Annotated in this window: 57 protein-coding genes and 1 tRNA gene (2 of these 58 running past the window's edge); 32 read left to right on the forward strand and 26 right to left on the reverse strand. The window is 67.7% G+C overall.

Going from position 1 to position 55450, the window contains the following annotated elements; translation table 11 throughout:
- Positions 1-250 carry the 3' portion of a lipopolysaccharide biosynthesis protein gene (locus ASE67_RS03795; protein WP_055757002.1) on the forward strand. Its footprint begins 1220 nt before the window's first position, so the window shows 250 of its 1470 coding nt (coding positions 1221-1470); its start codon lies off the left edge, out of view; the stop codon is at positions 248-250.
- Here the strand turns inward: ASE67_RS03795 and ASE67_RS03800 are convergent.
- On the reverse strand, positions 247-1194 hold the full coding sequence (locus ASE67_RS03800) for a hypothetical protein (RefSeq protein WP_055757004.1): 948 nt from the start codon (positions 1192-1194) through the stop codon (positions 247-249). The two genes, ASE67_RS03795 and ASE67_RS03800, sit on opposite strands and share 4 nt — an antisense overlap.
- A 45-nt stretch (positions 1195-1239) precedes the next feature.
- On the reverse strand, positions 1240-1662 hold the full coding sequence (locus ASE67_RS03805) for a CBS domain-containing protein (protein ID WP_055757007.1): 423 nt from the start codon (positions 1660-1662) through the stop codon (positions 1240-1242).
- A gap of 91 nt (positions 1663-1753) precedes the next feature.
- Between ASE67_RS03805 and ASE67_RS03810 the strand changes: the two genes are divergently transcribed.
- Positions 1754-2056 (forward strand): hypothetical protein, encoded by a 303-nt coding sequence (locus ASE67_RS03810; protein ID WP_055757009.1) that lies wholly within the window; start codon positions 1754-1756, stop codon positions 2054-2056.
- 309 nt (positions 2057-2365) lie between these two features.
- Here the strand turns inward: ASE67_RS03810 and rpmG are convergent, their stop codons facing one another.
- On the reverse strand, positions 2366-2533 hold the full coding sequence (gene rpmG, locus ASE67_RS03815) for a 50S ribosomal protein L33 (RefSeq protein ID WP_055757016.1): 168 nt from the start codon (positions 2531-2533) through the stop codon (positions 2366-2368).
- A 182-nt stretch (positions 2534-2715) separates the two neighbouring features.
- Here rpmG and ASE67_RS03820 point away from each other — a divergent pair, with 182 nt between their 5' ends.
- From ASE67_RS03820 to ASE67_RS03835, 4 genes are all read left to right on the forward strand, one after another.
- The gene (locus ASE67_RS03820) at positions 2716-3000 is read left to right on the forward strand and encodes a hypothetical protein (protein ID WP_055757018.1); all 285 of its coding nucleotides are present in this window, start codon (positions 2716-2718) and stop codon (positions 2998-3000) included.
- A gap of 13 nt (positions 3001-3013) precedes the next feature.
- Positions 3014-3574, forward strand: a complete 561-nt coding sequence (locus ASE67_RS03825; protein ID WP_055757020.1) for a TMEM165/GDT1 family protein — start codon at positions 3014-3016, stop codon at positions 3572-3574.
- Between the two features lie 106 nt (positions 3575-3680).
- Positions 3681-4172 (forward strand): Dps family protein, encoded by a 492-nt coding sequence (locus tag ASE67_RS03830; protein WP_055757023.1) that lies wholly within the window; start codon positions 3681-3683, stop codon positions 4170-4172.
- Positions 4173-4220: 48 nt separating this feature from the next.
- Positions 4221-5834 (forward strand): cisplatin damage response ATP-dependent DNA ligase, encoded by a 1614-nt coding sequence (locus ASE67_RS03835; protein ID WP_055757025.1) that lies wholly within the window; start codon positions 4221-4223, stop codon positions 5832-5834.
- A gap of 45 nt (positions 5835-5879) precedes the next feature.
- On the opposite strand, the gene ASE67_RS03840 is transcribed toward ASE67_RS03835, so the two are convergent.
- Genes ASE67_RS03840 through ASE67_RS03850 form a run of 3 tightly spaced genes read right to left on the reverse strand, consistent with a single transcriptional unit; the run spans position 5880 to position 8050 of the window.
- The gene (locus ASE67_RS03840) at positions 5880-6680 is read right to left on the reverse strand and encodes a glutaminyl-peptide cyclotransferase (RefSeq protein WP_200922169.1); all 801 of its coding nucleotides are present in this window, start codon (positions 6678-6680) and stop codon (positions 5880-5882) included.
- Positions 6681-6738: 58 nt separating this feature from the next.
- Positions 6739-7689 (reverse strand): glutathione S-transferase family protein, encoded by a 951-nt coding sequence (locus ASE67_RS03845; protein WP_055757027.1) that lies wholly within the window; start codon positions 7687-7689, stop codon positions 6739-6741.
- A 40-nt stretch (positions 7690-7729) separates the two neighbouring features.
- Positions 7730-8050: a metalloregulator ArsR/SmtB family transcription factor gene (locus tag ASE67_RS03850; RefSeq protein ID WP_055757029.1), complete on the reverse strand. Its 321-nt coding sequence runs from the start codon at positions 8048-8050 to the stop codon at positions 7730-7732.
- A gap of 85 nt (positions 8051-8135) precedes the next feature.
- Here ASE67_RS03850 and ASE67_RS03855 point away from each other — a divergent pair, with 85 nt between their 5' ends.
- Together ASE67_RS03855 and ASE67_RS03860 are read left to right on the forward strand one after the other, a co-directional pair.
- A complete protein-coding gene (locus ASE67_RS03855; protein ID WP_055757031.1) occupies positions 8136-9071 on the forward strand; it encodes an acyl-CoA desaturase in 936 nt (311 codons plus the stop codon).
- Positions 9068-9517, forward strand: a complete 450-nt coding sequence (locus ASE67_RS03860; protein WP_055757033.1) for a hypothetical protein — start codon at positions 9068-9070, stop codon at positions 9515-9517. The genes ASE67_RS03855 and ASE67_RS03860 overlap by 4 nt, the downstream gene beginning before the upstream one ends.
- Positions 9518-9832: 315 nt before the next feature.
- Here the strand turns inward: ASE67_RS03860 and ASE67_RS03865 are convergent, their stop codons facing one another.
- Both ASE67_RS03865 and ASE67_RS18770 read right to left on the reverse strand, forming a co-directional pair.
- Positions 9833-10192 (reverse strand): bleomycin resistance protein, encoded by a 360-nt coding sequence (locus ASE67_RS03865; protein WP_055759061.1) that lies wholly within the window; start codon positions 10190-10192, stop codon positions 9833-9835.
- Between the two features lie 224 nt (positions 10193-10416).
- Positions 10417-11292, reverse strand: a complete 876-nt coding sequence (locus ASE67_RS18770) for a cold-shock protein (protein ID WP_055757035.1) — start codon at positions 11290-11292, stop codon at positions 10417-10419.
- A gap of 207 nt (positions 11293-11499) precedes the next feature.
- On the opposite strand from ASE67_RS18770, the gene ASE67_RS03875 reads away from it, so the two are divergent.
- The 6 genes from ASE67_RS03875 (at position 11500) to rpoN (ending at position 16972) form a co-directional block, all read left to right on the forward strand.
- Positions 11500-12318: a TerC family protein gene (locus ASE67_RS03875; RefSeq protein ID WP_055757037.1), complete on the forward strand. Its 819-nt coding sequence runs from the start codon at positions 11500-11502 to the stop codon at positions 12316-12318.
- A gap of 9 nt (positions 12319-12327) precedes the next feature.
- Positions 12328-12948, forward strand: coding sequence for a ribonuclease D (locus ASE67_RS03880; RefSeq protein ID WP_055757039.1), 621 nt, complete (start codon positions 12328-12330; stop codon positions 12946-12948).
- A gap of 10 nt (positions 12949-12958) precedes the next feature.
- Positions 12959-13597 (forward strand): LPS export ABC transporter periplasmic protein LptC, encoded by a 639-nt coding sequence (lptC, locus tag ASE67_RS03885; protein WP_055757041.1) that lies wholly within the window; start codon positions 12959-12961, stop codon positions 13595-13597.
- Between the two features lie 6 nt (positions 13598-13603).
- A complete protein-coding gene (locus tag ASE67_RS03890) occupies positions 13604-14146 on the forward strand; it encodes an LptA/OstA family protein (protein WP_055757044.1) in 543 nt (180 codons plus the stop codon).
- A 283-nt stretch (positions 14147-14429) separates the two neighbouring features.
- Positions 14430-15215, forward strand: a complete 786-nt coding sequence (gene lptB, locus ASE67_RS03895; protein WP_082456945.1) for an LPS export ABC transporter ATP-binding protein — start codon at positions 14430-14432, stop codon at positions 15213-15215.
- 269 nt (positions 15216-15484) lie between these two features.
- A complete protein-coding gene (gene rpoN, locus ASE67_RS03900) occupies positions 15485-16972 on the forward strand; it encodes an RNA polymerase factor sigma-54 (protein WP_055757046.1) in 1488 nt (495 codons plus the stop codon).
- A 21-nt stretch (positions 16973-16993) separates the two neighbouring features.
- Here the strand turns inward: rpoN and ASE67_RS17650 are convergent, their stop codons facing one another.
- A complete protein-coding gene (locus tag ASE67_RS17650; RefSeq protein WP_200922170.1) occupies positions 16994-17650 on the reverse strand; it encodes a hypothetical protein in 657 nt (218 codons plus the stop codon).
- A 182-nt stretch (positions 17651-17832) separates the two neighbouring features.
- Positions 17833-18504, reverse strand: coding sequence for a glutathione S-transferase family protein (locus tag ASE67_RS03915; RefSeq protein ID WP_055757052.1), 672 nt, complete (start codon positions 18502-18504; stop codon positions 17833-17835).
- 45 nt (positions 18505-18549) lie between these two features.
- On the opposite strand from ASE67_RS03915, the gene ASE67_RS18100 reads away from it, so the two are divergent.
- Together ASE67_RS18100 and ASE67_RS18105 are read left to right on the forward strand one after the other, a co-directional pair.
- Positions 18550-19104, forward strand: a complete 555-nt coding sequence (locus ASE67_RS18100; RefSeq protein WP_055757057.1) for a hypothetical protein — start codon at positions 18550-18552, stop codon at positions 19102-19104.
- Positions 19105-19127: 23 nt separating this feature from the next.
- Entirely contained in the window at positions 19128-19541 is a 414-nt protein-coding gene (locus ASE67_RS18105; protein WP_055757059.1) for a hypothetical protein, read from the forward strand.
- Positions 19542-19559: 18 nt separating this feature from the next.
- Here ASE67_RS18105 and gltB read toward each other — a convergent pair whose 3' ends face one another.
- From gltB to ASE67_RS03950, 5 genes are all read right to left on the reverse strand, one after another.
- Positions 19560-24089, reverse strand: a complete 4530-nt coding sequence (gltB, locus tag ASE67_RS03930; protein WP_055757061.1) for a glutamate synthase large subunit — start codon at positions 24087-24089, stop codon at positions 19560-19562.
- Complete coding sequence (locus tag ASE67_RS03935) at positions 24086-24688, reverse strand: DUF2059 domain-containing protein (RefSeq protein ID WP_055757063.1); 603 nt, start codon at positions 24686-24688, stop codon at positions 24086-24088. Before ASE67_RS03935 ends, gltB begins: the two co-directional genes overlap by 4 nt.
- Complete coding sequence (locus tag ASE67_RS03940) at positions 24685-26130, reverse strand: NAD(P)-dependent oxidoreductase (RefSeq protein ID WP_055757065.1); 1446 nt, start codon at positions 26128-26130, stop codon at positions 24685-24687. The genes ASE67_RS03935 and ASE67_RS03940 overlap by 4 nt, the downstream gene beginning before the upstream one ends.
- Before the next feature lie 151 nt (positions 26131-26281).
- The gene (locus ASE67_RS03945; protein WP_055757067.1) at positions 26282-27079 is read right to left on the reverse strand and encodes an undecaprenyl-diphosphate phosphatase; all 798 of its coding nucleotides are present in this window, start codon (positions 27077-27079) and stop codon (positions 26282-26284) included.
- Positions 27079-28032, reverse strand: a complete 954-nt coding sequence (locus ASE67_RS03950; RefSeq protein ID WP_055757068.1) for a complex I NDUFA9 subunit family protein — start codon at positions 28030-28032, stop codon at positions 27079-27081. Before ASE67_RS03950 ends, ASE67_RS03945 begins: the two co-directional genes overlap by 1 nt.
- Before the next feature lie 136 nt (positions 28033-28168).
- Here ASE67_RS03950 and ASE67_RS03955 point away from each other — a divergent pair.
- Positions 28169-28255, forward strand: a tRNA-Leu gene (locus tag ASE67_RS03955).
- 91 nt (positions 28256-28346) lie between these two features.
- The gene (gene ppk2 / locus ASE67_RS03960; protein ID WP_055759067.1) at positions 28347-29105 is read left to right on the forward strand and encodes a polyphosphate kinase 2; all 759 of its coding nucleotides are present in this window, start codon (positions 28347-28349) and stop codon (positions 29103-29105) included.
- Positions 29106-29190: 85 nt separating this feature from the next.
- Here ppk2 and ASE67_RS03965 read toward each other — a convergent pair whose 3' ends face one another.
- The 3 genes from ASE67_RS03965 to ASE67_RS03975 form a co-directional block, all read right to left on the reverse strand.
- Positions 29191-30060 (reverse strand): MipA/OmpV family protein, encoded by an 870-nt coding sequence (locus tag ASE67_RS03965; RefSeq protein WP_055757070.1) that lies wholly within the window; start codon positions 30058-30060, stop codon positions 29191-29193.
- 68 nt (positions 30061-30128) lie between these two features.
- On the reverse strand, positions 30129-30554 hold the full coding sequence (locus ASE67_RS03970) for a DUF2141 domain-containing protein (protein ID WP_235511791.1): 426 nt from the start codon (positions 30552-30554) through the stop codon (positions 30129-30131).
- Positions 30484-31287, reverse strand: coding sequence for a sterol desaturase family protein (locus tag ASE67_RS03975; protein ID WP_055757073.1), 804 nt, complete (start codon positions 31285-31287; stop codon positions 30484-30486). Before ASE67_RS03975 ends, ASE67_RS03970 begins: the two co-directional genes overlap by 71 nt.
- Positions 31288-31616: 329 nt before the next feature.
- Between ASE67_RS03975 and crtY the strand changes: the two genes are divergently transcribed.
- The 4 genes from crtY to ASE67_RS03995 all read left to right on the forward strand — a co-directional run bounded on the left by crtY (position 31617) and on the right by ASE67_RS03995 (position 36012).
- Positions 31617-32780, forward strand: coding sequence for a lycopene beta-cyclase CrtY (gene crtY, locus ASE67_RS03980; RefSeq protein WP_055757075.1), 1164 nt, complete (start codon positions 31617-31619; stop codon positions 32778-32780).
- Positions 32777-34255, forward strand: a complete 1479-nt coding sequence (locus ASE67_RS03985; protein WP_055757077.1) for a phytoene desaturase — start codon at positions 32777-32779, stop codon at positions 34253-34255. Before crtY ends, ASE67_RS03985 begins: the two co-directional genes overlap by 4 nt.
- Positions 34256-34507: 252 nt before the next feature.
- Positions 34508-35089, forward strand: coding sequence for a TIGR00730 family Rossman fold protein (locus tag ASE67_RS03990; protein WP_055757079.1), 582 nt, complete (start codon positions 34508-34510; stop codon positions 35087-35089).
- The gene (locus tag ASE67_RS03995) at positions 35086-36012 is read left to right on the forward strand and encodes a phytoene/squalene synthase family protein (RefSeq protein ID WP_055757081.1); all 927 of its coding nucleotides are present in this window, start codon (positions 35086-35088) and stop codon (positions 36010-36012) included. The genes ASE67_RS03990 and ASE67_RS03995 overlap by 4 nt, the downstream gene beginning before the upstream one ends.
- Positions 36013-36067: 55 nt before the next feature.
- On the opposite strand, the gene ASE67_RS04000 is transcribed toward ASE67_RS03995, so the two are convergent.
- The gene (locus tag ASE67_RS04000) at positions 36068-37138 is read right to left on the reverse strand and encodes an AI-2E family transporter (RefSeq protein ID WP_055757082.1); all 1071 of its coding nucleotides are present in this window, start codon (positions 37136-37138) and stop codon (positions 36068-36070) included.
- 130 nt (positions 37139-37268) lie between these two features.
- Here ASE67_RS04000 and ASE67_RS04005 point away from each other — a divergent pair, with 130 nt between their 5' ends.
- Positions 37269-39377 carry a TonB-dependent siderophore receptor gene (locus ASE67_RS04005; RefSeq protein WP_235511792.1) on the forward strand — a complete coding sequence of 703 codons (2109 nt, stop codon included), beginning with the start codon at positions 37269-37271 and terminating at the stop codon, positions 39375-39377.
- Here ASE67_RS04005 and ASE67_RS04010 read toward each other — a convergent pair.
- Positions 39360-39890: a thiamine phosphate synthase gene (locus tag ASE67_RS04010; protein WP_055757086.1), complete on the reverse strand. Its 531-nt coding sequence runs from the start codon at positions 39888-39890 to the stop codon at positions 39360-39362. The genes ASE67_RS04005 and ASE67_RS04010 overlap by 18 nt on opposite strands.
- A gap of 22 nt (positions 39891-39912) precedes the next feature.
- Here ASE67_RS04010 and ASE67_RS04015 point away from each other — a divergent pair, with 22 nt between their 5' ends.
- Together ASE67_RS04015 and ASE67_RS04020 are read left to right on the forward strand one after the other, a co-directional pair.
- Positions 39913-40578, forward strand: a complete 666-nt coding sequence (locus ASE67_RS04015) for a YggS family pyridoxal phosphate-dependent enzyme (protein WP_055757089.1) — start codon at positions 39913-39915, stop codon at positions 40576-40578.
- Between the two features lie 10 nt (positions 40579-40588).
- Positions 40589-41272 carry an HAD family hydrolase gene (locus ASE67_RS04020; protein ID WP_055759073.1) on the forward strand — a complete coding sequence of 228 codons (684 nt, stop codon included), beginning with the start codon at positions 40589-40591 and terminating at the stop codon, positions 41270-41272.
- A 65-nt stretch (positions 41273-41337) separates the two neighbouring features.
- Here ASE67_RS04020 and ASE67_RS04025 read toward each other — a convergent pair whose 3' ends face one another.
- Complete coding sequence (locus ASE67_RS04025; protein WP_055757090.1) at positions 41338-42018, reverse strand: c-type cytochrome; 681 nt, start codon at positions 42016-42018, stop codon at positions 41338-41340.
- Positions 42019-42134: 116 nt separating this feature from the next.
- Between ASE67_RS04025 and ASE67_RS04030 the strand changes: the two genes are divergently transcribed.
- A complete protein-coding gene (locus ASE67_RS04030) occupies positions 42135-43025 on the forward strand; it encodes a prephenate dehydratase (RefSeq protein WP_055757093.1) in 891 nt (296 codons plus the stop codon).
- Positions 43026-43151: 126 nt separating this feature from the next.
- Here the strand turns inward: ASE67_RS04030 and nudC are convergent, their stop codons facing one another.
- The 3 genes from nudC to ASE67_RS04045 are packed head-to-tail and all read right to left on the reverse strand — an operon-like array spanning position 43152 to position 46365.
- Entirely contained in the window at positions 43152-44006 is an 855-nt protein-coding gene (gene nudC / locus ASE67_RS04035; protein WP_055757095.1) for an NAD(+) diphosphatase, read from the reverse strand.
- Positions 44003-45334 (reverse strand): serine hydrolase domain-containing protein, encoded by a 1332-nt coding sequence (locus ASE67_RS04040; RefSeq protein ID WP_055757096.1) that lies wholly within the window; start codon positions 45332-45334, stop codon positions 44003-44005. The genes nudC and ASE67_RS04040 overlap by 4 nt, the downstream gene beginning before the upstream one ends.
- Positions 45331-46365 carry an A/G-specific adenine glycosylase gene (locus ASE67_RS04045; protein ID WP_235511793.1) on the reverse strand — a complete coding sequence of 345 codons (1035 nt, stop codon included), beginning with the start codon at positions 46363-46365 and terminating at the stop codon, positions 45331-45333. The genes ASE67_RS04040 and ASE67_RS04045 overlap by 4 nt, the downstream gene beginning before the upstream one ends.
- A gap of 28 nt (positions 46366-46393) precedes the next feature.
- Here ASE67_RS04045 and ASE67_RS04050 point away from each other — a divergent pair, with 28 nt between their 5' ends.
- The 4 genes from ASE67_RS04050 to ASE67_RS04065 are packed head-to-tail and all read left to right on the forward strand — an operon-like array spanning position 46394 to position 51825.
- Complete coding sequence (locus ASE67_RS04050; protein ID WP_235511794.1) at positions 46394-46927, forward strand: DUF721 domain-containing protein; 534 nt, start codon at positions 46394-46396, stop codon at positions 46925-46927.
- Positions 46927-47619, forward strand: coding sequence for a DsbA family protein (locus ASE67_RS04055; protein WP_055757102.1), 693 nt, complete (start codon positions 46927-46929; stop codon positions 47617-47619). Before ASE67_RS04050 ends, ASE67_RS04055 begins: the two co-directional genes overlap by 1 nt.
- A gap of 23 nt (positions 47620-47642) precedes the next feature.
- Positions 47643-48377 (forward strand): thioredoxin domain-containing protein, encoded by a 735-nt coding sequence (locus tag ASE67_RS04060; RefSeq protein WP_055757104.1) that lies wholly within the window; start codon positions 47643-47645, stop codon positions 48375-48377.
- 46 nt (positions 48378-48423) lie between these two features.
- Complete coding sequence (locus ASE67_RS04065) at positions 48424-51825, forward strand: chromosome segregation SMC family protein (protein ID WP_055759079.1); 3402 nt, start codon at positions 48424-48426, stop codon at positions 51823-51825.
- Between the two features lie 12 nt (positions 51826-51837).
- Here ASE67_RS04065 and ASE67_RS04070 read toward each other — a convergent pair whose 3' ends face one another.
- Positions 51838-52161 carry an EF-hand domain-containing protein gene (locus ASE67_RS04070; protein ID WP_055757106.1) on the reverse strand — a complete coding sequence of 108 codons (324 nt, stop codon included), beginning with the start codon at positions 52159-52161 and terminating at the stop codon, positions 51838-51840.
- 138 nt (positions 52162-52299) lie between these two features.
- Here ASE67_RS04070 and ASE67_RS04075 point away from each other — a divergent pair, with 138 nt between their 5' ends.
- Positions 52300-53517, forward strand: a complete 1218-nt coding sequence (locus ASE67_RS04075; protein ID WP_055757108.1) for an argininosuccinate synthase — start codon at positions 52300-52302, stop codon at positions 53515-53517.
- 125 nt (positions 53518-53642) lie between these two features.
- Here ASE67_RS04075 and ASE67_RS04080 read toward each other — a convergent pair whose 3' ends face one another.
- Complete coding sequence (locus tag ASE67_RS04080; RefSeq protein WP_055757109.1) at positions 53643-54854, reverse strand: glycosyltransferase family 2 protein; 1212 nt, start codon at positions 54852-54854, stop codon at positions 53643-53645.
- A gap of 106 nt (positions 54855-54960) precedes the next feature.
- On the opposite strand from ASE67_RS04080, the gene ASE67_RS04085 reads away from it, so the two are divergent.
- Positions 54961-55450 carry the start of a hypothetical protein gene (locus ASE67_RS04085; RefSeq protein WP_156348518.1) on the forward strand. 1298 nt of this gene lie beyond the right edge of the window, so the window shows 490 of its 1788 coding nt (coding positions 1-490); it begins with the start codon at positions 54961-54963; its stop codon lies beyond the right edge, outside the window.

Here is a 55450-nt window from a genome sequence, read left to right on the forward strand (position 1 = left end):
CGCGGCGCGCGCGCTGCCGGTGATCGGACTGTCGGTGGGCGACTTTGCCCGCGCGATCGCGCCGGCGTTCGGTGCGGGCGCGGCGATGGCGGGGGCGGTGACACTGGCCGCCCATGCCGCGGGGCCGTTGTCGCCGCTGCCGATGCTGGCGCTGTCGGCGGCGGTCGGCGGAGTGGTCTATGCCGGCAGCCTGTGGCTGTTCGCGCGCGGCGCCGTGCTGGATGCCTGGGCGATGCTGCGGCGGTCCTAACCCAGCCGGTCGATCGCGGTGCGGGTCGCCGCCAGATACGCATCGCCATGGAAGCGATAGGTGCCGATGAAGTGGACGAACGCGGCATCGCCGGCAAACCGCGCCCGGCCGAACAGTGCGGCGTTCCAGAAATTCCAGTAGCGATCATAGGGCAGCAGCAGCGGATCGCGCCCGTTGGCGACGACGAAGTTCGACGTCACCTGCTCGCTACCCCAGCGCGACCAGCTCGCCCGCCCGATCGCCCCGTCCATCGCCTGCGAAAATTTTTCCGCGAGCGCCCGCCCCGGCCCACCCGGCGCAAAGCCGGCAAAGCCCGAACAGCCACGCACATAGCGCAGCCGGTCGTGGCCCGGAATCGCCAGCCATCCGATCGCCGCCTCCGCCGCGTCCTGCACATGCAGTCCGAGCAATCGCGGATCGACGCCGATCCGGTCGGCGGCAAGTTCGGCCGCCGCGCGGATTTCGGAGCCCGCCTCCCCGCGCAGCGTGAAGTCGCGCTCGGCATCGATCGCCGCGCGCACCTCCGCCAGATCGCCCAGCGTCACCGTATCCGAATCGACCTGGATGACATAGGCGTCGGCACGCAGGTCGAGGATGGTCAGCAACCGCTCCCACGTCCCCCCGCGCGGGCACGGCCCGGTATCGACATCGTCGATCGCAATGATGCGCGGCGCGTTCAGGTGATGCGCCAGCACCGCATGGTCGGCAGCGGTCAGCGTGCCGTCGTCGAGGATCACCACCCGCCCGCGCCCCAACTGCTGCCGCAGCGACTTCACCGCCACCAGATAGGGCAGCAGCACCGCCGTCCCGATCATCGAGAACAGGATGACGCCATCGTCACCCTGCGCGATCGGCGGGGTGCGCAGCACGCGGCGCGCCAGCCGCCGGTGCAGCCGCTGCTTGACGTGCCAGTTGAGATGTTCGGCGAGCGAGGGAGAAGCCATGATGCCGCTGTATCGTGGCTGCCTTAACCGCCGGTCAACGGCCGCTCACGCCTGCTGGATATAGGCGCGCATCGCGCTCGCTTCCGCCTCGATCCCGTCGATGCGGTGCTTGACCAGATCGCCGATCGACACGAACCCGACCAGCACCTCGCCCTCCACGACCGGCAGGTGGCGGATGCGCCGCTGCGTCATCAGCGACAGCGCGCCCAGGATCGACGCGGCAGGCGGCACGGTCACCACCGGGCTGGTCATCCGTTCGCCGACCGCCATCTCCAGCACGTCGCCGCCGACCTCGGCCAGCGCATGCACGACGTCGCGTTCGGAAAAGATGCCGGCGACCTTGCCCTCCACCAGCACCGGCACCGCGCCGATGCGGTGCCGCGTCAACAATGCCACCACGTCGCGCACCGGCATGTCGGCGCCCACCGACACCACATCGCGTCCGCCCGAAATCGCTGCGATCGTCATCGCCCTCTCCTTACTGTCCGGCGCGGCGGTTCGCTCCCGCACGCGCGTCCACGGCCTTGAGAATTCCACGCTTCGCGCCCATTGAAAAGCCATGGCGAACGATCTGGACGATCCCGACTATGCCGCGTTCGCGTGGGCCCGCTTTCGCTGGCTGCTGAAGATCATGGCCGGCATCGCGGTCGCCGCCGCGCTGGTGGCGCTCGGCGGCATCTGGTGGTGGGTCGGGTCGATGAACTGGATCATCGCCGCCGCGACGCTGGGCGGGGTCGGCGGGTCGGTGATGCTGGGCGGCGCGCTGATGGCGCTGGTGTTCCTGAGCAACGGATCGGGGCATGATGCGGCAGTCGATGCGTTCAACGCCGATCGCGATCCGGGGCGGGATTTGCGGGGGTAGGCGACATTGTGGCTTTGGGTGCGACCCACCCTTTTCGTCACTCCCGCGAAGGCGGGAGTCCATATTCGCTGGCGTCGATACTTCTGCCGAAACGATAGCGGCTATGGATTCCCGCCTTCGCGGGAATGACGGGCTCTCGGGGCGAGAGCAACCTCACCCCACCCGTCACCCCGGGCTTGACCCGGGGTGACGATGCGGGAAGGTCAGCGACCTCCAACAACCCCAAAACGCAAAACCCGCCGGGCGCCTTGTCGGCCCCCGGCGGGTTTTCGCGGTAAACGACCGGCCCGTGACCGGGCCGGCAAACGCTTACTTGATCTTCGCTTCCTTGAACTCGACATGCTTGCGCACGACCGGGTCATACTTACGGAAGGTCAGCTTCTCGGTCTGGTTGCGCGGGTTCTTCTTGGTGACATAGAAGAAGCCGGTATCGGCCGAGCTGACGAGCTTGATCTTGACGGTGGTCGGCTTTGCCATGACCCAAAATTCCCTTGGGCATGACGCCCGCAAATGACAATGGAAAGCGACCCGCCACGACGCGGGCTGCTGCAAGTTGGGGGCGCATGCGGCAATCCGGCGTTTGAGTCAAGGCCGGACGCCTTCACTCGACCGTAACCTCTGGCGCGCAGGATGCGATTCAAGCAGTTGGGGAGGCAACCATGCGGATCGAGTCGGTACATATCGATGCGGAGCGGGCGATGACGATGGGCGGCGGCACCCATCCCTTTGCCGAGATCGAGGCGATTCGCGCGATCGCCACCGCCGAATCCAGTCTGCCGGCGCTGTCGGTCCTGGCGCTGGTCGATGCCGCCATCGCGCGCGGCGAACGCACCTCGCTCCACGAATGGACCGCCCTTGCCCGCGATGCGGTGCGGTGCGGGCGCAGCGACATCGCGACGGCGCAGGCCTATGCCGCCGCCTGTTCGGTTCGCCTCGCCGGCTGATCCCGTTACGTAGATGGACCCGCTCGTCCCCGCGCTCGTCGCGGTCCTGCTGGCGGGGGTCGGCGATCGTCCGCCGCTGCTGAGCGCGATCCTTGCCGACCGCCACGGATCGGCGGCGACCATCGGCGGCATCGTGGCGCAGGCGATCGGCTTCACACTGGCCGCGATCGGCGGCACCTTGGTCGCGCCGTATCTCTCGCCCAATGCGCGCAGCCTGTTGCTGGCGCTCGCGCTGCTGTCGGCCGGTGGATCGGCGCTGTTTCCCGCGCGGATCAAGGACCGGCTGGACCATTGGCGGCTGCCTGGATGGCTGACCGGCTTTCTTGGCCTCGGCATCCTTGCGCTCGGCGATCGTGGGCAGTTCCTCGTCTTTGCCCTCGTCGCGCGCACGCCTGATCCGGTGGCGGGGGCGGTCGGGGCGACGCTCGCGGCCATCGCGCTGTCCGCCGCCGCCGCGACGCTGGGCGAACGCGGCTGGCTGGCGCTGCCGTTCCGCGCCATTCGCCCGGTGGTCGGGGGCCTGCTGCTGCTAAGCGGCGCGATCGTCGGATTGGGCGCGCTGCGGCTGCTGTGATCCAGCCGGTCAATCACCGCGACCGGAATTTTCGCACCGACGGGCAGGGAAAGATTCGGCATCGCGATCGTTGCTCAACCGAATCATATCCAGCCGGAGATATCCCGTGACCAACCCCGCGCTCGACACGCCGACCGACCTGCCCAACAACAAGGTCGCCAGCGTCGCCGACGGCCTGAACGCCGCGCTCGCCGACTGCTTCACGCTGTACCTGAAGACCAAGAACTTCCACTGGCACGTGTCCGGCCCGCATTTCCGCGACTATCACCTGATGCTCGACGATCAGGCCGCGCAGATTCTGGCGGTGACCGACGTGATCGCGGAGCGCGTGCGCAAGACCGGCAACACCTCGCTGCGCTCGATCGGCGACATTGCCCGCCGCACCGCGATCAAGGACAATGACAAGGACTTCGTGAAGCCCGACGACATGCTCGCCGAGCTGCGCGACGACAATCTGAAGCTGGTCGAGCGGCTGCGCGAAGCCCGCGAAGCCGCCGAGGAAGCCGGCGACACCGCCACCAGCAGCCTTGCCGACGACTGGATCGACCAGGCCGAGGAACGCGCCTGGTTCCTGTTCGAAACCGCGCGCAAGGGCTGATCCGCCGGGCGGGGCGGCCGGTGTCGCCCCGTCCTCCGGACCATATATATGCGCGCGTTCGCCGATCTGCTCGACCGGTTGATCTATACCCGGTCGCGCAATGCCAAGCTGGCGCTTATCGGCGCCTATCTGCGCGACACGCCCGATCCCGACCGCGGCTGGGCGATCGCCGCGCTGACCGGCGATCTCGACCTGCCGGCGGTCAAGTCCGCCACCATCCGCGCGCTGATTACCGAACGGACCGATCCGGTGCTGTTCGCGATGAGCCGCGATTTCGTCGGCGACACCGCCGAAACCGTCGCACTGCTATGGCCCGAACCCCCGCCGGGCAGCATCGCCGACGGTGATCCGCTCACCCTCAACAGCGTCGTCACCCGCCTCGCCAGCCTGTCACGCTCCGACGCGCCGCGCGCACTGGCCGACATGCTCGACCGGCTCGAATCCGACGAACGCTTCGCGCTGCTGAAGCTCGCGACCGGCGGCCTGCGCGTCGGCGTCTCCGCGCGTCTGGCGAAGACCGCGCTGACCCAGGCGTTCGGCCTCGACGTCGATGCGGTGGAGGAGGTGTGGCACGGCCTCGCCCCGCCCTATGCCGAACTGTTCGACTGGGCAGAGGGGCGCGCCGAACAGCCGCACGCCGCCGACCTGCCGGTGTTCCGCTCGTTCATGCTCGCCCATCCGCTCGACGACGGCATCGTCGACCTCGCCGACTATGCCGCCGAATGGAAATGGGACGGCATCCGGGTGCAGCTGGTCCATGTCGCCGGCGAGACCCGCCTCTACAGCCGCGCGGGCGACGACATCACCGCCGCCTTTCCCGAAGTCGCCGCCGCGTTTCGCACGCCGGGCGTCCTCGACGGCGAACTACTGGTACGAGGCCAGGGCCAGGGCGGTTCGCTCCACGCCGACGACACCGGCGCGGCCAGTTTCAACGCGCTCCAGCAGCGATTGGGGCGAAAGCTGGTGTCGAAGGCGATGCTGGCCGACTATCCCGCCTTCGTCCGCCTCTACGACATATTGTTCGACGGTACGGAAGACCTGCGCGAGCGCCCGTGGCACGAACGCCGCGCCCGGTTGGAGGCGTTCGTACCCCGGCTCGATCCGACCACCTTCGACCTCTCCCGCCTGATCGACGCCGCCAGCTTCGTCGACCTTGCCGATATCCGGTCGCGCGCCCGCGATTCGGCGATCGAAGGGGTCATGCTCAAACGCCGCGACTCCCCCTATGTCGCCGGCCGCCGCATCGGGCTGTGGTATAAATGGAAGCGCGATCCGCTCGTCGCCGATTGCGTGATGATGTATGCCCAGCGCGGCAGCGGCAAACGCTCGTCCTTCTATTCCGACTATACCTTCGGCTGCTGGACCGCCGATCCGGCGCAGGGCGGCGAACTGCTGCCGGTGGGCAAGGCCTATTCGGGCTTCACCGATGCCGAGCTGAAGGACCTCGACCGCTTCGTGCGCCAGCACACCGTCAACCGCTTCGGCCCGGTACGCGAGGTGGAAAAGACGCTGGTGCTGGAGGTGGCGTTCGATTCGATCCACGCCTCCAAACGCCACAAATCGGGCGTCGCCATGCGCTTCCCCCGCATCAGCCGCATCCGCACCGACAAGCCAGCGGCAGAGGCGGACCTCATCGCGACCCTGCTGAAGCTGGTGAGTTAGGTCATCCTCTCACGAAACCGTACCCCCGCGCAGGCGGGGATACGCCTACCCCTGAGGCACCGGCTCCAACGCGATCTCGAACAGCGTCGGCCACCATTTCCCCGTCACGAACAACCGCTTCCCCGTCGCATCCCACGCGATCCCGTTCAGCACCGCCTCCGGGTCGAGCGGCCCCAGTTCCGCACGCAACGGCGCCAGGTCGACCAGCGCGTCGACCTCGCCAGTCGCCGGGTCGATCCGCACGATATAGTCGCGGTGCCAGATATTGCCCCACAGCTTGCCGTCGATCATCTCCAGCTCGTTGAGGTTATGCACCGGCCGGCCATTGGCGGTGATCGTCACCCGCCGCTGCTCCTTGAACGTCTTGGGGTCCATGAAGCGCAGGGTCGGCGTCCCGTCCGACAGGATCAGCGATTTGCCATCGCTCGCCAGCCCCCAGCCTTCGCCGGAATAGCGCGCGCGACCGACCGGTTTCAGCGTCTTGCGGTCCCAGCGATGCGCGATCCCGTCCTGCCACGTGATGCTGACCAGCTGGGCGCCGTCGACCGCCAGCCCCTCGCCGAACTGCAGCCCCGGCAGCTTCGTGCGCGCCAGCACCTTGCCGTCGCTCAACCGCACCCGCCGCACGTCGGACACGCCGGGCTGGCCGGTGCTTTCGAACAGGCTGCCGTCCTGCCACACCAACCCTTGCGTGAACGCGGCGCGATCATGCGGATAGCGCGCGACGATCCTCGCCCCGATCGCCTCGACCGGGACCGGCACATGCGCGGCGGGCGGCGTGCCGGTCTGCGCGACGGCGGCGGTGGTGGCGAGCGCGAGGCTCAACGGCAGTGTCCAGCGGATCATGCGCATTCTTGTCCTTGGCCCCTTGTTCTCGACCAATGCTTGCCGGCGCCTGAACCGTTCAGAACGGCACCGCCGGCCCGGCCGGCACGATGCCGGTCGGATTGATATCCTTGTGGCTGCGATAATAGTGCGTCTTGATCTGGTCGAGGTCGATCGTGTCGCCAACGCCGGGCAGCGCGGCGATCCGTTCGGTCAGCGCGCGCAGCCGTGGATAATCGACCAGCCGGCGGATATTGCACTTGAAATGCCCGTGATAGACCGGGTCGAACCGCACCAATGTCGTGAACAGCCGGATATCCGCCTCGGTCAGCCGATCGCCGACCAGCCAGTCACCGGTCAGCCGATCCTCCAGCCAGTCGAGCGAATCGAACAGGGCATGGACCGCCATGTCATACGCGTCCTGCGTCGTCGCAAAGCCCGCGCGGTAGACGCCGTTGTTCACGGTTTCGTAGACCCGCGCGTTCACCGCATCGATCTCGCCGCGCAGCTCGCGTGGGTAGAAGTCGCCCGGCGTCGCACCCAGATCGTCGAACGCCGTATTCAGCATCCGGATGATCTCCGACGATTCGTTGTTCACGATCCGCCGGTCCTGCTTGTCCCACAGGACGGGCACCGTAATCTTTCCGGTCATCCCCGGACTGGCCATGGTATAAAGCTCGTGCAGGTGATCGACGCCGTTCACCGGATCGCCCGTCCCGCCGAACGCCTGGGCAAAGCTCCACCCCTGCGCGCCCATCAGCGGTCCCACGACCGTCACCGGCAACAATGTCTCCAGCCCTTTCAGCGCGCGGACGACCAGGGTGCGATGCGCCCATGGACAGGCGAGGCTGACATAAAGGTGATAGCGATCCGCCGCCGCCGGCACGCCCGCCTGCCCCTCGGGCTCCGGCGATCCGTCGCGGGTCAGCCAGTCGCGAAACCCGCTTTCCGCCCGCTGGAAATTGCCCGACGCATCGGTCGGCGCGACCGGCGTCTCGTTGGTCCACATCCCGTCCTGCACCATACCCATCGGCGATTCGTCTCCGCTGTCGTCGCCGGGGGGAACGCGCCTACCCCGCGTCGGGGTTCCCGCCATCCCGGCGCGCCGCGCTTTCGCGCTTCAGCGGCCGGCTGACCGGGCAGACTTCCTGCACGAACCCGTTCAGCGTGTTGGTCAGGTTGTCGGGCACCAGCCGGTAATAAACGAACTGCCCGCGCTTCTCGCTGCTGACGAGGCCCGCCGATTCGAGGATCGAGAGATGCTGCGAAATCGACGGTTTCGACATGTCGAACCGCGCCGCAATCTCGCCCGCGCTCAATTCCGCATGGGCCAGATAGGCAAGGATCTTGCGCCGGGGCACCGACGCCAATGCTTCGAACACACGCTGCATGCGACCGGAGATAGGCGCGAACGGCCAGCTTGACAAACATGCTTCGTTATTTAGGTTATTTCCTAATTACCGAAGGAGAATCGGCATGAGTGACGGTTCGACACTGCGGATGAAGGCGACCGCAACCAGCGATGCGGTGAGCGGCCGGGTCCGCTGGGCCCCGATACGGTCGTTGTGGATCGGCGGCATGACGCTGGTCGCACTCGCCCTCGCGCCGTTCCACGTCACTTGGGGCAGCGTGGCCCTGTTCCTCGTGACCAGCGGCATCACGCTGTGCGCCGGGCATTCGGTCGGGCTGCACCGGCTGCTGATCCATCGCAGCTTCGTCGCGCCACGCTGGCTCGAACGCGTGCTCGTCTATCTCGGCACGCTGGTCGGCATGGCCGGGCCGCTCGGCATGGTCCGGCTGCACGACATGCGCGACTGGGCACAGCGCCAGCCGGAATGCCACCCGCTCCACGCGCATCGCGCACCGATGGCAAAGGATGCTTGGTGGCAAATGCATTGCCGGCTCGACCTCACCCATCCGCCGCGCTTCGAACCCGAACCCTATCTGCGAGACGATCGCTTCCTGCGCTGGCTGGAGGCAAGCTGGATGGCGCAGCAACTTCCGTGGGCACTGTTGTTCTGGTCGATCGGCGGACTGCCATGGCTGGTGTGGGGGGTGCCGATGCGAGTCGCGGTCGGCGTCACCGGCCATTGGCTGGTCGGCCACATCACCCATCGCACCGGCCCGGCGGGCTGGGTGATCGACGGCGCCGCCGTGCAGGGCCACGACCTGCCCGCCGCCGCCCTCATCACCTTTGGCGAGGCATGGCACGGCAACCACCACGCCTTTCCCGAATCGGCCCGGCTGGGGATCTTGCCGGGGCAGCATGATCCGGGCTGGTGGCTGTTGCTGGCGCTGCGGCGAATCGGCTGGGTCAGCGCGCTGAACGAACCGGCGCATCTGCCGCCGCGTGCGGGGTTGCGGCGGGTCGGAATCGATGCTCCCTCTATCGGAAAGGTCGCGACGTCATGACATCCGGAGCAGCCCCGTCCTTTGAGCGCCGGGCAACCGCGCTGACGATCGCCGCGTTCGCAGCGGTAGCAGAAATCTCGGTCATCTCCCTCGGCTTCGAGATGCTCCCGCGTCTTGTCTATCGGGGCGAGTATGAGATCGACGCGTTCGTCACGTTTCTGACCCTGTACCTGGTTTTCGGAGCGATCATCGCCGTTCCGCTGTGCGTCGCGATCGGCTTGCCGCTTTGGCACCTTGCCATGCGAACCGCGCGCGAACGTCGAAGCGACGCTGTGCGATTTGGACTGGCCACAGGCGCGATCATCGGATGGATCATTTCCTTCCTGTCGACCAATGGCACCCAAGCGTCGGTCACCTTCGATATCTTGCTGCTGTTCCTGCTCTTTTGCGGTGCAGGCATTTCCACCGGCTGGATCGCGCATCGCCTCGGATATCCCCGGCCCTGAGCATCCGATGTTGCCAGCCATTCGGTTCGACGCGCTTGGCCCCCACCGGCAAAGGTCGATCGGGATCGACTGCGCTACAGCCCCGGCAAGCATGGTGCCATCCAGCCCCGCCGCATCCGCAGCGAGACGACGCCTATTCCTTGTCGAGCGTACCCACGCGCAGGGAGTACGACCCGAATGTCGCTCCGACCTGAAACGTAATCCTGGCAAAGCCGGGGTTCGCTTGGCTCCGGTATCGAACAAGCGCCGCTCGCTGCCCAAGCCTTCGCCGGAACGACGGACCCGTTTCGATGGGTCGGGCCCAGCCCGCCCGCATCACCCAGCCCCGATCAACCGCAACAGCGAGCAATCGGGATCGAGCAGCGCCCCAATCCGCAATCCGTTTTGCGGCATCGGCGGCTGAAGTCGCGGATAACCGGTGGTCTTCACCGGCACCCCCGCCGCCAGGGCCACCGCATAAAAACCGTCGACATCATCGAGTCGCAGGCAGCTGCCATAGCCACTGGTCGTCGGATCGAAGTCGGGCCAGGGAAAGAACTCCAGCTGCAGGTCGCCCCGCGTCAGGATCATCCATCCCGCATCGCGCCACGCCTCTTCAAACCCCAGCTTCGCATAGAAAGCCGACGTCACCGCGAAATCCCGCGATGGCAGATTGGGTGTTGCCCGGTCCATCATCATCCTCGCTCGGAATAGCGTAGCGACCATCCCACCAGACGCCGCAAACAGGCGGACAGGATGCCTACCCCTGCATCGCCCGGCAACACGCCCGCCGCTCGCCGCTACGAAGGCTCCGCTTCCGCCACGGCACGCGGACGGGGTCCCCGACGCTGCCCCAAACGAAAAGAGGCCGGCTATCCCTTCGGACAGCCGGCCCCGTTTTCATCGCCGAAGCGAGAACCTCACAGCTTGTTGAGGTTCACCGCTGCGTGCTTGCCGCGACGATCGACTTCCAGCTCGAACTCGAGCCGGTCGCCTTCGTTGAGGGTCGGCAGACCCGCACGCTCGACGGCCGAGATGTGGACGAATGCGTCCGGCTGGCCATCGTCGCGCTGGATGAAGCCGAAGCCCTTCATCGCGTTGAAGAACTTCACGACGCCGCTTGCGCGCTCGCCGGTCAGCTGACGCTGCGGGCCGCCCATGCCGCCGCCTGCACCGCCACGCGGGCCGGCATCACGCGGTTCGCGCGGAGCACCGCCGCCGGTGACTTCCATCGGCTCGCCATCGATCTTGAGGTCGGTCGCCGAGATGCGGCCGCCACGATCGACGAGGGTGAAGCCCATCGGCTGACCTTCGGCAAGGGCGCTGAGGCCCGCCTGCTCGACGGCCGAGATGTGGACGAACACGTCTTCGCCGCCGTCATCGCGCACGACGAAGCCGAAGCCCTTCTGCGCGTTGAAGAACTTGACCACGCCAGTTGCTTCGCCAACGACCTGCGGGGGCATGCCACGGCCACCGCCGCCGCCACCACCGAAGCCGCCGCCACCGCCGCCGCCACGGAAACCGCCGCCGCCGCCGCCGAAGCCGCCGCGATCACCGCCGCCGAAGCCGCCACGGTCGCCGCCGCCGCCGAAGCCACCGCCGCCACCGAAGCCGCCACGATCGCCACCGCCGAAGCCGCCGCCACCGAAACCACCACGGTCGCCGCCGAAGCCGCCGCCGCCGAAGCCACCGCCGCCGCCGCCGTAGCTGCTGCCGCCGCCTTCGTCACCAAAACCGTCGCGCTTGTCCCTGCCGCGCCCACCGCGCTCGCCGCGCCGTCCTCGATCGAAACTCATTGCCCTGTTCGTCTTCCCGGTTCGCCCAACTTCATCGTAAACCCAAGCGTCGAGCGAAAAACGCAGGTGTCCGGGCACCGCCAAACCGGGTGCCACTTCCTTGCCATAGCCTAAAACACGATGGGTCCAAACCTATTTCACCGCAACAATGCGTCTCGTCGTCCCGAACCTTGTACAATTGTGGCGAAAGCGGCACAGATTCGCCCCATGGATACCATTTTCGCGCTGCTGGCCGACCCCGCCGCCTGGGCCGCTTTCCTCACACTGGTCGTGCTGGAGGTCGTTCTTGGTATCGACAACCTGATCTTCATCTCGATTCTCTCGAACAAGCTGCCCGCGCACCAACAGCAACTGGCGCGGCGAATCGGGATCGGACTGGCGCTGGTCATGCGCCTGCTGCTGCTGTCGATGATCGCGTTCATCGTGTCGCTGACCAACCCGGTGTTCGACCTGGGGATTCAGGGCGCGGCCGACGGCTATGGTCGCCCGACCTTCGAAACCGCGTTTTCGTGGCGCGACCTGATCCTGATCGCTGGCGGGCTGTTCCTGGTGTGGAAGGCGACGAAGGAAATCCATCACACGATGGATGACGAACCGAGCGGGGATACGCTCGACAAGAAGGGCAGCGTGGCGCTCAGCTTCGGATCGGCGATCGCGCAGATCGTGGCGCTCGACATGGTGTTCTCGATCGATTCGATCCTGACCGCGGTCGGCATGACCGACGAGGTGCCGATCATGATGGCCGCCGTGATCGTGACGGTCGGCATCATGCTGATCGCCGCCGATCCGCTGGCACGCTTCATCAATGCCAATCCGACCGTCGTCATGCTGGCGCTCGGCTTCCTGCTGATGATCGGCGCGGTGCTCATCGCCGACGGCTTCGGCGTGCATGTGCCCAAGGGCTATATCTATGCCGCGATGGCGTTCTCCGCCGGGGTCGAGACGCTCAACATCGTCTCGCGCCGATCCAAGGCGAAGAAGCGCCTGGCCAGAGAAGCCATTGAGCGGAACGCTTCCAACGGCTAGGCGCCACGTATGACCGTTTATTTCCACGAAGAAGACCTGCCCGAAGGCGTCTTTGCTCCCGGCGCCGACATCGCCGTCGATACCGAGACGATGGGCCTCATCACCCCGCGCGACCGGCTGTGCGTCGTGCAGCTGTCCGACGGCGGCGAGGACCAGCATCTGGTCCGGTTCAACCCCGGCAGCAGCTATGCCGCGCCGAACCTGAAGGCGGTGCTGGCCGACCAGACCCGCGTGAAGCTCTATCATTTCGGCCGGTTCGACCTGGCGGCGATCGAATATTATCTGGGCGTCGTCGCCGCGCCGGTATTCTGTACCAAGATCGCGTCGCGGCTGGTGCGCACCTATACCGATCGCCACGGCCTGAAGGAGCTGGTGCGCGAATTGCTGGGGCAGGATATCTCCAAGCAGCAGCAATCGTCCGACTGGGGCGGTCCGGTCCTGTCGGATGCGCAGCGCGACTATGCCGCGTCCGACGTGCGCTTCCTCCATGCGCTGCGCACCGAACTGGCCAAGCGGCTCGACCGCGAAGGGCGCACCGCGCTGGCGCAGGCCTGTTTCGACTTCCTGCCGCACCGCGCACGGCTGGATATCGCCGGCTGGCCGGAAATCGACATCTTCGCGCACATGTAGGGGTAAGGCCATGTCGGACATCGCCCGCCAGGAACGAACGCGCCGGCAGCGCCGTGCCGCGCCCGGCAGCGCGCATGACCGGCTGATCGCGATCCTGATGGTCGCGCTGCCGATCGGCATCGGCGTGCTGGCGGCGTTCCTGGTCATGGCGCCGCTGTTCATGCGCGGCGATACCAGCTTCGTGCTCGACAAGAACAAGGTCGATGTCGCGCAGGAACGCATGCGCCTGCGCGCCGCCGAATATCGCGGACAGGATGCCAAGGGGCAGCCCTTCGTCATCGATGCCGGCTCGGCGGTGCAGAAGAGCTCGGCCGAACCGGTGGTGCAGTTGCAGCAGCTGGCCGCCGGCATCCGCTTGCCCGACGGTCCCGCCCGCCTCACCGCGCCGCGCGGGCGCTATGACATGCGTTCCGAACAGGTCGATGTGCTGGGCCCGATCCAGTTTCGCGCGGCGAACGGCTATTCGCTCGATACCGTCCACGCGACCGTCGACCTGAAGACCCGCAAGCTGCGCAGCGGCAGCGCGGTCACCGGCACCACGTCGATGGGCAATTTCAGCGGCGACCGCCTCGATGCCGATCTGGAGGCACGCACCGTGCGCCTGACCGGCAATGCGCGCTTGCGCATCGACCCCACACGCACGAAATAGTCGCCCATGATTCGTCCCGCGCTCCCCGGCCTTGTCGCCACCCTCGGCCTCCTCGCGATCGCGGGGTCGGCCCCGGCACAGACGCGGCATGATTCGAACGCGCCGATCGACGTGTCGGCCAACGCCATCGAATTGCAGGACAAGCAGCAGCGCGCGGTCTTCACCGGCGGCGCGGTGTTCCGTCAGTCGACCATGACGCTGAACGCCGACCGCGTGGTCATCGCCTATAGCGGGCAGATTACCGACGGCGCGCCACAGGCGACCCGGATCGACGCGACCGGCAATGTCACCCTGACCCGCCCCGACCAGACCGCGAAGTCGCGCTTCGCGGTGTACGACATCAACCGCCGCGTGGTGACGATGGTCGGCGGGGTACGGCTGACGCAGGGGGCCAACACGCTGAACGGCGGACGCCTGTCGATCGACCTCGACACCGGCCGCGCAACGATCGACGGATCGGGCGTGGGCAGCACCCCTGCCCCCGGCGGCGGCGTGCAGCAAAGCGGCGGCCGCGTCACCGGGCGCTTCTCGGTGCCCAAGCGGAATTGACGCGGCGAAAAGCGACTCGCGCACTATCCGTTCGTCCTGAGTAGCCATTGAGCTTGTCGAAAGGGCGTATCGAAGGACCGCCACAGGTGCTTCGATATGGGTCTTCGACTTCGCTCAGCCCCTACTCAGCATGACCGGTTTTGCTTGGGTGGCTTTTCACCGCACCAGCCGCCCAAACTACCGAACGCATCTTTCCTTTTCGCTCAGCTCCATGCAATAATCCTGCCAAAGTCGAGGCAGTAACGCCCCGATACCCATCGCCCAAGCGATCAGGACGTTGCCGATGCCCGACACCACCCTGCTGACTCCCGCCACCGACACCCGGCCCTTTGCCGAGCCGCCCTCGGATCGCGGGCTGTCGGTCGTGTCGATCGCCAAGTCGTACGACAAGCGGGTCGTGCTGTCCGACGTATCGATGTCGGTCGGCCGCGGCGAGGTTGTCGGCCTGCTCGGCCCCAACGGCGCGGGCAAGACCACCAGCTTCTATTCGGCGATGGGCCTCGTAAAGCCCGACGCCGGCCGCATCCTGCTCGATGGCGAAGATATCACCGCGCTGCCGATGTACCGCCGCGCGATTCTGGGCCTTGGCTATCTGCCGCAGGAAACCTCGATCTTTCGCGGGCTGTCGGTCGAAAAGAACATCCTCGCCGTCCTCGAACTGGCCGAACCGGACAAGACGGCGCGTGCCGCCCGGCTCGAACAGTTGCTCGACGAATTCGGCCTCACCCGCCTGCGCAGCGCGTCTGCGATGGCGCTGTCGGGCGGTGAGCGACGCCGCGCCGAGATTGCTCGCGCGCTGGCGGCCAATCCGACGATCATCCTGCTCGACGAACCGTTCGCCGGCATCGATCCGATCTCGATCGCCGACATCCGCGACCTGGTGATCCAGCTCAAATCGCGCGGCATCGGCGTGCTCATCACCGACCATAATGTCCGCGAGACACTGGAAATCGTCGACCGCGCCTACATCATCTATGACGGCCGGGTCCTGTTCGCCGGATCGCCCGCCGAACTGGTCGCCGACGCGAACGTCCGCCGCCTGTATCTGGGCGAGGGTTTCGAACTTTAGGGGTCCAAACTTGCTCGGGACAGGGTCGTGACGGAGCGGAATTTCAAGCCAGGCAAGAAGCAAGGAGGGCGCGATGTGGCACATCGTGACCGACGCGCGACGCCGCATGGCTTCAAATTCCGCCCGCCGCGCAGCGGTCGCCCGTGGGAGGCCGCCGAGCATCGTCGCTTGCTTGTGCGTAGCGTAGCTACGCAACGGCGCTACGCTCCTTGTCGGCGGCCTCCCACGGGCGATCACGATCCCTGTCCCGAGCAAGTTTGGACCCTGTCATGAGCCTCGCCCCTCGCCTCGACCTGCGCCAGTCGCAATCGCTGGTGATGACGCCGCAGCTGCAGCAGGCGATCCGCCTGCTCGCGCTGTCGAACCTCGAGATCGAGGGGTTCATCGCCGAAGAGGTCGAAAAGAACCCGCTGCTCGATTCAGGGACCGGCGGCAGCGACGACGACGGCCCCGCCTTCGAAACGCCCGAAACGCCGGTCTCCAGCGACCCCGCCGGGTCGGACGAACTGCTCGGGCTGGGCGCGGCGAGCGGCGAATCGCTCGACCTCGATCTGGGCGATACCTTCCACCACGACAGCCCGTCGGACGGCGTCGGCTCGCTCGACGGCGGCCTCGGCCTCGCGGCGACCGGCAGCGGCGGGTTCGACGAAGCCCCCGACTTCGACACCTTCGCCAGCGACGACGTGTCGCTCGCCGATCACCTGCTGCAACAGGCCGGGGCCTGCGTCGCCGGGGCCGACCTGTTTATCGCCAGCGCGATCATCGATCAGATCGACGAATGCGGCTATCTCGCCGGCTCGCTGCTCGACATCGCCCACCGCCTCGGCGTGCCGCTGGCGCGGGTCGAATCGGTGCTGGGCATCGTCCAGACCTTCGACCCCAGCGGCGTCGGTGCGCGCAGCCTGGCCGAATGCCTGACGATCCAGGCCAAGGAGGTCGACCGCTACGACCCCTGCATGGCACGGCTGATCGACAATCTCGACCTCGTGGCGCGCGGTGCGCTGCCGCAGCTGCGTCGCATCTGCGAGGTCGATGACGAAGACCTCGCCGACATGATCCGCGAACTGCGCGGCTACGACCCCAAACCCGGCTGCCGCTTCGGCGGGGAGCGCACGCAATCGGTCGTCCCCGACCTGTTCGTCGCCCCGCGCGGGACCGGATGGGCGGTGGAGATCAACGGCGCGACCCTGCCCCGCGTCCTCGTCAATCGCGGCTATTATGCCGAACTCAGCGCCAATGGCGACAAATCGTCCAAGGCGTGGCTGTCCGACTGCCTCGCCAGCGCTAACTGGCTGATGAAAGCGCTCGACCAGCGTCAGCGCACCATCCTGAAGGTCGCGACCGAGATCGTGAAGCAGCAGGAGGCGTTCTTTCGCCAGGGCGTCGCCCATCTCCGCCCGCTGACGCTCGCCCGCGTCGCGGAGGCGATCGAGATGCACGAATCGACCGTCAGCCGCGTGACGTCGAACAAATATCTCTCCTGCCCGCGCGGGCTGTTCGAGCTGAAATATTTCTTCACCTCGGCGATCCAGTCGGCCGATGGCGGCGAAGCGGTCTCGGCGCTGGCGGTGAAAGACGCGATCCGCACCCTGATCGCGAACGAGGACCCGAAGAAGATCCTGTCCGACGACACGCTGGTCGAACTGCTGAACGCCAAGGGCTTCGATATCGCGAGGCGCACGGTCGCCAAGTACCGCGAGGCGATCGGGCTGGGGTCGTCGGTCCAGCGGCGGCGGCAAAAGGCGCTGGGCGGCTAAGCCTTTCCTCCCCGGGGCAAGCTATGCGCCAGCGCCAGCTCCCGACCCCGAGCACCAAAGCGCACCCGCGACAATATGCGGTAGCGGACACGGTCCAGCTGGAAGGGGCAAAGGCTGTCCCGGCTGCCAAAGTTTCAGCCGCCGTTGGATATTGGGCATTTCGGAATCGATCACTGCCAGCGGGTTACCGTCACCGTACCGGGTCGCGCTGCGATAGCGCAATGTCGGGCGATAGGCACCATCTGCCAGCCGGTTGACCGTGATCCAGAAGCCGAAGGGCGCGTCGCTTGTCGGTTCGGCGGAAATGATCGCGCCACGCAACCGACCCGACCCGATATAGCGGACTTCTTGGTTATTGTTGCGCCCGGTCAATTTCCGGTAGACCTGCACGAACGTGTCCGCCGCCCGGTCATATCGGAACACCGACGTCCCAACCCGCTGGTCGTTGTTACCACTGTGCAGGCTCGCAGCCTGTACGAACAGCAGCGGCAGAGTTGGGCGGGGATACACGATCCGGGCATCGTTCAGGAAATGTGGCTGCGAAAACAGGTCGGGCTTGCCATCTACCAGCATGGCGCCGAACGGGACGCGACACGTTCGCCCTGAATCGTTGCTTATGCACAGCCGGATCGCGCCCGGCACGGTATCGTCCGGGTCGCCGGTCGGATCGGCGATCATCGATCCGGGCCTCGCAACGAAACGCCAGCCCGGCCGTAGTCCGAATGGCGTCGACAAATCGAGCGAGACCGGACGAGGCGATGCCGGGGCCGCCGGGGCGATGGCCGGCGGCGCAAGCAGGAATGAAACAGCGATCGGAACCGAAATTCTCATCGTCATTGCCCAAGCTTTTTAAACAGACGCTAAACGTCCAGCTTTTCATAATCCGCCGGCGGCGGCACGCCCTCCATCCGCTCGGCCAGCAGCGGGCGGAAGCTCGGGCGGCTCTTCATGCCGACATACCAGCGCTTGGCCAGGTCGTGCGTCTTGAAGTCGATCCCGCCCAGATAGTCGGCGATCGAAATCTGCGCGGCGGCGGCCAGGTCGGCCAGGCTCATCGTCGCGCCGCCGATCCACTGCCGATGGTCGAGCAGGTAATCGATATAGTCGAGATGCTCGACCGCCGCCTTCATCGCCTCGCGCAGCACGCGCGTATCGGGTGTCTGGCGGTGGACGATGCGCTTTTCCATCCGCTCCATCAGCAGCGGCCCGGTGATCTCGCGATAGAATTGGGTATCGAACCACGTCACCAGCCGGCGCTGTTCGGCGCGGTCGGCGGCGCTGCCGTTCAGCATGGCGGGCTTGTCGCCCGTCTCCTCGATATATTCGCAGATCGCCATCGAATCGATCAACCGGACGCCGGCCGCGTCGTCGATCATCACCGGGGTCTGCCCGGCCGGGTTGAGGTGCAGGAACTCGTCGCGCCGCGTCCACGGCGATTCGCGCACCGGCTGATACCCGATGCTCTTTTCCGCCAGCAACAGACGGACTTTTCGCGAGAAAGGACATAGCGGGAATTGCAGGAGCTGCCACATGGTCCCGTGTTAGGCGGCACGCTCGCCGTGCGGAAGGGGATTCGTGTGGGGTTGCTCGTAAGCGTGCTGTGGCTGGTCGCGGCGATCGCGCTCACCGACCGGTCGCCGCGCCCATGGGTACAGGGGGTGGCGGTCGTCTGCGCCGGGATCGCCGGCACCACGCTGCCCGACCTCGACCTGCTGCTCCCCCTTGGCCATCGCAGCGGCCTGACCCATTCGCTGTTACCGCTGGCGCTGGCGCTGGTCGCGGCGCGCTGGCGGCCGGTGATGGCGGGGCTGGCGATCGGCATCGCCCTGCACCTGGCCGCCGATACCTTCCCCAATGCGATGCGGGGCTATGCCATGGTCAGGCTGCCGGGCGTCGGATCGATCGGCGCGACCGGCTCCTATGTGTGGCTGGGGGTGCAGGCAGTGGCGGCGACGCTTGCCGGGGCGGTGCTGCTGGCGGCGGCCTTGCCGGTACGTGCCGCGCTGCCCACGGCGGCGGCGCTCATGCTGGTCGGCATCGCGTATCTGTTCGCGACCGATGGCGGCTGGCCGGCGCTGGCGGTGTACGGCGCATTCGGCTGGCTCGCACTGCGACGGCGCGTTCCGGACTAACCTGCTGGCAAGGTTTTTTCGGTATGCCCGGCATCATGGAAGCGACATTTTCGATCGTCAACGACGTGGGCCATGGGTTGATGCGGATCACCATGGCGGGCTTTTTCGAATCAAGCGACATCGCCCGCTTCGCTGCGGCTCGCGATCGGGAACTGGTCGCGCTCGGCACGCGCCCCAATCAGCATCTGACGCTGGTCGATATCCGCGCGATGGATATCCAGGCGGCAGATAGCGTCGCCACGTTTCACCAGCTGCTAGCCGATCCCCGCACCACCTCGCGCCGGATCGCGTTCGTGGTCGGACGCTCGCTGGCCGCGATGCAGATCCGCCGCGCGGCACGCGAGCGCGACACCCGCTATTTCGCGGAACTGGACGAGGCCGAGGGCTGGCTGCTCTCGCCGGAGATACCGGCGCAAACGGCGTACCGGGCCGGCTGACCGACCCGGTATCCGTCGTCAGGCGGCAGCCTCCGCCCGCTGCGCCACCGCCGCATCGTCGCTGATCGGATGCGACAGGCGGGTCAGCATTTCCTTTGGCACCACCTGCCAGAAATGGCGCTTCGCCCGGTCCCAATCCTCGAGGATCGCACCCGACCAGCGGCTGTCGGTCATCGCGTGATGTTCCGCGACCAGCCCCTTCAGCACCGCTTCCCAATGCGCCGATCCCAGCCGGTGGAGCGTGATGCTCTCCGGATTATGGTTCCGCTCGAAGCTGGCGTCGGGATCATAGATGAACGCCGTGCCGCCGGTCATGCCCGCACCGAAATTGGTGCCGGTCCGCCCCAGCACCACCGCCGTGCCGCCGGTCATATATTCGCAGCCATTGGCGCCGCAGCCCTCGACCACCACGGTCGCACCCGAATTGCGCACCGCGAAGCGCTCGCCCGCCTGCCCCGCCGCGAACAGCTTGCCGCTGGTCGCGCCGTACAGGACGGTGTTCCCGACGATGGTGTTCTCATGGCTCTTCAGCGGCGACGACACCATCGGGCGAACGGTGATGATCCCGCCCGACAGCCCCTTGCCGACATAATCGTTGGCGTCGCCGAACACCTCCAGCTTGATCCCCTTGCACAGGAACGCGCCCAGGCTCTGCCCGGCCGACCCACGCAGGCGGACGGTAACATGCCCGTCGGCCAGCTTGCTCATCCCGAACTTGCGGGTGATCTCGGAGGACAGCCGCGTGCCGACCGCGCGGTGCGTGTTGCGCACCGAATAGGTCAGCTGCATCTTCTCACCGCGCGAGAAGACCGCGGCGGCATCCTTGATCATCTGCGCGTCGAGGCTGTCGGGCACTTCGTTGCGGAAGGTCGACAGGCTGAAGCGCCGCTCGCTCTCGTCCGCGTCCACCTTCGCCAGGATCGGGTTGAGGTCGAGATCGTCGAGATGCTCGGCCCCGCGGCTGACCTGGCGCAGGAACTCGGTGCGTCCGACCACTTCATCAAGGCTGCGCACGCCCAGCCGCGACAGAATCTCGCGCACTTCCTCGGCAATGAAGGTCATCAGGTTGATAACCTTTTCCGGCGTGCCGGTGAACTTGGCGCGCAGCCGCTCGTCCTGCACGCACACGCCGACCGGACAGGTGTTGCTGTGGCACTGGCGCACCATGATACAGCCCATCGCCACGAGGCTCAGCGTACCGATGCCGAACTCCTCAGCCCCAAGGATCGCGGCGGCAACGATGTCGCGCCCGGTCTTCAGGCCACCATCGGTGCGCAGCACCACGCGCCCGCGCAGGCCGTTGAGGGTCAGCGTCTGGTTGACCTCGCTCAGCCCCATTTCCCACGGGGTACCGGCGTACTTGATCGAGGTCTGCGGGCTGGCCCCGGTCCCGCCGACATGGCCCGACACCAGGATGACGTCGGCATGCGCCTTCGCCACGCCCGCAGCGACCGTGCCGATCCCGGCCGAGCTGACCAGCTTCACGCAGACCCGCGCCTTCGGGTTGATCTGCTTCAGGTCATAGATGAGCTGCGCCAGATCCTCGATCGAATAGATGTCGTGGTGCGGCGGCGGCGAGATGAGCGTCACCCCCGGCGTCGCATGGCGCAGCTTGGCGATGAACTCGGTCACCTTGAAGCCGGGCAGCTGCCCGCCCTCGCCGGGCTTGGCGCCCTGCGCGACCTTGATCTCGATCTCGTCGCAGGCGTTGAGATATTCGGCGGTGACGCCGAAGCGGCCCGACGCCACCTGCTTGATGACCGAATTGCCGTTGTCGCCATTCTCGTACGGCTGATAGCGGATGCTATCCTCGCCGCCCTCGCCCGACACCGCCTTCGCGCCGATGCGGTTCATCGCGATCGCCAGCGTCTCATGCGCTTCCGGGCTGAGTGCGCCCAGCGACATGCCCGGCGTCACGAAGCGCTTGCGGATCTCGGTGATCGCCTCAACCTGTTCGATGGCCACGCCGGTTTCGGGGAAATTGAACTCGAGCACGTCGCGCAGATAGACCGGCGGCAGGTCGCGCACGCCCCGCGAAAACTGCATGTAGGTCGAATAGCTGTCGGTCGCGACCGCGGTCTGCAACAGGTGCATCAGCTGCGCCGAATAGGCATGCGCCTCACCCCCGCCGCGCTGGCGATAGAAGCCACCGATCGGCAGGTTCACGACCGCGCTGTCGAACGCCGCGTCGTGGCGCTGCGTCGCGTTGACGTGCAGCGAGTGATAGCCTTCGCCCGAAATCTTCGCCGGCATGCCGGGGAAGAAGTCGTTGACCAGCGCGCGCGACAGGCCGACCGCCTCGAAATTATACCCGCCGCGATAGCTGGAGATTACCGCGATCCCCATCTTCGACAAAATCTTCAGCAGCCCTTCGTCGATCGCGGTGCGATGGCGCTTCAGCGCCTCGTCCATGCTGATCTCGCCGAACAGCCCGCGTGCGTGGCGATCGGCGATGGCGGCTTCGGCCAGATAGGCGTTCACCGTCGTCGCGCCGACCCCGATCAGCACCGCATAATAATGGGTGTCGAGACATTCCGACGACCGCACGTTGATCGAGGCATAGGAGCGCAGCCCCTTGCGGACCAGATGCGTGTGGACGGCGGCGGCGGCCAGCACGCCGGCGATCGGCACCTTGGTCGCGTCCAGATGCTCGTCGGTCAGGAACAGCTCGCTGCGCCCTTCGCGCACCGCCTGTTCGGCCTGCGCACGGATGCGGGCGATGGCGGCGCGCAGCGCCTCCGGCCCCTCGCCCGCCGAGAAGGTGCAGTCGATCTCCGCCGCCTGCGCCCCGAAATGCGCCTTCAGCCGCAGCCAGTCGGTGTTGGTCAGCACCGGGCTGTTCAGCACCAGCACCGCGCTCGCCCGGTCGGCGGTGTCGAGGATGTTGGCGAGGTTCCCGAACCGCGTCTTGAGCGACATGACGTAGCGCTCACGCAACGGGTCGATCGGCGGGTTGGTAACCTGGCTGAAATTCTGGCGGAAGAAATGGCTGATGAGGCGCGGGCGGTCGGAAATGACCGCCAGCGGGGTGTCGTCGCCCATCGACCCGATGGCTTCCTTGCCGCCTTCGACCATCGGCGACAGGATCAGCTCCATATCCTCCAGCGTCTGCCCGGCGCACACCTGCCGCCGCGCCAGTTCGGCGCGGTCGTAGCGCAGCGGGTCGGCGGTGGGGGCCGGCAGGTCGTCGATCGTCAGGAACTTGGCGGTCATGGCGGCATAGTCCGCCTCGCCCGCGATCTTGTCCTTGATCGCGCGGTCCTTGTAGAGCTTGCCCTCGGTCAGATCGACGGCGAGCATCTCGCCCGGCCCCAATCGCCCCTTCTCGACCACCGTCGCTTCGGCCACCGGGACCATGCCTGCTTCCGATCCGACGATCAGCAGCCCGTCGCCGGTCAGCGTGTAGCGCAACGGGCGTAACGCGTTGCGATCCAGCCCGGCGACCGCCCAACGACCATCGGTCATCGCGAGTGCGGCCGGGCCGTCCCACGGCTCCATGACGCTGGCGAGGTAATCGTACATCGCGGTATGGGCGGGCGGCATGTCCGACACGCCCTGCCATGCCTCGGGCACCAGCATCAGCTTGGCGGTCGGCGCATCGCGGCCCGACCGACAGATCGTCTCGAACACCGCGTCCAGTGCGGCGGTGTCCGACGCGCCGGCCGGGATCACCGGCTTGATATCCTCCGACCGCTCACCGAACGCGATGCTCGCCATCTTGATCTCGTGGCTGAGCATCCAGTTCTTGTTGCCGCGGATCGTGTTGACCTCACCGTTATGCGCCAGGCAGCGGAACGGCTGCGCCAGCCACCATTGCGGAAAGGTGTTGGTCGAATAGCGCTGGTGAAAGATCGCGACGCGCGATTCGAAGCGTTCGTCGGTCAGGTCGGGATAGAAATCCGACAGGCTCTCCGCGAGGAACAGCCCCTTGTAGATGATCGAGCGGCACGACAGCGAACAGAAATAGAAACCGGTGATCTGCGCGGCGATGATCCGCTTCTCGATCCGGCGGCGGACCAGGTACAGGTTCTTCTCGAACTCGGCCTCGTCCATCTCTTCGGGAGCCGGCCCGGCGATCATGATCTGCTCGATCTCGGGCCGGGTCGCCTGCGCCTTCATGCCGATGACCGACACGTCGACCGGCACCTGCCGCCAGCCATAGATCGACCAGCCCGCCTCGATGATCTCCGATTCGACCAGCGTACGGCACGTTTCCTGCGCGCCCAGGTCGGTGCGCGGCATGAACACCATGCCGACCGCGAGGCGCGCGTGCAGCGGCTTGTGCCCCGACGCAGCGATCGCATCGTCGAAGAAACGGTGCGGCAGGTCTACATGGATGCCGGCGCCATCGCCGGTCTTGCCATCGGCATCGACCGCGCCGCGGTGCCACACCGCCCGCAGCGCATCGATCGCCGACTGCACGACGCGGCGCGACGGCTTGCCATCGGTCGCGGCAACCATGCCCACGCCGCAGGCATCGCCCTCATATTCGGGGCGGTACATGCCTTCGGCGGCGAGGCGGAGGCGTTCGGAGGTCATGTCGGTCATTCGTCTTCGCCCTTCGGCTTGGGAGGCTTCGGCAGGTGCGCGGTCGCAGCCTCGACCTTCTTCATGATGCGCGGCATTTCCTGCATCATCATCGGCATCGCCTTCATCATCTCACCCATGATCTCGGGGTCGGCGAACAGCGATATGAACTGCTCGCCAAACGCCTTGCCCGAGGGGGTGGCGAAGAACGCGTTGAGATCGGCCAGCTGCCGGGTGTCGAACCGGCGCGCCAGCGCACGGGCCATGCCGATGCGCAGCGACGGCTCCATGCGGGCCATCAGCGGCCCCATCTCTTCGCCCATGACGCGGCTCATGATGCGCAGCCGTTCGTCGAACGCGGGATCGGCGGCGCGCGCCTTTTCCCGGCCGCCCGGCATCGCCACATCCATATTGGCGACCATCGCGTCCATCATCACCGGGAACTGCTTCTGCATCAGCCGCAGATAGACACCCTCCGGAACCAGCACGACGACGGTCTTCTCGGCCAAGGCGAGGCGCGCCGGATCAACCGGCTGCACGGTGGCAGCAGGGGCGACCGGAGCCTGCGCCAGCGCGGGCGTGGCGCCCAGCAGCGTGGCGGCGAGGAGGAGCGCCTTCACGCCGCCACCTTAGCGGCATTGGCCTTCGCCTTGAGGTATGCGTGCATCCGCTCGGTCACGTCGCGGCCGTCGCGGATCGCCCACACCACCAGGCTCGCCCCGCGCACGATGTCGCCCGCCGCGAACACGCCGTCGAGCGACGTCATCATCGACTTGCCATCGACCCGCACCGTGCCCCAGCGCGTCACGCCCAGCTCGGGCGCATCGAACAGCGTCGGCAGGTCCTCGGCATCGAAGCCCAGCGCCTTTACCACCAGATCGGCCTCCAGCACGTACTCGTTGCCCGGATCGGCCTCCGGCGCGCGGCGGCCCGACGCGTCGGGCGCGCCCAGACGCATGCCGGTCGCGCGGACCTGCACCACCTGCCCGTCGCGATCGTCGAACGCGGCGGGGGCGGAGAGCCAGACGAACTCGACGCCCTCTTCCTCGGCATTGGCGACCTCGCGCTGCGACCCCGGCATGTTGGCGCGGTCGCGGCGATAGAGACACTTTACCGACTTCGCGCCCTGGCGGATCGCGGTGCGTACGCAGTCCATCGCCGTGTCGCCGCCACCGACGACGACGACATGCTTGCCCGCCGCATTGAGCGAGCCGTCGTCATACGCCGGCACGCTGTCGCCGAACCCGACCTTGTTCGAAGCGGTCAGATAGTCGAGCGCGTCGACCACCCCGCCGCTGCCCACACCCGGTGCCTTGATCGCGCGCGGGCGGTAGACGCCGGTCGCGATCAGGACCGCGTCGTGTTTTGCGCGCAGTTCGTCCAGCTTCGCGTCGCGGCCAACCTCGAACCCTTCGTGGAAGACGATGCCACCTTCCTTCAGCCGTTCGACGCGGCGCATCACCACCGGCTTTTCGAGCTTGAAGCCGGGAATGCCGTAGGTCAGCAGCCCGCCGGCACGGTCATAGCGGTCATAGACATGGACGTCGTAGCCAAGGTTGCGCAGCCATTCCGCCGCGGCCAGCCCCGCCGGCCCCGCACCGACGATGCCGACCGACTGGCCGCGCGCCGGGCCGACCGCGACCGGTTCGACCCAGCCACTTTCCCACGCGGTGTCGGTGATGAACTTTTCGACCGAGCCGATCGTGACTGCGCCATGGCCTGAAAACTCGATGACGCAATTGCCCTCGCACAGCCGGTCCTGCGGACAGATGCGGCCGCAGATCTCGGGCATGGTCGAGGTGCTGTTCGACAGCTGATACGCTTCCTGCAACCGCCCCTCGGCGGTCAGGCGCAGCCAGTCGGGGATATGGTTGTGCAGCGGGCAATGGACGGAGCAATAGGGGACGCCGCATTGCGAGCAGCGTCCCGCCTGGTCCTCGGCGGTCGGCGGGGCATAGCGCTCCGCGATCTCGCGGAAATCCTCCGCCCGCAATTCGGGTTCGCGCTTCGCAGGATAGGACTGCGCACGCGAAACGAACTTCAACATTGCTTGATCGGCCATGATGCCCTCCGGACACCCGGAAAGCATATTTTCAGCGGCAAGTCACGCAACAAAAGACCGATAAGTCATGAATGCTGACCTATCTTTAATTACTAGCAATGCCGATGCTGGCGGAGAACTGCGCCAGCACCATTTTAGGACCAAATCGGCCCTATCTCAATGCCAGCCAAACCAGCGCCGCCGAACCGACGACGATGCGATACCATGCGAACGGCGCGAAGCCGAAGCGACTGACGACCTTCACGAACGCCTTGACCACCAGCAGCGCGACAACGAACGCCGCGACGAAGCCGATCGCGATCCCGTGCAGATCGTCCAGCGTCAGCAGCGCCCGATCCTTGTACAGAGAATAGACCGTCGCCGCGACCATCGTCGGCACCGCCAGGAAGAAGCTGAACTCCGCCGCCGTCCGCCGCTCGACCCCCATCAACAGCGCGCCCATGATGGTCGCGCCCGACCGGCTGACGCCCGGCAGCATCGCCAGGCACTGCATCGCGCCGACCGACGCGGCCTTGCCGACGCTCATCTCCTCGACCGAACGGATGCGCGCCTGCTTCACCATCCGTTCGATCAGCAGGATCAGGATGCCACCGACCACCAGCGCGGTGGCGACGATCGCCGGCCGCTGCATCACCGCGCGAATGCCGTCGTAGAACAGCGCGCCCGCCACCAGCGCGGGCAGGAACCCGATCAGGATGTTGCGGGTAAACGCGATCGCCTGCCGATCACCGCGGGTCAGGCCCAGCGCGACGCCGGTGAACCGCTCGCGATAGGCGACCAGCACCGCCAGGATCGCGCCCAGCTGGATCGCGATCTTGAACACGACCGAACTGTCGTCGGTATAGCCGAACATCTCGCCGGCCAGGATCAGGTGGCCGGTGGACGACACCGGCAGGAATTCGGTCAGCCCCTCGATAATACCGAGGATGACATAGGTAATCCAATCCATCAGGCGCCCTTCAACACGGTGCGACGCCCGAAGCGCCCGTTCTTGCGATACACGACCAGCCAGTCGGGGGCGACCGTCGCCAGCGGCACCGGCCGCACGCCGAACGCCTCGATGCCGGGCAGGTCGCCGCCGACCACATTGTCGCGCGACAGCATCGCCCACTGGTCCTTGCTGATCGGGGTGAACGGCATCGCCGCGATCGCCCCGCCCAGGTCATTGGGAATTTCGAGAAAGCGAACGTCCCGGCCGATCGCCCCGGCGATCCAGCGGTTGAGCTCGCCCATCGAGATCACGTCGGGACCGCCGATCGCAAAGGTCTGCCCGCCGAAACGCTCCGGCTCGGCCAGCGCCTTGACGACGACCTGTGCCAGATCGACGACATAGACCGGCTGGAACTTCGTCGCCGCCGCCATCACCGGCACCAGCGGACGCCCGATCAGCGCCGGCGCGCCGGAGATCATGCCGGCGAAGCGATTGACGAAACCGTCCTCGCGCCCGAACACGATCGACGGGCGCAGGATGGTCGCGCCCGGAAACGCCGCCAGCACCGCCTGCTCGCCCGCGGCCTTCGACCGGCCATAGGCGGAGGGCGACGCGGCATCGGCACCGATCGCCGAAATCTGCACGAATGCCTTGGCGCCGGCTGCTGCGGCAGCCTCGGCGACGGTGCGGGCACCGGCGACATGCACCTTGTCGAAATCCCCTTCGAGGATACCGACCAGGTTCACCACCGCATCCGACCCGACGACCGCACGCGCGACCGTTTCCGGGCGCGACAGGTCGGCGGCGACGAACTGCGTCTGCCCCAGCCCCCCTTGCGTCCGCAGGTGCAGCGCCTGGCGCGGATCGCGCTGCGCGATGCGGACGCGCGCGCCCGCCTTCAACAATTCCTGCACGACATAGCGGCCGACAAAGCCGCCGCCGCCGAACAGCGTCACCAACTGGTTCTTCATCGAGTCCGCCTTTGCCTGTCTCTATCCTCAGGCCCCATGCCGCTCCTGCAGCAAAACGGCAAGGACAACGTAAAAATCTAGAAACAAGTTGTTGACACCCCCGGCGACGCCCCGTAGAGGCGCCCTCCTACCCCGTGCCCAGATGGCGGAATTGGTAGACGCACCAGCTTCAGGTGCTGGCGATCGCAAGGTCGTGGAGGTTCGAGTCCTCTTCTGGGCACCATTTTCCCGGCGCGATCCGTCGCCGGGACCAGCACCACGATCCGCCCTGCAAACCGCTTTCCGGCGGCTGGCGTGCGTGCCATGCTTCGGCGATGAAGAAAGACATCTATAAATCGCGGCTGCAGGCGTTGCAGCTGGCGCTGGTCCAGACCCAGGTTGCCGCAGCAGAAAGTGGCGAGCGGGTGGTGATCCTGCTCGAAGGGCGCGATGGCGCGGGCAAGGATGGCACGATCAAGCGGATGGTCGCGCATCTCTCCACCCGGTCGACCCGCGTCGTGGCGCTGCCCAAACCATCCGATCGCGAACGCTCGCAATGGTATTTCCAGCGCTACGTCGCGCACCTGCCGTCGGCGGGCGAACTCGTGATCCTCAATCGGTCGTGGTACAACCGGGCCGGCGTGGAGACGGTCATGGGATTTTCGACCGCGAACGAGCAGGAATCCTTCCTGCGCGATGCACCCGATTTCGAACGGATGCTGATCGAAAGCGGCATCCGCCTGGTCAAGCTGTGGCTCGACATTTCGCGCGAGGAGCAGAAGGAGCGGCTGGACGCGCGGCGGACCGATCCGCTCAAGCAGTTGAAGGTGTCGGACCTCGACGCCGTGGCGCAGGACCGCTGGGACGATTATTCAGCTGCGCGCGACCGGATGCTGTCCCGCACCCATACCGCATTGTCGCCATGGCACTGCATCCGCGCCGACAGCAAGAAGGCGGCCCGGATCGCCGCGCTCGCCCATGTCGTCGCGCGGATCGCACCCGACGAAATCGCCCACGAGCAGGATCTGCCCGATCCCAAGGTCCTGTTCGCGTTCGAGGAGAGCGCGATTACCGACGGGCGACTGGCGCGCTGACGCACGGACCCGCCCCGAGAACACCGTCACCCCGCCCTCGAGCCGGGGTGACGACGAAAATCAGGTCATCGACAAACGGTCGACCTTAGAAGCTGTAGGCGACGCCGACCGCACCCAGCCACTGGTTGCTCGATCCGTTGCGTGCGACGATCGGGCTGTCGGCGAAGTCGTTCAGCAGCTTGCGATAGACGACGGTGCCGAACAGCTGCCAGCCCGAGCGCAGGTCGCCGCTGATCGAATGGCCACCGATCGCGCCGACGGTCCAGTTCTTCCACCCCCCACGCGCGTTGTAGATCGGCAGGCCGCTGGCCAGCGACTGCGCCTGCGTGACCGAGAAATAATTGTCGGCATAGCCTTCGCCGACCCGCTCGCCCGACACGAACACGCCCGCGATCGCCTTCAGGCTGAGCGGCGTGACATAGGTGATGGTCGGGGCGAGCACGGTCGAGCCATGGCCGCCGGCGACGTCCTTGCGATAGCTGAGCGAGGCGGACAGCCGATCGAACTGCGAGGTGATGACCCCGGTCTTGCCGATGCCGACATAACCGCCCAGCTCGATCGCGGTGCCGACCTTGCCCAGCGCGCGCACCTGGGCGTCGTCGATGCCCTTCGTCGTGTTGCGGTTGAGGTTCACGACCGCGATCGGCCCCGCCTGGAAATCCCAGGTCGGCCCCACGCCATCGCGGATCAGGTCGACGCTGGCGCGGTTGCCCGCCACCAGGAAGTTGAAGCCCGACACGCGGCCGGTCGCGGCCGGGACCGGCGAAAAGCTGTAGTCGTTCGACCCTTCGTAATCGGGCAGCACTGCGGCACCCAGGCCGAGGACGTAGAAATCGCCACCGGTATCGTCATTGGGAACGGCGGATGCGGGCACCGTCGGCCCGGCGACGTCCTGCGCAAGGGCAGGCGTGGCAAAGGCGGCAGCGGTCAGGACGGCGGCGAGAATGGCGCGCAAGGGCGTGGCTCCGAGAAAATATTACAGCCGCGTAACGCTATCCCGCCCACTTTGGTCCGCAGTTTATACTAGAGCAAATAGCGAATTCGTACCTGTTGCATGGTTACATCACCCGCCAGCGGGAATTCCGCCGCGCTGAACTTCGGTGGGCCGAAGCGGATCACCGGGTTGCGCGAAAAGCCGAAGCCTTCGCGGGGGATACCGGCGAACGTGTCGAGCTTCGCGTTGTTATTCTCGTCATGGATCACCGACACGGCATAATCGCCGCGGCCAAGGCCGGCGATGCGCACCCCGCCGGCCTGCGCCGGAAAGGTGCGGGTGACGGCGTTGCGATCGTTGGTGCAGCCGGGGAAATTCTTGGGATCGGCGGTCAGGCAGAGGCGGATCACGCCCTTGGTCGAACGCAGTTCGCTGATCCGGACGTCAAGCGTGCCGGTCGGCATGGCGCCCGGCAGCGTCGCCAGCGCCAGCACCGCCAGTGCGCCGCGCCGCACGCGCGCGCTCTTTCTCGAAGTCGCCAAGGCCGCCGTCGGTGCCGCACAGCCGGTCCCAGAAGCGGAAATAGAGTCCGAAATTGCAGCCATAGCGTTCATGATGCCTCTGATGATGGCTGGCGGTAATCAACCAGCCGCCCAACCGCCCCGCCCACATGAATCTCGGGAACATTTCCCAGCCCATATGGTTCGTGACGCCCATAACCGTCATGATCGTCAGCACCAATGCCAGTGCGCCGATGTGAATCGGAATGACGAATACCAGTAGCGGAATTACCACAGCACCGGTCAGCGCCTCGATCGGGTGGAACGCCATCGCCGCCCACGCGGTCGGCGGGCGGCTGGCATGGTGGACGGCATGGGCGATGCGAAACCATTTCGGCCGGTGCATCCAGCGGTGCGTCCAATAGAACCAGGTGTCGTGCGCAAAGAGATAGAGCAGCACCGACAGCGGCAGATACCATAAAGGCCAGGCCTGGACGTCCGCGTAAATCTGCGTCCAGCCGCGATGCTGCCAGCCCCAGGCGACGATGCCGGCGGGGATGCCATAGATGGCAGCGGACAGCAGCGACCAGCGGATTTCCTTGGCGATCTGCGGATCGAGCCCGCGATAGAGCCCGGGATGCCGCATGCGCGTCGCAAAGGCGAAACCGGCGGAGGCGAGCAGATAGCGCACGCCCACGATCAGCGTCATCGCCACGGCGGACAACAGGATAGCCAGCGGGATCGACATGCCCGCCCTGTAGCGGATTGTGGCCGGGGAGGACACCCCAAGCTCCGTTCCGCTGGTCAGGAGCCGCCCCGTTGATGGGAGCGACCTACGTTACAATGTCCATCGTCACCCCGGACTTGATCCGGGGTCCCGCTTCTCACTTGGCGGGTTGAAGAAGAAAAAGCGGGACCCCGGGTCAAGCCCGGGGTGACGAACACGAAATCTGGCAGCCGCCAGCGGCTGCCACGCCAAAGCTTCTTCACATGGATACGCTCCACCCCTCCCCGCCCCATCGGGCAAGGCGGATTTGTGACGTTGCTACCGGGACTTCGCTCCCCTAGTGCGGGGCGATGCCAACCATTCATCAATGCGACCTCGCCATCGTCGGCGGGGGATTGTCCGGCGCGCTGGTCGCGCTGGCGGCGGCGAAGCGGCGGCCCGATGCGCGAATCCGCCTGATCGAAGGGGCGGCGCATTTCGGCGGCAACCATGTCTGGTCGTTCTTCGGCAGCGACGTCGCGACCGAGCAGCGCGCGCTGGTCGCCCCGCTCGTCGCCCATGGCTGGCGCGGCTACGACATCGCGTTTCCGGCCCATGCCCGCACGCTCGACACCACCTATTATTCGATCACGTCCGAACGGCTCGACACGGTACTGCGCGACACGTTGCCCGCAGAGGCGCTGATGACGTCGGTGCGGGTGCTGGGCGCCAGCCCGACCGCCGTCGTGCTGGCCGATGGCGACCGGGTGGAGGCGCAGGGGGTGATCGACTGTCGCGGCCCCGGCGACCTGTCGCTGCTCGATCTCGGCTGGCAGAAGTTCATGGGGATGGAGCTCAACACCGCCTATCCCCACGGCGTCGAGCGCCCGATCGTGATGGACGGATCGGTCGAACAGATCGACGGCTATCGCTTCCTCTACACGCTGCCGTTCGACGCCTCGACGCTGTTCGTCGAGGATACCTATTACAGCGACACCCCCGACCTCGATACGCAGGCATTGGCCGCGCGCATCGCCGCCTATGCGTCGGCCAAGGGTTGGGACGCGGCGACCGTCGGGCGCAGCGAGACCGGCGTGCTGCCGGTCGCGATGGGCGGCGATTTCGAGGAATATTGGCGCTCGGGCGGCAACCGCGTGGCGAAGGGCGGGATGCGCGCCGGGCTGTTCCATCCGCTCACCGGCTATTCGCTGCCCGATGCGGTGCGCCTGGCGCAGATGGTTGCCGACAGTTCGGACTGGTCGGGCGGTGCGCTGCACACGCTGACCCATGATTTCGCAGCCACGCTGTGGAAAAGACGCGGCTTCTATCGGATGCTCGCGACAATGTTGTTCCGTGCGGCGGAACCGGCGGAACGCTACCGCGTGCTCGAACGCTTCTACCGGCTGGACGCGGGGCTGATCGGACGCTTCTATGCCGGCCAGTCGAGCTTGTTCGACCAGGCGCGGGTGTTGATCGGCAAGCCGCCGGTGCCGATCGGGCGCGCGGTACAGGCTTTGATGGGGAGACAGGGGTGAAGACGGCAGTCGTTATCGGCGCAGGCTTTGGTGGCCTCGCGCTTGCCATCCGGCTGCAGTCGGCGGGCGTGCAGACGACGCTGGTCGAGGGGCGCGACAAGCCCGGCGGCCGCGCCTATTATTGGGAACGCGACGGCTTCGTCTTCGACGCCGGCCCGACCGTCATCACCGCCCCCGAAGCGCTGCAGGAATTGTGGGCCCTGACCGGCCGCGACATGCGCGAGGACGTGACGCTGGAACCGGTGTCGCCCTTCTACCGGCTGAACTGGCCCGACGGCACCAATTTCGACTACACCAACGACGACACGCTGCTGCGCTCGGAAATCGCCAAGCTCGATCCGGGCGACCTCGCCGGATACGCCCGCTTCCTCGAATATTCGGCGGGCGTGTATGAGGAAGGCTATGTAAAGCTGGGGCACGTCCCGTTCCTCGACTTCGCATCGATGATCAAGGCGGCACCGGCGCTGGCGAAGTACCAAGCATGGCGATCGGTCTATTCGATCGTGTCGTCGTTCGTGAAGAACGACAAGCTGCGCCAGGCGCTGTCGTTCCACACCCTGCTGGTCGGCGGCGATCCGATGAAGACCAGCAGCATCTATGCGCTGATCCACAAGCTGGAGCGCGACGGCGGCGTGTGGTTCGCGCAAGGCGGCACCAACAAGCTGGTCGCCGGCATGGTGCGCCTGTTCGAGAAGCTCGGCGGCACGCTGATGCTCGGCGATGCGGTCAAGAGCATCGACACGCTCGGCGACCGCGCTACGGGCGTGACGACCAAGGGCGGTGTGGTGATCGGCGCGGACATGGTCGCGACCAACGCCGACATTGTCCACAGCTACCGCGACCTGCTGTCCGGCTCGCGTAGCGGCCAGCGCCGGGCACAGAAGCTGGAGAAGAAGCGCTTCTCGCCCTCGCTGTTCGTCGTCCATTTCGGCATCAAGGGGACGTGGCCGGGCATCCCGCACCACATGATCCTGTTCGGCCCGCGCTATAAGGGGCTGCTCGCCGACATTTACGACCATGGCGTGCTGAGCGAGGATTTCTCGCTCTATCTCCACCACCCGACCGTCACCGATCCGTCGATGGCGCCCGAAGGCCACTCGACCTTCTATGCGCTGTGCCCGGTGCCGCACACCGGCAAGTTCCCGGTTGACTGGGACCAGATCGGCCCGATCCTCGAAAAGCGCATCCTCGACGAGGTGGGCCGCCGCCTGATCCCCGACATCCACGAACGGATCGTGACGAAGTTCAGCTATATGCCGAGCGACTTCACCCACGACCTGAATGCCTATCACGGATCGGCCTTCTCGCTGGAGCCGATCCTGACGCAGAGCGCATACTTCCGCGCGCACAACCGCGACGACGATATCCCGAACCTGTACGTGGTCGGCGCGGGCACGCATCCGGGCGCAGGGATTCCGGGCGTCGTGGGCAGTGCGAAGGCAACGGCGGGGTTGATGCTGGGCGGGGAGGACTGAGGTCCTCTCCGCAACCTCCCCGTTCGGTTCGAGCAGCTTCGAGCCTGTCGAGGACGCCTCAAGGACCACCCGTTCGTGCTGAGTAGGGACTGAGCGAAGTCGAAGGCCCGTATCGAAGCACCCGCCACGGTCCTTCGATACGCCGCTTCGACAAGCTCAGCGGCTACTCAGGACGAACGGAACGCTTTGCAATCCCCGACGGGGGTTGGGGAGCGCTTGCCCCCCCTCCCCCAATCGCCTAACCCCGCCGCCATGAAGCGCCTAGCCATCTATTGCGGGTCCGCGACCCCCGCCGACCCCATCTATATCGACTCCGCCCGCGCCGTCGGCCGCGCGCTCGCGGAGCGCGGCATCGGCGTCGTCTATGGCGGCGGCAAGCTCGGCCTGATGGGTGCCGTCGCCGATGGCGCGATCGAGGCGGGGGGCGAGGTCATCGGCGTGATCCCGACCGCGCTGGTGAAGGCTGAAGCCGCGCACCGCGGCCTCACCGAACTCCATGTCGTCGACACGATGCACCAGCGCAAACAGGCGTTCACCGACCTGTCCGACGGCTTCGTCACCATCCCCGGCGGCACCGGCACGATGGATGAATTGTGGGAGGCGATGAGCTGGGCGCAGCTTGGGTATCACACCAAGCCGGTCGGGCTGCTCAACACCGCGGGCTATTACGACCACCTGATCGCGTTCGTCGACAAGATGGCCGAGGTCGGGTTCATGCGCCCGATGCACCGCGACATCCTGCTGGTCGCCGACACGCTGGACGTGCTGCTCGACAAGATGGCCGCGCACACCCCGGTGCAGGCGATCATCCACATGGCTGCCACCGACCTTTGATCCTCGACCGGCCCGCGCTGGTCGCGCACGCCCGCGACACGATCGCGCGCGGATCGAAGAGTTTCGCGGCGGCGAGCAAGCTGTTCGACCCGGTAACGCGCGAGCGGGCGTGGCTGCTCTATGCGTGGTGCCGCGCCTGCGACGACCTGGCCGACGGGCAGGATCTGGGTCACGGGATGCAGCGGGTCGACGATGCGCAGGATCGCCTCACGCTGATCCGCACGCGCACCGCACAGGCACTGGCGGGCGAACCGACCGGCGATCCGGCGTTCGACGCGCTGGGCGTGGTCGCTGCCGAGGTCGGGCTGCCGCACGGCCTCGTGTACGACGTGATCGACGGGTTCCAGCTCGACGCCGATGGCTGGCAACCGGTTACGGAAAACGACCTGTACCAATATTGCTATCACGTCGCCGGCGCGGTCGGCGGGCTGATGGCGGTGGTGATGGGGGTGCCCGCAACGGACAAGGACACGCTCGACCGCGCCTGCGACCTGGGCCTTGCGTTCCAGCTTGCCAATATCGCGCGCGACGTGCGCGAAGATGCCGAGGCCGGGCGCTGCTACCTGCCGCGCGACTGGCTGGACGAACAGCGCATCGATCCCGCCGATCCGATGGCGACGCCCGACCGGGTGGCCGTGCTCGCCCGGCGGATGGCGGCGCGCGCGGCTTCCCACGAAGACAGCGCGCGGGTCGGTGCGGCACGGCTGCCGTGGCGATCGGCGTGGGCGGTGCTGGCCGCCGCCGACATCTATGGCGGCATCGCGCGCAAGGTCGCCGCCGCCGGCCCCGCCGCGTGGGACAAGCGGCAGTCGACATCGAAGGCGGAAAAGATCACCGCCATCGCCCGCGCGTTCGTGGCAGCGCGGTGGCGTCCGGCACCCGACACCCCGCGCGACCCGCTGCTGTGGACGCGCGCCACCTGACACCCCCGTCACCCCGGACTTGATCCGGGGTGACGGCGGATTCAGAGGCAGGCGCTCACCCCTCCTCCTGCACCTTGTCCGTCGCCACGGTAATATCCCGCCCCAGCAGGTGCTGGACATAAATCCGCTGTACCAGCACGAACACGACGATGGTCAGCGGCGCGGCGAGCAGCACGCCGATGAACCCGAACAGCAGCCCCATGCCGATGACCGAAAACAACAGCACGGCCGGCGGCACGTCGACCGCATGCTTCTGCACGATCGGCATCAGGATATTGCCCTGAATCTGCTGCACGATCAGGAACAGCACGATGGTCCACAGCGCGGTCGAGGGTGACTGGGTAAAGGCCAGCATGACGGCGGGCAGCCCGGCGATGATCGGCCCGACATAGGGCACGACATCCATCAATCCGGCGATCAGGCCAAGACCGATCGCGGCGGGCACGCCCAACAGCCACAGCCCAGTGGCAGTCAGCACCGCGACAACCACGATGGCGATCGCCTCGCCCTTCATCCACCCGCGCAGGCCCCCGGCGGCATCGTCCACCGCCTGCCGCGCGACCGGTTCGGCCGATGGCGGCACCAGCTTCACCAGGCCCCGGCGATAGAGTTCGGGATCGGCCGCGAGGAAGATCGCGCCGACCAGCACCAGCACCGCATCCGACAGGCCCGACCCGATCGACAGGACATAGCTGCCCGCGCGCGACATGATCGTCGACAGGTCGCTGCTGCCCTGCGACAGCAATTCGCGCGCCGGTTCGCCCAGCCCCCATCCATCGAGCTGCTGTTGGATCGCCTGCAATGCGGAGGGGATCTGCTGCCGGATCAGGTCGAACTGGTTCACCAGCTGCGCGCCGAAGCCGAAAAAGATGCCGATGACGATCCCCAGCAACAGGATCACCGACAGCGCCAGCGCCAGGCCGCGGGGCAGCCGGGTCCAGCGCTGGATACGGTTCGCCACCGCGCTGAACAGTACCGCGATGGTCGTTGCGGCAAAGACCAGCAGGACCAGCCGCATCATGCTGACCAGCAGGAACGCGGTCCCCGCGATCGCCAGCACCATCACCGTCATCGCGGCAACCCGGCCATAGCCGGGGGTCGATCGCCCTGCGTCGCTGTCGCCCATATTTTTCCCCTTTGGATCGTGAACGGACGGAACCGGGCGGCGTTCCCCGGCCATATCGCTGTCGCAACGATTGCATCACGCTGCCCCGCTCGCTAATGCGAGCTACTATCATATGCAAAAGGGGCGTGACGTGCGGGGTTGGTGGATTTCGGTGTTGGTCGCGATGCCGCTGCCGGCGATGGCGCAATCGGCGGATGTGCCCGGCGACGAAGCCGACATCGTGGTCGAGGGACGCGCGCAGCAACTCTATCGCACGCTCGTCACCACCGTCGGCAAATCGGCGCAGGACCCGCTGGACGTGCCGCAGGCGTTGCAGGTCATCAACCGCGACCTCTTCACCGATCAGGGCGCACGCGATGCGACCGACCTGTATCGCAACATCGCGGGCGTCAGCGCCTTCAGCTATGCCGGCGTCACCTTTCGCGGGTTCCGGCAGGACGAATCCTTTTATGACGGAATGCGCGGTAACCCGTTCGTCGGCTTCACCGTACCACAGCTGTTCAACGTCGACCGGGTCGAGGTGCTGAAGGGGCCGGCCGGCCTGTTCTTCGGCCCCGGCGCGCCGGGCGGCATCATCAACTATGTGTCGAAGACCCCGTCGGACCAACGCGCGCTGCGCACCGTCGTCACGGCCGGCACCTATGACCGCGCCGGCATCTCGTCGGAGGCGACCGGGCGGATCGATCGCGATGGCGTCGTCACCTATCGCATCGGCGGCTTTTTCGAATCGATGCAGCCCTATCGCAACAACACGCTGCACCAGACGCTGATCGGCGATGCCGGCCTGTCGATCCGCACCAATCCGGGCGGGCTGCTGACGCTGCAGCTGACGGCATACGACAATTATCTCCGCGCTAACCGGCTGCGCGGGGTGCTGGTCGATGACAGCGGGCGGTTCCTGACCTCGATCCGCTGGAACGCGAACGAAAAGACCGACTGGCTGCGCCTGGCCTCGACCGCCTGGTCGGCGCGCTATGCAACGACGATCGGCGATGCGATCACCTTCGACGCAGGGGTGCGCCGCTTCCGCTCGACCGAGCGGCAGCAATATCACGAACCGCGTGGGGTCAGCCCGACCAACCCCGATCTGGTGCTGCGCGAATTTCGCGATCAGGTCCGCCCGGTCGACGGCCTGTCGGTCATGGCCAATGCCACCGCGACGACCCGCCTGTTCGGCATGGCCCACCGGTTCCAGCTGGGCGGCGACTGGTATCGCGAGAATAACGGCCTTAGCTCGCGTATCCTGCGCAGCGGCGTCGCGTCGCTCAGCCTGTCCAACCCGGTCTATGGCCGCGCATCGGGCGATGCGGTGCGTGCCGTCGCGCTGCCCTTCACCGATACCGACACCCGCGCCCGGCGGCTCGGCGCCTATCTGCAGGATCAGGTCAGCCTGACCGACACGCTGCTGCTGGTCGCGGGCATGCGCTGGGACCGGTTCGAGGATGCGGTGCGCGTCGCGACGGCGGGCCGGGTCACCAGCGATTCCGGCTATCGCGACAGCGACGTGACGTTCCGCGGCGGGCTGATCTATCGCCCGCGCCGCGACCTGTCGTTCTATGCCAGCTGGTCGCAGGGCTTCGACCCGCAGGCCCCGGCCAGCCAGAATCGCGACGCGGGCGGGCCGTTCGCACCGGTCACCGGCAATCAGGTCGAAGCCGGCGTCAAATCGCGCCTGCTGGACGGCCGGCTTCAGGCCAATGCCGCGGTGTATCGCATCATCCGCAGCAACTTGTTGCAGGTCGACCCGACCCGCGCGCCGGTGGGCGGCGTCGATCCCCTGAGCCCGATCGGCGAGGTGACCAGCAAGGGGTTCGAATTCGACCTGACCACCGACGTCACGCCTAACTGGGTACTGCTCGCCAACTACGCCTATAACGACACGCGCGTGACCGACACGGTGGCGGGACAGGCGGTGACCGATGCGGTCGGCAGCCGCTTTGCCAACGCACCGGCGCACAAGGTCGGTTTCTGGAGCCGCTATCAGGTGAAGGCGATCGGCACCGCCATCGCGTTCGGCGGCGAAGCGGTGTCGAGCCGGATCAGCCGGTCTGGACAGGCGGTACGGCCCTACGCGATCTTCGACGCCTCGATCACCAAATCGCTCGGCTTCGCCGAACTGATGCTGCGCGTCGATAACCTGCTCGACAAGGTGTACGCCGCCTCGGGCTTCACCAAACAGTCCGGCCACTTTCCCGGCGAACCGCGCACCATCTTCGCCGAACTACGCGCGACGTTCTGACGCCCACGCATCGATCGCCGCCCAGCCGGCGATCCCCTTCAGCGTCCGCGCGCGTGCCGCCGTCATGCCGCCCAGCGCGATGACCGGCACGCGCGCGCCGTGGATCAGCCGCTGGAACCGCACCCGCCCCAGTGCAGGCGCGCCGGGGTGCGAGGCGGTGGCGAAGACGGGTGAGACGAAGATGGCGTCGACGCCCGCGCGTTCGGCGGCGATGCGTTCCGGGATCGAATGGACCGGCCGCGTGACCAACCCCTTGCGGCGCAACGCTTTTCGCCCGTGCATGCCGTCGCCGCCGGGCAGGACTGGCCCCGCGACCAGCAGTACCAGCCGCCGCGCCCGCGCGATCCGCCGCACCTGCGCAAACTTCCGCCGCCGTTCCCCCTCGGGCGTGGCATAGTGCCGGAACACGACACCACTCCCCCGCGGCACCTTCGCCACGATCGGCAGCAACGCCTCGCCCAACCGTTCATCGGTCATCAGCCAGCGTTGCGGCAAAGGGTGGCGGCGGGACATGGCGGCCTCTATAGCGCGCGCGATGACCAAAACCGACACCCCGCTGGCCACCATCCGCGACCGGATCGCCCATGCCGAATCGATCGCCCGCCGGGACCGGGGCGCGACGACGCTGATCGCGGTCAGCAAGACCCACGACGCCGCCGCGATCCAGCCGCTGATCGACGCCGGGCAGCGCGTGTTCGGCGAGAACCGCGTGCAGGAAGCGCAGGGCAAGTGGCCCGCGCTGATAGAAAAAACACCCGGAATCCAACTGCATCTGGTCGGCCAGCTCCAGTCGAACAAGGCCGAGGATGCGGTGCGCCTGTTCGACGCGATCCACTCGGTCGACCGCCCGTCGCTGGTCGCAGCACTGGGCAAGGCGATCGAGAAGACCGGCCGTAGCCCCGCCTGCTTCATCCAGGTTGATATCGGCGACGAACCGCAAAAGGGCGGCTGCGCCATCGCCGACCTGCCCGCGCTGCTGGCGGAGGCAAAGGCCGCCGGGCTGCCGATCGCCGGGCTGATGTGCGTGCCGCCCGCCGGCCTCGACGCCGCGCCCTATTTCGCGCTGACCGCCAAGCTCGCGCGCGACCATGGCCTCACTGGCTTGAGCATGGGCATGTCCGACGATTTCGAAACCGCCGTGACACTGGGCGCGACCCATGTCCGGATCGGCTCCGCGCTGTTCGGCGCTCGCGGGCAATAAGGAAACGATGATGACCCGTCCCAAGGCCCTGTTGTTCGATTTCGACGGCGTGCTGCTGGAAAGCGAATATGCCGGCAACCGCCAGATCGCCGAGTTCCTGACCACCGCGGGTCACCCGACCAGCGCCGCCGACTCGATGGCCCATTTCATGGGCCTGTCGGGCAGCCACTTCACCCAGGCGATCGAGAAATGGGTCGGCGGCCCGGTGCCCGACGGCTTCTGGGACGCGCGTGCTATCGAGGATGCGCGGGTGCTGGAACAGGGGGTCGATGCGGTGGCAGGCGCCGTCGCCTTTGTCCGGTCGCTGCCCGCCGACCTGCCGCGCGCGATCGTGTCGTCCAGCACGACCCACTGGATCGCGACGCATCTGGACCATCTGGGCCTGCGCGATGCGTTCGGCGACCATATCTACAGCGGCAAGGAGCATGTCGCGAACGGCAAGCCCGCGCCCGACCTGTACCTCTACGGCGCACGCCAACTGGGCGTCGCCATCAAGGATTGCGCGATCCTCGAGGACTCCCCGGTCGGCGTGACCGGTGCGGTCGCATCGGGCGCGCGGGTGATCGGGCTGTGCGCGGGGTCGCATTGCGGGGTCGGCCATGACGACCGCCTGCGCGCGCTGGGCGTGACCGAGATCGCGCATGACTTCGACGCGGTGGCGCGGATGCTGGGGGTGGCGCCGGTCGCCGCCTGATCGGGATGGCATAACCGGCCGTTGCCGCGGCGATGGCCGGAATGGCTTACGACAGGAAGGGCGCGTTACTCGCCCTTCTTGGCCGCCTGTTCCGCTGCCGCCGGATCGACCGACGGCGCACCCGATGCCGGGGTGGCAGCATTGACGACATCGGCGGTGTTGGCCGGCGCGCCTTCTGCGACATTGCCTTCCGCCTCGGTGGCGGCAGGTGCTGCACCGGCGGCGGGCGCGGCCGGCAGCGGCAGGTTCGACCCCTGCGTGTTGAGATAGGCGATGACGTTCGCCCGGTCCTCGGCGCTGCCCAGCCCGGCAAAGGTCATCTTGGTCCCAGGCGCATATTTGCGAGGGGAGGTCAGCCACGCGTTCATCGCGTCGAAGTCCCAATTGCCCGCAACGCCGGTCAGGGCGGTTGAATAGGCGAAGTTGGGAAGATGACCGTGCTTCTTGCCGATCACGCCCCACAGGTTCGGGCCGATGCCGTTGGCCCCGCCCTGGTTGACGGTGTGGCACGCGGCGCATTTCTTGAACACTTCCGCGCCCTTGGCCACGTCGGCGGTGGCGAGCAGCGTCGCGATCGGCACGGCGGCGGCGGCACCGCCCCCGGCTTCGGCGGCACCCTCGACCGGATAGCCCGGCTTTTCCGGCGGTCCCGAATGGAACACCATGCCGCTGGCGATGGAAAGTCCGAGGGCGGCGGCGCAACCGGCCAATACCCAACCTGCGATGGTGTTCGTCCGGTCGTCCATGCCCTGAGCCGTCTCACCTAAATATGGTTTTGTTTGGGGCCATGCTTAGACACGGCATCCGATACTGGCAAGACAGGGTTGCCGCCTGCCCCCGCGCCCGATAATCGCCACCCCCCATGCAGAAATACGCCGCACCCGCGCGCCCGCTGGTGGCGCAGATGATCGAAGCCGCCGCGCGCGAACCGAATCGCACCGTCGCCTTTCAGGGCGCGCCGGGCGCCAATTCGCATGTCGCGCTGGCACAGGCGTTTCCGGGCGCGCTGCCGCTGCCCTGTTTCGGCTTTGCCGATGCGATCGACGCAGTGCGGTCGAGCCAGGCCGATTGCGCGATCATCCCGATCGAGAATTCGCTGCATGGCCGCGTCGCCGACATGCATTTCCTGCTGCCCGAATCCGGGCTGGTCATCACCGGCGAACATTTCCTGCCGATCCGCCACGCGCTGATGGGGCTGGGCCCGGTCGAGGGCATCCGCCAGGCGATGAGCCACGAACAGGCGCTGGGCCAGTGCCGGAACTGGCTGAGCGCGCGCGGGATCGAGCCGGTGGCGCATCCCGACACGGCGGGCGCGGCGGCATCGGTCGCGGCGATCGGCGATCCGGCGGTCGCCGCGCTCGCCCCGCCGGCGTCAGCTGCGCTCTACGGACTGCAATTGCTGGCCGACGACATTGCCGATGCCGACCACAATACGACGCGCTTCGTCGTCCTCGCCCGCGCCGCGCCGCCCGAACTGCCCGAGGGGCCGTGCATGACGACGCTGGTGTTCGAGGTGAAGAACGTGCCCGCCGCACTGTACAAGGCGATGGGCGGGTTCGCGACCAACGGCGTCAATATGACCAAGCTGGAAAGCTATCAGCGCGGCGGCACCTTTGCCGCGACCGAGTTCTTTTGCGACATCGAGGGCCGGCCGGGCGAGCCGCATGTCGACCGCGCGCTGGAGGAACTGCGGTTCCACAGCAAATGGGTGCGGTTGCTGGGCAGTTACGGGCGGGCGCGAGAGCGGGGGTGATTTCGGCCGTTCCGTTCGTGCTGAGTAGGGATTGAGCGAAGTCGAAAGCCCGTATCGAAGCACCGGCGAGCGGTCCTTCGATACGCCGCTTCGACAAGCTCAGCGGCTACTCAGGACGAACGGTCGTCAAGAAGCCACCCACGCCGCCAGCAAGCTCCGCGCAATCGCATGGGCCGGCGGCGCAATGAAGCGCGACGTGTCGCCCGCCAGTGCCGCACGCACCTCGTCCCGCGTTGCCCAGAAGGCATGTTCCAGCTCCGACGTATCGATCGTCAGCCTGTCGTCGGGCGCGGTCGCGATGCAGGCGATCATCAGCTGCGAGGGAAACGGCCAGGGCTGGCTGGCGACATAGCGCACCGCGTCGACCGCGACGCCCGCTTCCTCCAGCACCTCTCGCGCGACCGCTTCCTCGACCGATTCGCCGACCTCGACAAAGCCGGCCAGCGCCGAATAACGTCCGGCGGGCCAGCTCGGCTGGCGGCCCAGCAGCACGCGGTCGCCATGTTCGACCGCCATGATGACCACCGGGTCGGTCCGCGGGAAATGCAGCGCGCCACAGCCGGGGCACGACCGCACCCAGCCGCCGCGCGCAACGACGCTGGCATGGCCGCACCGTGCGCAGAAGCCGTGGCGCGAATGCCAGTCGACCAGGCTGCGCGCGACACCGTACAGTGCGACATCGGCCGGCGGCATCACCGCCAGCGCGGCCATCAGCGCGGGCGAGCGCATCGCCGGCGCACTGCCGTCGCCATCACCGACGACGAACAGCGGCACGCCCTCCAGATAGCCGAGCAGCAGCGCATCGTCCCGCGCCGGGTCCATCGCCACCAGCGCGAGCGCGCCGTCATCGGCGACGGGCGGCTCCAGCCCAGTCAGCACCAGCAGCCGCGCTGCCGGATCGCCCTTGCACCGCGCGAACGCCGCGGGATCGTCGCGCTCGTGATCGGCACGGACCAGCGCCGCGCCGGTAAAGCCGATCATCGCACAGGCCCCGCGAGATCGCGCGCCAGCGCCTTTACCAGATCGTCGCGCAGCGGCCATTTGTCGGCCGGGAAGTAATTGACCATGACGGTCCCGCGCAGCTGCCGCAGCGGATCGACGAACGCGACGGTCCCGGCCGCCCCGCCCCAGCCATAGGTGCCCTTGCCCGGCCGGCCGGGCAGCGTTTCGAGATAGACCGATCCGCCCGCGCCGAAACCCATCTTCGGCCCCGCCTGTCCCCCGGTCGCGCCATCGACCCCGCCAAAGGTGACGCCGGCCGGCAACAGGTTCGACATGCCCAGCGCCACCGTCGCCGGCTTCATCACGCGCTTGCCGTCCAGCGTGCCGCCATTCTGGAGCATGTGGAGGAACCGATCGTAATCGGCGGCCGACATGACCAGCCCCGCCCCGCCATAGGGAAAGCTCGGCGGCGACAGCCAGACCGAGGTCGCGCCCGGATCGACCGGGACCAGATTGTCGCCGGCCCAGGCATAGTTGGTCGCCAGCCGCCCCTTCTGCGCCGCCGGCACCGTCCAATAGGTCGATGTCATGCCCAGCGGAGCGAACATCCGCGTCTGCAGGAAACGCTCGAACGACATGCCGCTTGCCACCTCGATCACACGGCCCAGCACGTCCAGCCCGATCGAATAGCTCCACTTGGTCCCCGGCTCGGCGATCAGCGGCAGGGTGGCGACACGGTTCGCGAATTCCTCCAGCGATTTCGGCCGCGCCTGCGCCATCGCCACCTCTGCCTGCGCGTTCACGGCGGCGGGGACGATGCCGAGGCGCTCATATTCCTTCAGCAACGGCCCCTTGGTCACGATGCTGTAGCCAAGGCCCGCGGTGTGGGTCAGCAGGTGACGCACGGTGATCGGCGTCGTCGCCGGACGGCTGGCCAGGCTGTTGGCCGGATCGGTCAGCACCTTCATCGATTTGAAACCGGGGATGAAGTCACTGATCGGCTGGTCGAGCTTCAGCTTGCCGTCCTCGACCAGCATCATCGCCGCCATGCCGGTGATCGGTTTCGTCATCGAATAGACGCGCCAGAGCGTATCGACATTGGCCGGTGCGGCGGTGGCGTCGGTCGCGACGCGGCCGGCGGCGTGGGCGCTGGTCCAGTCGGGGCCGCCGACGACCACGACCATGCCCGGTGCCTTCTTCTGCGCCACATAGTCGCGCACCATCGCCTCGGTCGCGGGCAGCGCGCGCACCGCCGGGCGGGCGGGCGCGCGCGGCGGCGCGGCCTGTGCCCAGACCATCGCCGGCTGCACGGCCAGCAGCGCGCCTGTCAACGCCAGAGTGTTCCGCATCCAGTACGACCGCGTCATCGCATTCCCTCCACCACCGGTATCGCCCGCGCGAACAGCGTCGGCAGCCCGGCGGCGGCAATGTCCGCAACCGGCCACCATTCGCCCTGCGCGGTGTCTTCCCCCGCTGCATCCGCCACCATGACGGTGCAGGCAAGATCGAAATGCGTGAAGCCGTGGCGGACCATCCCGACGCTGCGCCAGTCGGCAGCGAAAGGTGCGCCTTCGGTGCCGGAATCGCTGTCACCCCACGGCCCGGTCGGCAGCGCGCGCATGCCGCCCAGCAGCCCCTTGTCCGGCCGGCGCACCAACAGCACCTGCCCGTCGCGCTCGGCCCAGAACAACGTGCCGAATCGCTGCGGCTTCGCCTTCTTCGCCGCCTTCACCGGAAAGGCGTCGGGCGTGCCCATGGCGTAGGCGGCGCAATCGTCGCGCAGCGGGCAGAGCAGGCAGCGCGGGTTCCGCGCGGTACAGACCATCGACCCCAGGTCCATCATCGCCTGCGCGAAGTCGCCGGCGCGGCTGTCGGGGGTGATCCCATCCGTCGCGGCGCGGATCGCGGGGCGCCCGCCCGGCAGCGGCTCGGCAATCGAGAACAACCGCGACACGACCCGTTCGACATTGGCATCGACCACCACCGCGCGCCGGCCAAAGGCGATCGCGGCAATCGCGGCGGCCGTATAGTCGCCGATACCCGGCAATTTGCGCAGTTCGCCCTCGGTATCGGGCAGCGCGCCCCGCGCCGCGACGACCCGTGCACAGGCGAGCAGGTTGCGGGCGCGGGCATAATAGCCGAGCCCCGCCCACGCCGCCATGACATCGGCATCGTCCGCCGCCGCCAGCGCCGCGAACGACGGCCAGCGCGCGGTCCACGCTTCGAAATAGGGCCGCACGCTCGCCACCTGCGTCTGCTGGAGCATCACCTCCGACAGCCACACGCGATAGGGATCGGGGGCGGCGGTGCCCGGCGGGCTGCGCCACGGCAGGCTGCGATGGTTGCGATCGTACCAGTCGAGCAACCGTTCGGCGACAGAGAGATGCTTGGCGTCCACGCCGGCTCTATGGCATGGGATGCCGGCAATGACGACGCGCCCCCGCCCCCATGCGACGATTCCCGAACCCCGCCGGCGTGGCGGCGCGCGGCCCGTCGCCGAATTGCTGCCCGATATCGGCGGCGCGGCGTTCCGCAAGTTCGGTTTCGTGCAATCCGCCGTGGTCAGCCGCTGGGGTGAAATCGTCGGCGAACGCTTTGCCCGCGTGTCGGCCCCCGAATCGATCCGCTTTCCGCCGGGCAAGCGTGCCGATGGCACGCTGACGCTGATCGTATCGGGCGCGCATGGCACGATGATGCAGCATATCGCGCCGGAAATCGTCGAGCGGGTGAACCGTTTCTTCGGCTATGCCGCGGTCGCCCGGCTCCAGTTCCGCCATGGCGAGGTGCGGCCGCGCCGCGCGGTGCAGCCGCGCCGCGAACCGCCGCCGATCCCGGCCGACATGCACGAAAGCCTGCGCGACATCGCCGATCCGGAGCTGCGCGAGGTTCTCGCCGCGCTCGCCGGGGCAATCGCCGCGCCGCCCCCTCCCGCCATTCCGATCCTTGGCAAGGTCCGCTGATGCGTATCCTGATCCTTCTGTGTTCGTTCATCCTCGCGCTGTTCGGGATGCCCCCGGCCAAGGCGCAGGCCCCGGCAAGGGCCGCCACGGCCCGCAACTGGACCAACAGCGTCACGATGCTGCCGACCGGCGGCGTCGCGGTCGGCAACCCGATGGCGCGGGTGCAGCTGGTCGAATGGGCCAGCTATACCTGTTCGCACTGCGCCACCTTCGCCCGCGATGCGAAGCCGGAGCTGACCGCGCTGATCCGGTCGGGCCGGGTGCGGGTCGAATATCGCACGCTGCCGCGCGACGCGCTCGACCTGTCGGCCGTCCTGCTGGCGCGCTGTGGCGGGGCGAACCGGTTCGTGGCGGCGCACGACGCGATCTTTGCGCAGCAGGCGGCGATGCTCGACAAGGCCGAAGCCTTTGCCGCGACGCCGGCAGCGCAGCAGGCGACGCCGACGATCGGCAAGCGGTTGGAACAGCTCGCCGGTGCGACCGGCCTGCGCACCCTGTTGCGCGGTCACGGGCTGGACGATGCGAAGATCACCGCGTGCCTGAACGACGAAGCCGCGCAGAAGCGGGCGATCGCCATCGCCGAGGCGGCACAGGCGGCCAATATCGACGGCACGCCCAGCTTCGAGGTCAACGGCAAGAAGGTGGAGGCCCATGACTGGGCCACGCTCAAGCCGTTCCTGACCGCCTCCTGATCCCTGACAAGAGAGTTGATCCCATGCGTTTCGCACTCCCCCTGATCGCGCTTGCGGCCCTGTCGGCCTGTGGCGGTGGTGATTCCGGCACCGGCGCCAACGGCACCGCCGCCGCGCCGGTCGCCAATGTCGCGGCTCCGGCCGGCAAGAAGTGGACCGACATGGTCGCGGTCACGCCCGAGGGCGGCTATCGCATCGGCAACCCCGATGCGCCGGTGAAGCTGCTCGAATATGGCTCGCGCACCTGCCCGACCTGCGGTGCATTCGCGCGTGAAGGCAACGAACCGCTCATCAACAACTATGTCTCGACCGGCAAGGTGAGCTTCGAATTCCGCGACTTTGCGGTGCACGGTGCGCCCGATCTGGCGGCTGCGGTGCTTGGCCGTTGCAACGGGACGGCGACCTTCTTCCCGCTGCTCGAGGCGATGTATCAGAACCAGGCGGCGACGCTCGACCGGATGCAGGCGCTCCCGCAGGCCGAACAGGCGCGGTTGCAGTCGATCCCGCCGTTGCAGGCCGTCACCGGCTGGGCCGATGCCGCCGGCTTCGTCGATTTCGTGAAGCAGCGCGGCGTGCCCGAAGCCAAGGCGCGCCAGTGCCTCGCCGACCAGAAGCTGTTGCAGGAAGTCGTCAAGATCACCGAGGATGGCGGCGCGGCCGTCACCGGCACCCCGACTTTCATGATCAACGGCGAAAAGGTCGAGAACGCCGTCACCTGGGCGCAGATCGAAGCGGCCCTGAAGGGCGCTGGCGCCTGACCCCGTGGCCGCGGGGGATGACGCGGCCACACCGCCCACGCCGGGGCTGACGCTCCGGCGGCTGCGGCTGAGCGGGTTCAAGAGCTTCGTCGACCCCGCCGACCTGGTGATCGAGGCCGGGCTGACCGGGGTGGTCGGTCCCAATGGCTGCGGCAAGTCGAACCTGCTCGAAGCGTTGCGCTGGACCATGGGCGAGAACAGCGCGAAGTCGCTGCGCGGCGCGGGCATGGACGACGTGATCTTTGCCGGCACCGAAACCCGCCCGCAGCGCGACTTTGCCGAGGTCGCGATCCTAGCCGAGGATGCGGCGGGCGATGAGGTCGAGATTGTCCGCCGGATCGAACGCGGCGCCGGTTCCGCCTATCGCATCAATGGCCGCGATGTGCGCGCGAAGGACGTTTCGCTGCTGTTCGCCGATGCCGCGACGGGGGCACATTCGCCGGCACTGGTCAGCCAGAACCGGATCGGCGCGGTCATCGCCGCCCGTCCTGCCGAGCGCCGCGCGATGCTGGAGGATGCGGCGGGCATTTCCGGCCTGCACGTTCGCCGCCGCGATGCCGAATCGAAACTGCGCGCGACCGAGGCCAATCTCGACCGGCTGGGCGAGATGGCGCAGGAACAGGACGCGCGCGCCGCGGCCCTGCGGCGACAGGCGAAGGTCGCCGCGCGGTATCGCGAGCTGACCGACGCGATCCGCATCGCGGAGGGCCGCGCCATCTATGCCCGCTGGCGCGATGCCGCCACCGCCGCCGATACGGCCAAGGCCGAGGCGATGGCGGCCGAGGCACAGGTCGCCGATCACGGCGCGGCGCAGGCGGAAACCGTCGCCGAACAGGCGCAAGCGACCCAGGCGCTGGCGACCGCACGGGCGGCGGCGCAGGAGGTGCGCCAGCGGGCCGGTGACGCCGCCCATGCCCGCGACCGGTTGCAGGCACAGGCCCACGCCGCGACCCGGCGGCTGGCCGACCTGACGGCACAGGCGACGCGGCTGACCGACGATCGCGCGCGTGAAGGCGCGCTGGCGGGCGACGCGGCACATGCGGTCGCGCGGCTGACCGAGGAAACCGCCGCGCTGACCGCGACCATCGCGCAAGGCACCGTACGCCTGCCCGAACTCGACACCGCGCTGACGGAGGCGACCGCGGCGGCGGCGCTGGCGGATGCCGCCCATGGCGACGCGCTGGCGGCACAGGCGGCCGAGCTTGCCGAGGCGCGGGTCGCCGCCGCCGCGCAGGACGCCGCGCGCACCCGGCTGGACCGTGCCCGCCGCGACGAGGCGCGGGCGCTGGCCGAACAGGCGGCGCTGCCCGCGCTCGCACCGCTGACCGTAGAGCGCGCGGCGGCGGTCGACCGGCGGGCGGCGGCGATGGCTACCGCCGACGATGCCCGCACCGCCATCGCCCGTGCCGATACCGCCGAACGATCGGCGCAGGAAGCGCGGGGGCGGGCGCAGGCCGACCGCGCGACCGCCGCCGCCGAACTGGCCGCGCTGGACGGCGAAATCGCCGCGCTGGAGCGCGCTCTGCGGCGAACCGGTCGCGCGCGGGTCATCGATTCGGTCGTGGTCGAACCGGGGTTCGAGGCGGCACTGGCGGCGGCACTGGGCGACGATCTCGACGCCGGGATCGATCCCGCCGACGATCGATACTGGGATGCCGACGCCGCAGCTATCGACGGCCCGGCGATCCCGCACGGCATCGGCCGGCTGTCGGCGCAGGTGACCGCCCCCATGCTTGCCCGGCGGCTGGAACAGGTGCTGGTGGTCGAACGCGACGAGGGCACGACGCTGGCGGTCGGGCAGCGGCTGGTGACGCTGGACGGGGCGCTGCGCCGGTGGGACGGGCTGCGGGCCCAAGCCGGATCGGGCGCAGCGGCGGCGGAGCGGCTCGCCCGTACCAACCGGCTGCGGTTGCTGGGGCAGGAGCGCCCGGCGCTGCTCGCCCGCCGCGATGCCGCCGATTCGGCGCTGACCGCCGCCGATGCCGCGATCGCCGAGGCGCGCGGGACGCTGGCCACCGCCCGCCGCATGCTGGAACAGGCGGAAGCGCAGGCGCGCGAGGCGCTGCGGGCCGAGGATCGCGCTGCCGCCGCGATCGAACGGGCGCAGGCGCGTGCCGATGACGTCGCCGCCCGGCTGGAGCGGATCGGCAGCGACCGGATCGAGGCGCAGGACGATGCCGACCGGGCCGATGCCGCGCTGCGCCAGCTACCCGACCGCAGCGCCACCGCCGGACGGGTCGCCGCGCTGGCGACGGCGGCGGCGACCGCGCGCGCGGCGGTGGCCGATGCCCGTTCGGCACGCGCATCGCTCGACGCGGCATTGCGGCGCGACCGGGACCGGCTGGCGACCGCCAGCGGCGAGATCACCGCGTGGCAGACCCGCGCCGCCGATGCCGCCCGGCGCATCGCCGAGGTCGACGCGCGGATCGCCACCATCGCCGCCGACCGCGCGACGCTGACCGATCGCCCGGCCGCGCTGGCGGCGGAACTGGCCGGCGTGGACGCGATGCTCGGCACGCTGCGCCAGGCGACCACCGACGCGGCAATGCTGGAACAGGCTGCCGAAGCCCGGCTGCGTGCGGCCGAGCGTGCCGCCGGGACAATCGCCGAATCGCTCGCCGCCGCGCGCGAACGGCGTGCCGGGGCCGGTGCCCGGGCGGAGGCGCAGGAGCAGCGACGGCTGGAGATGGGGCGGCTGTCGGGCGAACGCTTCCAATGTCCCCCGCCGCTGCTGCCGCGTATCGGTTTCGTCGGGGCGGAGGTCGGCGATGCGGCGGCGGAAAGCACGGCGTACGACCGGCTGCTGGTGACACGGGACCAGATCGGCCCTATCAACCTGATTGCCGATACCGAACTGGCCGAACTGGAAGCGGCGCAGGGTGAGACGGCGGCGGAGCGCGCCGAGCTGGCCGAGGCGGTGCAGCGGCTGCGCGGGTCGATCGGCACGCTCAACCGCGAAGGGCGCGCGCGGCTGCTGGCGGCGTTCGCGGCGGTCGACACGCATTTCCGCCGGCTGTTCGGCGCGTTGTTCGACGGCGGGCAGGCGCAGCTGGAACTGGTCGATTCGGACGATCCGCTGGAGGCCGGCCTAGAAATCCTCGCCCAACCGCCGGGCAAGCGGCTGCAATCGCTGACCCTGTTGTCGGGTGGCGAACAGGCGCTGACCGCCGTCGCGCTGATCTTTGCGCTGTTCCTGACCAACCCGTCGCCGATCTGCGTTCTCGACGAAGTGGACGCGCCGCTGGACGATGCCAATATCGACCGCTTCTGCGACCTGCTCGACCGGATGGCGGCCGATACCGACACCCGCTACCTGATCGTCACCCACAATGCCGCGACGATGAGCCGGATGCACCGGCTGTTCGGCGTCACCATGGTCGAACGCGGGGTCAGCCGGCTGGTGTCGGTCGACCTGGGCGGGGCGACGACGCTGCTGGCGGCGGAATAGAGCGCCTGGCGCCTACTGCCCGGCCTTCACGATCGCCCGGAACTCCTCGCGCGTGATCCTGCCGTCCTTGTTCTGGTCCATGAGGGCAAAGGCGGTGGCGAGGCCGGCGGCGGCCTGCCCCTTTTGCGACGGGTCCTGCTTTGCCGCCTCGGCATCGATCTTCGCGCTCATCGCGTCGAATTCGGCCTTGCCGATCGCCCCATCCTTGTTCGTGTCGAACATCGCGAAGAACTCCGCCTCGTCATCGGCCGCCGGCTCCACGACCGGCGCGGGCGGCGTGGCCGGGGCAGGCGTCGGGGCGGTCTGCAATGCCAGGGCGAGGAGCGCGATCAACATCGGGTCAGCTTCTTTCGCAAAAGGGAAAAGGCACGACACGATTGCATCGGGCAACACCCGGCGCAAGCGCGTGTCCTTGCGCCCGGCGTCCGCGTCGCCTAACCGCGCGCCAAACCATTCCAGCGAAGGAGCCTGCCCATGGCCGAGTCCATCAACCGCGTCGTGCTTGCCTATTCGGGCGGCCTCGACACCAGCGTCATCCTGAAATGGCTGCAGCAGGAATATAATTGCGAAGTCGTGACCTTCACCGCCGATCTGGGCCAGGGCGAGGAGCTGGAGCCGGCGCGCAAGAAGGCCGAGCTGATGGGCATCAAGCCCGAGCATATCTTCATCGACGACCTGCGCGAGGAGTTCGTCCGCGACTTCGTGTTCCCGATGATGCGGTCGAACGCGCTGTACGAGGGGCTGTACCTGCTCGGCACCTCGATCGCGCGGCCGCTGATCGCCAAGCGCCAGATCGAGATCGCGCGTCAGGTGAATGCCGATGCCGTCAGCCACGGCGCAACCGGCAAGGGTAACGACCAGGTCCGCTTCGAACTCGGCTATTACGCGCTGCAGCCCGATATCAAGGTCATTGCGCCGTGGCGCGAATGGGACCTGACCAGCCGCACCGCGCTGATCGCGTTCGCCGAACAGCACCAGATTCCTGTGCCCAAGGACAAGCGCGGCGAATCGCCGTTTTCGACCGATGCGAACCTGCTTCATACCTCGTCCGAGGGAAAGGTGCTGGAGGACCCGTGGGAGGAAGTGCCCGAGTACGTCTTCTCGCGCACCGTCAGCCCGGAGGAAGCACCCGACGCGCCGCAGATCGTCACCGTCGCGTTCGAACGCGGTGATGCGGTGGCAGTCGATGGCGAGGGGATGTCGCCCGCCACGCTGCTCGCCAAGCTGAACGAGCTGGGCCGCGCGCACGGCATCGGCCGGCTCGATCTGGTCGAGAACCGCTTCGTCGGCATGAAGTCGCGCGGGATGTACGAAACGCCCGGCGGCACGATCCTGCACGCCGCGCACCGCGCGATCGAACAGATGACGCTGGACCGCGGTGCCGCGCACCTGAAGGACGAATTGGCCCCGCGCTATGCCGAGCTGGTCTATAACGGCTTCTGGTTCTCGCCGGAGCGCGAGATGCTGCAGGCCGCGATCGACCACAGCCAGCACAAGGTGTCGGGCGAAGTCCGCCTGAAGCTGTACAAGGGGGGGGTCCATGTCATCGGCCGCCGTTCGCCCAATTCGCTCTATAGCGAAAAGGTCGTGACGTTCGAGGACGATCAGGGTGCCTATGACCAGCGCGACGCGGCGGGCTTCATCAAGCTGAACGCCCTGCGCCTGCGCCTGCTGGGCCGGCGGGATCGCTGATCGTCTGATCCGGCAGCGCCGGATCAGGGCGGCACCCGCCCGCTCCCCCACCCCGCCACCCAGCTAGGATACGCTGTGGGTGGAGGGGTGGGGGAGCGGGCCGGTGCCGCATCCACGCTAGTGGATCAAACCAAAGTGCGCAGGCCCTGCGGCTGGTCGAGCAGCGCGGCGAAGAACGATGTCGCGCCGATCTGTACGCCCAGGCAACCGAGCAGCATCGACGGGATCGTCAGCCGCATCAGCTCGCCCGGCACCAGCGCGCCGAACCCGGCCTGCGCCCAGAGCCACGTCGAGGCGACGCCACCGGCCAGCCCGGCCAGCAGCGCCAGCCCACCGGCGATGCAGCCGCGCTCCACGGTGAACCAACCGCGCAACCGGCGCATCGCCCCGCTTTCGGGCCACATCCCGCTGCGAATGCCGAACAGCCGCGCCAGCACCGCGAGGCAGACCATCTGCGCGCCGATCAGCGCCGCCATCGTCGCAAAGATCATGGTGTGCGGCCCGAACTCGACCGCGCCGATGCTGGCGTCGCCGGTCGCCAGCACCCCGGTCACGCCCGCCCCCGCCAGCAGCAGCGCCACGCCGGGATAGAAGAACAGGAAACGCGGCGCATAGAGCAGCAGGAAGCGCAGATGCCGCCACCCGTCACGCCACGTGCGCAGGTGCGGCGGGCGCGAGCGGCCATCGGGGGCCAGCGTCGTCGGCACCTCGGCAATCGCCAGCCGGGCGATGGATGCCTTCACCACCATCTCGCTGGCGAATTCCATCCCCGGCGAGGTCAGCCCCAATGCCAACGCCCGGTCGCGGCGGAAGGCACGCAACCCGCAATGGAAATCGCCGACCGGCACATCGAAGAATGCGCGGCCGAGCAGGCTCAAGACCGGATTGCCGAGGAAGCGATGCAGCACCGGCATGGCACCGGGCGCAATGCCGCCCTGGAAACGATTGCCCATCACCAGGTCGGCACCATCCCGCAGCCGTTCGACGAACGGCATCAGGCTGCCGAAATCATAGCTGTCATCGGCATCGCCCATCGCGACGAATCGCCCGCGCGCCGCCGCGATGCCGCCGGCCAGCGCCGCGCCATAGCCCCGCACCGGGATTGCCACGATCCGGGCGCCCATCGCATTGGCGATCTGTTGCGATCCGTCGGTCGACCCGTTGTCGGCGATCAGGACCTCGCCCGCGATGCCATGCGTGTCGAGAAACGCCTTCGCCTTCTTGATACAGACCGCCAGCGTCTCCGCTTCGTTCAGGCACGGCATGACGATCGACAGCTCGATCTCGGCGGGGGGAGCGATGGCTTCACCGGAAATCGGCAGGCGGACGGCGGACATCGGTTGCTCCAGCGGCGGGATCGTCCGGCGATGGTGCGGGCAAAACGACGAAGACTCGGTTAACGCTATACCCGAAATTAAGCATGTTGCGGCGACATGCCCGTCCATGACCGCTGATCCTGCCCCGATGCCGCGCCGCTTTTGGTCGGTCCCATTGCTCGCGCTGGGCCTCGTCCTGCTGCTGACGATGGCGTGGACGATCAAGGAGTGGGCGGCGCTGCGCCATCTGCGCCTGCCCGACAATGACGACATGATGCGGCTGGCCGAGGTTCGCGACTGGATCGGGGGGCAGGCGTTCAACGACCTGATGCAGCATCGGCTGGGGCCGCCGGGTGGCGCGTCGATGCACTGGTCGCGACTGGCCGATATGGTGCCCGCCGCGATCATCCTGGCGCTGACGCCGCTGGTCGGCACCCATGGCGCAGAGGTCGCGATGGTGATCGCGTGGCCGGCGCTGCTGTTCTTCTGCTATCTACTGCTCGCCGCGCGCATCGCCGGCCGGCTGCATGGCCCCAGCGCGCGACCGATCGCGGTCATCCTCGCCGCGCTCGCCTTTCCGACGATCAGCCTGTTCATCCCCGGCCGGATCGACCACC

The sequence above is a fragment of the Sphingomonas sp. Leaf23 genome (genome assembly GCF_001421585.1).
Classification (GTDB): domain Bacteria; phylum Pseudomonadota; class Alphaproteobacteria; order Sphingomonadales; family Sphingomonadaceae; genus Sphingomonas.

What these genes read in the sequence shown, in the direction of transcription:
- ASE67_RS03800 (WP_055757004.1), bottom strand. Translation starts at nt 1,194, where the DNA reads ATGGCTTCTCCCTCGCTCGCCGAACATCTCAACTGGCACGTCAAGCAG.
- ASE67_RS03805 (WP_055757007.1), bottom strand. Translation starts at nt 1,662, where the DNA reads ATGACGATCGCAGCGATTTCGGGCGGACGCGATGTGGTGTCGGTGGGC.
- ASE67_RS03810 (WP_055757009.1), top strand. Translation starts at nt 1,754, where the DNA reads ATGGCGAACGATCTGGACGATCCCGACTATGCCGCGTTCGCGTGGGCC.
- rpmG (WP_055757016.1), bottom strand. Translation starts at nt 2,533, where the DNA reads ATGGCAAAGCCGACCACCGTCAAGATCAAGCTCGTCAGCTCGGCCGAT.
- ASE67_RS03820 (WP_055757018.1), top strand. Translation starts at nt 2,716, where the DNA reads ATGCGGATCGAGTCGGTACATATCGATGCGGAGCGGGCGATGACGATG.
- ASE67_RS03825 (WP_055757020.1), top strand. Translation starts at nt 3,014, where the DNA reads ATGGACCCGCTCGTCCCCGCGCTCGTCGCGGTCCTGCTGGCGGGGGTC.
- ASE67_RS03835 (WP_055757025.1), top strand. Translation starts at nt 4,221, where the DNA reads ATGCGCGCGTTCGCCGATCTGCTCGACCGGTTGATCTATACCCGGTCG.
- ASE67_RS03840 (WP_200922169.1), bottom strand. Translation starts at nt 6,680, where the DNA reads ATGATCCGCTGGACACTGCCGTTGAGCCTCGCGCTCGCCACCACCGCC.
- ASE67_RS03845 (WP_055757027.1), bottom strand. Translation starts at nt 7,689, where the DNA reads ATGGGTATGGTGCAGGACGGGATGTGGACCAACGAGACGCCGGTCGCG.
- ASE67_RS03850 (WP_055757029.1), bottom strand. Translation starts at nt 8,050, where the DNA reads ATGCAGCGTGTGTTCGAAGCATTGGCGTCGGTGCCCCGGCGCAAGATC.
- ASE67_RS03855 (WP_055757031.1), top strand. Translation starts at nt 8,136, where the DNA reads ATGAGTGACGGTTCGACACTGCGGATGAAGGCGACCGCAACCAGCGAT.
- ASE67_RS03860 (WP_055757033.1), top strand. Translation starts at nt 9,068, where the DNA reads ATGACATCCGGAGCAGCCCCGTCCTTTGAGCGCCGGGCAACCGCGCTG.
- ASE67_RS03865 (WP_055759061.1), bottom strand. Translation starts at nt 10,192, where the DNA reads ATGATGGACCGGGCAACACCCAATCTGCCATCGCGGGATTTCGCGGTG.
- ASE67_RS18770 (WP_055757035.1), bottom strand. Translation starts at nt 11,292, where the DNA reads ATGAGTTTCGATCGAGGACGGCGCGGCGAGCGCGGTGGGCGCGGCAGG.
- ASE67_RS03875 (WP_055757037.1), top strand. Translation starts at nt 11,500, where the DNA reads ATGGATACCATTTTCGCGCTGCTGGCCGACCCCGCCGCCTGGGCCGCT.
- ASE67_RS03880 (WP_055757039.1), top strand. Translation starts at nt 12,328, where the DNA reads ATGACCGTTTATTTCCACGAAGAAGACCTGCCCGAAGGCGTCTTTGCT.
- lptC (WP_055757041.1), top strand. Translation starts at nt 12,959, where the DNA reads ATGTCGGACATCGCCCGCCAGGAACGAACGCGCCGGCAGCGCCGTGCC.
- ASE67_RS03890 (WP_055757044.1), top strand. Translation starts at nt 13,604, where the DNA reads ATGATTCGTCCCGCGCTCCCCGGCCTTGTCGCCACCCTCGGCCTCCTC.
- lptB (WP_082456945.1), top strand. Translation starts at nt 14,430, where the DNA reads ATGCCCGACACCACCCTGCTGACTCCCGCCACCGACACCCGGCCCTTT.
- rpoN (WP_055757046.1), top strand. Translation starts at nt 15,485, where the DNA reads ATGAGCCTCGCCCCTCGCCTCGACCTGCGCCAGTCGCAATCGCTGGTG.
- ASE67_RS17650 (WP_200922170.1), bottom strand. Translation starts at nt 17,650, where the DNA reads ATGATCGCCGATCCGACCGGCGACCCGGACGATACCGTGCCGGGCGCG.
- ASE67_RS03915 (WP_055757052.1), bottom strand. Translation starts at nt 18,504, where the DNA reads ATGTGGCAGCTCCTGCAATTCCCGCTATGTCCTTTCTCGCGAAAAGTC.
- ASE67_RS18105 (WP_055757059.1), top strand. Translation starts at nt 19,128, where the DNA reads ATGCCCGGCATCATGGAAGCGACATTTTCGATCGTCAACGACGTGGGC.
- gltB (WP_055757061.1), bottom strand. Translation starts at nt 24,089, where the DNA reads ATGACCGACATGACCTCCGAACGCCTCCGCCTCGCCGCCGAAGGCATG.
- ASE67_RS03940 (WP_055757065.1), bottom strand. Translation starts at nt 26,130, where the DNA reads ATGGCCGATCAAGCAATGTTGAAGTTCGTTTCGCGTGCGCAGTCCTAT.
- ASE67_RS03945 (WP_055757067.1), bottom strand. Translation starts at nt 27,079, where the DNA reads ATGGATTGGATTACCTATGTCATCCTCGGTATTATCGAGGGGCTGACC.
- ASE67_RS03950 (WP_055757068.1), bottom strand. Translation starts at nt 28,032, where the DNA reads ATGAAGAACCAGTTGGTGACGCTGTTCGGCGGCGGCGGCTTTGTCGGC.
- ppk2 (WP_055759067.1), top strand. Translation starts at nt 28,347, where the DNA reads ATGAAGAAAGACATCTATAAATCGCGGCTGCAGGCGTTGCAGCTGGCG.
- ASE67_RS03975 (WP_055757073.1), bottom strand. Translation starts at nt 31,287, where the DNA reads ATGTCGATCCCGCTGGCTATCCTGTTGTCCGCCGTGGCGATGACGCTG.
- crtY (WP_055757075.1), top strand. Translation starts at nt 31,617, where the DNA reads ATGCCAACCATTCATCAATGCGACCTCGCCATCGTCGGCGGGGGATTG.
- ASE67_RS03990 (WP_055757079.1), top strand. Translation starts at nt 34,508, where the DNA reads ATGAAGCGCCTAGCCATCTATTGCGGGTCCGCGACCCCCGCCGACCCC.
- ASE67_RS04000 (WP_055757082.1), bottom strand. Translation starts at nt 37,138, where the DNA reads ATGGGCGACAGCGACGCAGGGCGATCGACCCCCGGCTATGGCCGGGTT.
- ASE67_RS04010 (WP_055757086.1), bottom strand. Translation starts at nt 39,890, where the DNA reads ATGTCCCGCCGCCACCCTTTGCCGCAACGCTGGCTGATGACCGATGAA.
- ASE67_RS04015 (WP_055757089.1), top strand. Translation starts at nt 39,913, where the DNA reads ATGACCAAAACCGACACCCCGCTGGCCACCATCCGCGACCGGATCGCC.
- ASE67_RS04020 (WP_055759073.1), top strand. Translation starts at nt 40,589, where the DNA reads ATGACCCGTCCCAAGGCCCTGTTGTTCGATTTCGACGGCGTGCTGCTG.
- ASE67_RS04025 (WP_055757090.1), bottom strand. Translation starts at nt 42,018, where the DNA reads ATGGACGACCGGACGAACACCATCGCAGGTTGGGTATTGGCCGGTTGC.
- ASE67_RS04030 (WP_055757093.1), top strand. Translation starts at nt 42,135, where the DNA reads ATGCAGAAATACGCCGCACCCGCGCGCCCGCTGGTGGCGCAGATGATC.
- nudC (WP_055757095.1), bottom strand. Translation starts at nt 44,006, where the DNA reads ATGATCGGCTTTACCGGCGCGGCGCTGGTCCGTGCCGATCACGAGCGC.
- ASE67_RS04040 (WP_055757096.1), bottom strand. Translation starts at nt 45,334, where the DNA reads ATGACGCGGTCGTACTGGATGCGGAACACTCTGGCGTTGACAGGCGCG.
- ASE67_RS04050 (WP_235511794.1), top strand. Translation starts at nt 46,394, where the DNA reads ATGACGACGCGCCCCCGCCCCCATGCGACGATTCCCGAACCCCGCCGG.
- ASE67_RS04055 (WP_055757102.1), top strand. Translation starts at nt 46,927, where the DNA reads ATGCGTATCCTGATCCTTCTGTGTTCGTTCATCCTCGCGCTGTTCGGG.
- ASE67_RS04060 (WP_055757104.1), top strand. Translation starts at nt 47,643, where the DNA reads ATGCGTTTCGCACTCCCCCTGATCGCGCTTGCGGCCCTGTCGGCCTGT.
- ASE67_RS04070 (WP_055757106.1), bottom strand. Translation starts at nt 52,161, where the DNA reads ATGTTGATCGCGCTCCTCGCCCTGGCATTGCAGACCGCCCCGACGCCT.
- ASE67_RS04075 (WP_055757108.1), top strand. Translation starts at nt 52,300, where the DNA reads ATGGCCGAGTCCATCAACCGCGTCGTGCTTGCCTATTCGGGCGGCCTC.
- ASE67_RS04080 (WP_055757109.1), bottom strand. Translation starts at nt 54,854, where the DNA reads ATGTCCGCCGTCCGCCTGCCGATTTCCGGTGAAGCCATCGCTCCCCCC.